This window comes from Pseudomonas indica NBRC 103045, from assembly GCF_002091635.1.
In the GTDB taxonomy this organism is placed as follows: Bacteria; Pseudomonadota; Gammaproteobacteria; order Pseudomonadales; family Pseudomonadaceae; genus Pseudomonas_M; species Pseudomonas_M indica.
On sequence record NZ_BDAC01000003.1, the window covers coordinates 170498 to 224986 of the forward strand.

General features: G+C 65.1%; 53 protein-coding genes and 1 pseudogene (2 of these 54 only partly in view). 25 read left to right on the forward strand and 29 right to left on the reverse strand.

Features of this window, described 5'->3' with window-relative positions:
* Together PIN01S_RS05445 and PIN01S_RS05450 are read left to right on the forward strand one after the other, a co-directional pair.
* Nucleotides 1–143, forward strand: the end of a protein-coding gene (locus tag PIN01S_RS05445; RefSeq protein ID WP_084334172.1) for a S8/S53 family peptidase. It extends 1627 nt beyond the left edge of the window; the window shows 143 of its 1770 coding nt (coding positions 1628–1770); its start codon lies beyond the left edge, outside the window; it ends in the stop codon at nucleotides 141–143.
* Nucleotides 144–217: 74 nt separating this feature from the next.
* The gene (locus tag PIN01S_RS05450) at nucleotides 218–499 is read left to right on the forward strand and encodes a hypothetical protein (protein ID WP_084334174.1); all 282 of its coding nucleotides are present in this window, start codon (nucleotides 218–220) and stop codon (nucleotides 497–499) included.
* 73 nt (nucleotides 500–572) lie between these two features.
* On the opposite strand, the gene PIN01S_RS05455 is transcribed toward PIN01S_RS05450, so the two are convergent.
* Both PIN01S_RS05455 and PIN01S_RS05460 read right to left on the reverse strand, forming a co-directional pair.
* Nucleotides 573–1298, reverse strand: a complete 726-nt coding sequence (locus PIN01S_RS05455) for a substrate-binding periplasmic protein (RefSeq protein WP_084334176.1) — start codon at nucleotides 1296–1298, stop codon at nucleotides 573–575.
* A 169-nt stretch (nucleotides 1299–1467) separates the two neighbouring features.
* Entirely contained in the window at nucleotides 1468–2523 is a 1056-nt protein-coding gene (locus PIN01S_RS05460; RefSeq protein ID WP_084334178.1) for an HAD family hydrolase, read from the reverse strand.
* Between the two features lie 288 nt (nucleotides 2524–2811).
* Between PIN01S_RS05460 and PIN01S_RS05465 the strand changes: the two genes are divergently transcribed.
* Nucleotides 2812–3792, forward strand: coding sequence for a zinc-dependent alcohol dehydrogenase family protein (locus PIN01S_RS05465; protein ID WP_084334180.1), 981 nt, complete (start codon nucleotides 2812–2814; stop codon nucleotides 3790–3792).
* Nucleotides 3793–4370: 578 nt separating this feature from the next.
* On the opposite strand, the gene PIN01S_RS05470 is transcribed toward PIN01S_RS05465, so the two are convergent.
* A complete protein-coding gene (locus PIN01S_RS05470) occupies nucleotides 4371–5705 on the reverse strand; it encodes a DEAD/DEAH box helicase (protein WP_084334182.1) in 1335 nt (444 codons plus the stop codon).
* Between the two features lie 207 nt (nucleotides 5706–5912).
* Between PIN01S_RS05470 and PIN01S_RS05475 the strand changes: the two genes are divergently transcribed.
* From PIN01S_RS05475 to PIN01S_RS05485, 3 genes are all read left to right on the forward strand, one after another.
* Nucleotides 5913–6329, forward strand: a complete 417-nt coding sequence (locus PIN01S_RS05475; protein ID WP_084334184.1) for an anti-virulence regulator CigR family protein — start codon at nucleotides 5913–5915, stop codon at nucleotides 6327–6329.
* 179 nt (nucleotides 6330–6508) lie between these two features.
* Nucleotides 6509–7069 (forward strand): dihydrofolate reductase family protein, encoded by a 561-nt coding sequence (locus PIN01S_RS05480; protein WP_084334186.1) that lies wholly within the window; start codon nucleotides 6509–6511, stop codon nucleotides 7067–7069.
* Nucleotides 7066–7479, forward strand: coding sequence for an NUDIX hydrolase (locus tag PIN01S_RS05485; protein WP_084334188.1), 414 nt, complete (start codon nucleotides 7066–7068; stop codon nucleotides 7477–7479). Before PIN01S_RS05480 ends, PIN01S_RS05485 begins: the two co-directional genes overlap by 4 nt.
* Nucleotides 7480–7481: 2 nt before the next feature.
* Here the strand turns inward: PIN01S_RS05485 and PIN01S_RS05490 are convergent, their stop codons facing one another.
* Together PIN01S_RS05490 and PIN01S_RS05495 are read right to left on the reverse strand one after the other, a co-directional pair.
* The gene (locus PIN01S_RS05490; protein WP_084334189.1) at nucleotides 7482–7823 is read right to left on the reverse strand and encodes a PilZ domain-containing protein; all 342 of its coding nucleotides are present in this window, start codon (nucleotides 7821–7823) and stop codon (nucleotides 7482–7484) included.
* 168 nt (nucleotides 7824–7991) lie between these two features.
* Nucleotides 7992–9320: a spinster family MFS transporter gene (locus tag PIN01S_RS05495; RefSeq protein ID WP_084334190.1), complete on the reverse strand. Its 1329-nt coding sequence runs from the start codon at nucleotides 9318–9320 to the stop codon at nucleotides 7992–7994.
* A gap of 358 nt (nucleotides 9321–9678) precedes the next feature.
* Here PIN01S_RS05495 and PIN01S_RS05500 point away from each other — a divergent pair, with 358 nt between their 5' ends.
* Together PIN01S_RS05500 and PIN01S_RS27295 are read left to right on the forward strand one after the other, a co-directional pair.
* Nucleotides 9679–11883, forward strand: coding sequence for a putative bifunctional diguanylate cyclase/phosphodiesterase (locus tag PIN01S_RS05500; RefSeq protein WP_084334191.1), 2205 nt, complete (start codon nucleotides 9679–9681; stop codon nucleotides 11881–11883).
* Nucleotides 11884–11972: 89 nt separating this feature from the next.
* Complete coding sequence (locus PIN01S_RS27295; RefSeq protein ID WP_255251320.1) at nucleotides 11973–12098, forward strand: hypothetical protein; 126 nt, start codon at nucleotides 11973–11975, stop codon at nucleotides 12096–12098.
* 4 nt (nucleotides 12099–12102) lie between these two features.
* On the opposite strand, the gene PIN01S_RS05505 is transcribed toward PIN01S_RS27295, so the two are convergent.
* Nucleotides 12103–12993: an NAD(P)-dependent oxidoreductase gene (locus PIN01S_RS05505; protein WP_084334192.1), complete on the reverse strand. Its 891-nt coding sequence runs from the start codon at nucleotides 12991–12993 to the stop codon at nucleotides 12103–12105.
* 138 nt (nucleotides 12994–13131) lie between these two features.
* Here PIN01S_RS05505 and PIN01S_RS05510 point away from each other — a divergent pair, with 138 nt between their 5' ends.
* From PIN01S_RS05510 to phnE, 4 genes are read left to right on the forward strand one after another with little or no spacing between them, the layout of a single operon-like run.
* Complete coding sequence (locus PIN01S_RS05510; protein WP_084334193.1) at nucleotides 13132–13983, forward strand: putative selenate ABC transporter substrate-binding protein; 852 nt, start codon at nucleotides 13132–13134, stop codon at nucleotides 13981–13983.
* A complete protein-coding gene (locus PIN01S_RS05515; RefSeq protein WP_084334194.1) occupies nucleotides 13980–14786 on the forward strand; it encodes a phosphonate ABC transporter ATP-binding protein in 807 nt (268 codons plus the stop codon). The genes PIN01S_RS05510 and PIN01S_RS05515 overlap by 4 nt, the downstream gene beginning before the upstream one ends.
* Nucleotides 14780–15607 (forward strand): PhnE/PtxC family ABC transporter permease, encoded by an 828-nt coding sequence (locus PIN01S_RS05520; RefSeq protein ID WP_084334195.1) that lies wholly within the window; start codon nucleotides 14780–14782, stop codon nucleotides 15605–15607. Before PIN01S_RS05515 ends, PIN01S_RS05520 begins: the two co-directional genes overlap by 7 nt.
* Nucleotides 15604–16371 (forward strand): phosphonate ABC transporter, permease protein PhnE, encoded by a 768-nt coding sequence (gene phnE / locus PIN01S_RS05525; RefSeq protein WP_084334196.1) that lies wholly within the window; start codon nucleotides 15604–15606, stop codon nucleotides 16369–16371. The genes PIN01S_RS05520 and phnE overlap by 4 nt, the downstream gene beginning before the upstream one ends.
* A gap of 41 nt (nucleotides 16372–16412) precedes the next feature.
* Here the strand turns inward: phnE and PIN01S_RS05530 are convergent, their stop codons facing one another.
* On the reverse strand, nucleotides 16413–16778 hold the full coding sequence (locus PIN01S_RS05530) for a DUF5064 family protein (RefSeq protein WP_084334197.1): 366 nt from the start codon (nucleotides 16776–16778) through the stop codon (nucleotides 16413–16415).
* A gap of 68 nt (nucleotides 16779–16846) precedes the next feature.
* Complete coding sequence (locus tag PIN01S_RS05535) at nucleotides 16847–17164, reverse strand: DUF2288 domain-containing protein (protein WP_084334199.1); 318 nt, start codon at nucleotides 17162–17164, stop codon at nucleotides 16847–16849.
* Nucleotides 17165–17541: 377 nt separating this feature from the next.
* On the opposite strand from PIN01S_RS05535, the gene PIN01S_RS05540 reads away from it, so the two are divergent.
* The 5 genes from PIN01S_RS05540 to PIN01S_RS05560 all read left to right on the forward strand — a co-directional run bounded on the left by PIN01S_RS05540 (nucleotide 17542) and on the right by PIN01S_RS05560 (nucleotide 22559).
* A complete protein-coding gene (locus tag PIN01S_RS05540) occupies nucleotides 17542–18663 on the forward strand; it encodes a branched-chain amino acid ABC transporter substrate-binding protein (protein ID WP_084334201.1) in 1122 nt (373 codons plus the stop codon).
* Nucleotides 18664–18913: 250 nt separating this feature from the next.
* Complete coding sequence (gene livH, locus PIN01S_RS05545; protein WP_084334203.1) at nucleotides 18914–19837, forward strand: high-affinity branched-chain amino acid ABC transporter permease LivH; 924 nt, start codon at nucleotides 18914–18916, stop codon at nucleotides 19835–19837.
* Nucleotides 19834–21090 (forward strand): high-affinity branched-chain amino acid ABC transporter permease LivM, encoded by a 1257-nt coding sequence (locus PIN01S_RS05550; RefSeq protein WP_084334205.1) that lies wholly within the window; start codon nucleotides 19834–19836, stop codon nucleotides 21088–21090. Before livH ends, PIN01S_RS05550 begins: the two co-directional genes overlap by 4 nt.
* Nucleotides 21087–21854, forward strand: coding sequence for a high-affinity branched-chain amino acid ABC transporter ATP-binding protein LivG (livG, locus tag PIN01S_RS05555; RefSeq protein WP_084334207.1), 768 nt, complete (start codon nucleotides 21087–21089; stop codon nucleotides 21852–21854). The genes PIN01S_RS05550 and livG overlap by 4 nt, the downstream gene beginning before the upstream one ends.
* A 3-nt stretch (nucleotides 21855–21857) precedes the next feature.
* The gene (locus PIN01S_RS05560) at nucleotides 21858–22559 is read left to right on the forward strand and encodes an ABC transporter ATP-binding protein (RefSeq protein WP_084334209.1); all 702 of its coding nucleotides are present in this window, start codon (nucleotides 21858–21860) and stop codon (nucleotides 22557–22559) included.
* 116 nt (nucleotides 22560–22675) lie between these two features.
* On the opposite strand, the gene rarD is transcribed toward PIN01S_RS05560, so the two are convergent.
* The 3 genes from rarD to PIN01S_RS05575 all read right to left on the reverse strand — a co-directional run bounded on the left by rarD (nucleotide 22676) and on the right by PIN01S_RS05575 (nucleotide 25070).
* Nucleotides 22676–23575 (reverse strand): EamA family transporter RarD, encoded by a 900-nt coding sequence (gene rarD, locus PIN01S_RS05565; protein ID WP_084334211.1) that lies wholly within the window; start codon nucleotides 23573–23575, stop codon nucleotides 22676–22678.
* A gap of 409 nt (nucleotides 23576–23984) precedes the next feature.
* Nucleotides 23985–24584: an FMN-dependent NADH-azoreductase gene (locus PIN01S_RS05570; RefSeq protein ID WP_084334213.1), complete on the reverse strand. Its 600-nt coding sequence runs from the start codon at nucleotides 24582–24584 to the stop codon at nucleotides 23985–23987.
* Nucleotides 24585–24752: 168 nt separating this feature from the next.
* Nucleotides 24753–25070 (reverse strand): 3-phosphoglycerate kinase, encoded by a 318-nt coding sequence (locus tag PIN01S_RS05575; protein ID WP_084334215.1) that lies wholly within the window; start codon nucleotides 25068–25070, stop codon nucleotides 24753–24755.
* 48 nt (nucleotides 25071–25118) lie between these two features.
* Between PIN01S_RS05575 and PIN01S_RS05580 the strand changes: the two genes are divergently transcribed.
* From PIN01S_RS05580 to PIN01S_RS05595, 4 genes and pseudogenes are all read left to right on the forward strand, one after another.
* Nucleotides 25119–26045: a PA3225 family LysR-type transcriptional regulator gene (locus PIN01S_RS05580; RefSeq protein ID WP_084334216.1), complete on the forward strand. Its 927-nt coding sequence runs from the start codon at nucleotides 25119–25121 to the stop codon at nucleotides 26043–26045.
* 7 nt (nucleotides 26046–26052) lie between these two features.
* Nucleotides 26053–26868, forward strand: coding sequence for an alpha/beta fold hydrolase (locus PIN01S_RS05585; protein ID WP_084334218.1), 816 nt, complete (start codon nucleotides 26053–26055; stop codon nucleotides 26866–26868).
* Entirely contained in the window at nucleotides 26862–27416 is a 555-nt protein-coding gene (locus PIN01S_RS05590; RefSeq protein ID WP_084334220.1) for a peptidylprolyl isomerase, read from the forward strand. Before PIN01S_RS05585 ends, PIN01S_RS05590 begins: the two co-directional genes overlap by 7 nt.
* Nucleotides 27417–27520: 104 nt before the next feature.
* Nucleotides 27521–29351: pseudogene (locus tag PIN01S_RS05595) on the forward strand (ABC transporter ATP-binding protein).
* A gap of 152 nt (nucleotides 29352–29503) precedes the next feature.
* Here the strand turns inward: PIN01S_RS05595 and PIN01S_RS05600 are convergent.
* The 10 genes from PIN01S_RS05600 to PIN01S_RS05645 form a co-directional block, all read right to left on the reverse strand.
* On the reverse strand, nucleotides 29504–30628 hold the full coding sequence (locus PIN01S_RS05600; RefSeq protein WP_084334222.1) for a GNAT family N-acetyltransferase: 1125 nt from the start codon (nucleotides 30626–30628) through the stop codon (nucleotides 29504–29506).
* A gap of 86 nt (nucleotides 30629–30714) precedes the next feature.
* Nucleotides 30715–32013 (reverse strand): OprO/OprP family phosphate-selective porin, encoded by a 1299-nt coding sequence (locus PIN01S_RS05605; protein WP_084334224.1) that lies wholly within the window; start codon nucleotides 32011–32013, stop codon nucleotides 30715–30717.
* A gap of 198 nt (nucleotides 32014–32211) precedes the next feature.
* Complete coding sequence (locus tag PIN01S_RS05610) at nucleotides 32212–32811, reverse strand: HvfX family Cu-binding RiPP maturation protein (RefSeq protein ID WP_084334226.1); 600 nt, start codon at nucleotides 32809–32811, stop codon at nucleotides 32212–32214.
* The gene (locus PIN01S_RS05615) at nucleotides 32805–33521 is read right to left on the reverse strand and encodes an HvfC family RiPP maturation protein (protein ID WP_084334228.1); all 717 of its coding nucleotides are present in this window, start codon (nucleotides 33519–33521) and stop codon (nucleotides 32805–32807) included. The genes PIN01S_RS05610 and PIN01S_RS05615 overlap by 7 nt, the downstream gene beginning before the upstream one ends.
* Nucleotides 33518–34360 carry an HvfB family MNIO-type RiPP peptide maturase gene (locus tag PIN01S_RS05620; RefSeq protein ID WP_084334230.1) on the reverse strand — a complete coding sequence of 281 codons (843 nt, stop codon included), beginning with the start codon at nucleotides 34358–34360 and terminating at the stop codon, nucleotides 33518–33520. Before PIN01S_RS05620 ends, PIN01S_RS05615 begins: the two co-directional genes overlap by 4 nt.
* 13 nt (nucleotides 34361–34373) lie before the next feature.
* The gene (locus tag PIN01S_RS05625) at nucleotides 34374–34655 is read right to left on the reverse strand and encodes an HvfA family oxazolone/thioamide-modified RiPP metallophore (protein WP_084334232.1); all 282 of its coding nucleotides are present in this window, start codon (nucleotides 34653–34655) and stop codon (nucleotides 34374–34376) included.
* Nucleotides 34656–35250: 595 nt separating this feature from the next.
* Nucleotides 35251–35490: an anti-sigma factor family protein gene (locus PIN01S_RS05630; protein ID WP_084334234.1), complete on the reverse strand. Its 240-nt coding sequence runs from the start codon at nucleotides 35488–35490 to the stop codon at nucleotides 35251–35253.
* The gene (locus PIN01S_RS05635; RefSeq protein ID WP_084334236.1) at nucleotides 35484–36092 is read right to left on the reverse strand and encodes an RNA polymerase sigma factor; all 609 of its coding nucleotides are present in this window, start codon (nucleotides 36090–36092) and stop codon (nucleotides 35484–35486) included. Before PIN01S_RS05635 ends, PIN01S_RS05630 begins: the two co-directional genes overlap by 7 nt.
* Before the next feature lie 8 nt (nucleotides 36093–36100).
* Entirely contained in the window at nucleotides 36101–37222 is a 1122-nt protein-coding gene (locus tag PIN01S_RS05640; protein WP_084334238.1) for a beta-ketoacyl-ACP synthase III, read from the reverse strand.
* 427 nt (nucleotides 37223–37649) lie between these two features.
* Nucleotides 37650–38090, reverse strand: a complete 441-nt coding sequence (locus PIN01S_RS05645; protein WP_084334240.1) for a carboxymuconolactone decarboxylase family protein — start codon at nucleotides 38088–38090, stop codon at nucleotides 37650–37652.
* 121 nt (nucleotides 38091–38211) lie between these two features.
* Here PIN01S_RS05645 and PIN01S_RS05650 point away from each other — a divergent pair, with 121 nt between their 5' ends.
* Entirely contained in the window at nucleotides 38212–39132 is a 921-nt protein-coding gene (locus tag PIN01S_RS05650) for a LysR family transcriptional regulator (RefSeq protein WP_084334241.1), read from the forward strand.
* Nucleotides 39133–39178: 46 nt separating this feature from the next.
* Here the strand turns inward: PIN01S_RS05650 and PIN01S_RS05655 are convergent, their stop codons facing one another.
* The gene (locus PIN01S_RS05655; RefSeq protein ID WP_084334243.1) at nucleotides 39179–40144 is read right to left on the reverse strand and encodes a lipin/Ned1/Smp2 family protein; all 966 of its coding nucleotides are present in this window, start codon (nucleotides 40142–40144) and stop codon (nucleotides 39179–39181) included.
* A gap of 311 nt (nucleotides 40145–40455) precedes the next feature.
* Here PIN01S_RS05655 and PIN01S_RS05660 point away from each other — a divergent pair, with 311 nt between their 5' ends.
* The gene (locus PIN01S_RS05660; RefSeq protein WP_084334245.1) at nucleotides 40456–41067 is read left to right on the forward strand and encodes a LysE family translocator; all 612 of its coding nucleotides are present in this window, start codon (nucleotides 40456–40458) and stop codon (nucleotides 41065–41067) included.
* 58 nt (nucleotides 41068–41125) lie between these two features.
* On the opposite strand, the gene PIN01S_RS05665 is transcribed toward PIN01S_RS05660, so the two are convergent.
* The 6 genes from PIN01S_RS05665 to fadD2 all read right to left on the reverse strand — a co-directional run bounded on the left by PIN01S_RS05665 (nucleotide 41126) and on the right by fadD2 (nucleotide 52123).
* Complete coding sequence (locus PIN01S_RS05665) at nucleotides 41126–41668, reverse strand: GNAT family N-acetyltransferase (RefSeq protein WP_084334247.1); 543 nt, start codon at nucleotides 41666–41668, stop codon at nucleotides 41126–41128.
* Nucleotides 41669–41672: 4 nt separating this feature from the next.
* Entirely contained in the window at nucleotides 41673–42098 is a 426-nt protein-coding gene (locus PIN01S_RS05670; RefSeq protein ID WP_084334249.1) for a 3-isopropylmalate dehydratase, read from the reverse strand.
* A gap of 313 nt (nucleotides 42099–42411) precedes the next feature.
* Nucleotides 42412–46452 carry an ATP-dependent RNA helicase HrpA gene (gene hrpA, locus PIN01S_RS05675; RefSeq protein ID WP_084334251.1) on the reverse strand — a complete coding sequence of 1347 codons (4041 nt, stop codon included), beginning with the start codon at nucleotides 46450–46452 and terminating at the stop codon, nucleotides 42412–42414.
* Between the two features lie 274 nt (nucleotides 46453–46726).
* Entirely contained in the window at nucleotides 46727–48454 is a 1728-nt protein-coding gene (gene ctpM, locus PIN01S_RS27700) for a methyl-accepting chemotaxis protein CtpM (RefSeq protein WP_501193790.1), read from the reverse strand.
* A 61-nt stretch (nucleotides 48455–48515) separates the two neighbouring features.
* Nucleotides 48516–50204 (reverse strand): long-chain-fatty-acid--CoA ligase FadD1, encoded by a 1689-nt coding sequence (fadD1, locus tag PIN01S_RS05685; RefSeq protein WP_084334253.1) that lies wholly within the window; start codon nucleotides 50202–50204, stop codon nucleotides 48516–48518.
* Between the two features lie 230 nt (nucleotides 50205–50434).
* Nucleotides 50435–52123 (reverse strand): long-chain-fatty-acid--CoA ligase FadD2, encoded by a 1689-nt coding sequence (gene fadD2, locus PIN01S_RS05690; protein ID WP_084334255.1) that lies wholly within the window; start codon nucleotides 52121–52123, stop codon nucleotides 50435–50437.
* A gap of 215 nt (nucleotides 52124–52338) precedes the next feature.
* Here fadD2 and PIN01S_RS05695 point away from each other — a divergent pair, with 215 nt between their 5' ends.
* Together PIN01S_RS05695 and PIN01S_RS05700 are read left to right on the forward strand one after the other, a co-directional pair.
* Nucleotides 52339–53298 (forward strand): alpha/beta hydrolase, encoded by a 960-nt coding sequence (locus PIN01S_RS05695; RefSeq protein ID WP_084334257.1) that lies wholly within the window; start codon nucleotides 52339–52341, stop codon nucleotides 53296–53298.
* The gene (locus PIN01S_RS05700) at nucleotides 53295–53765 is read left to right on the forward strand and encodes a MaoC family dehydratase (protein WP_084334259.1); all 471 of its coding nucleotides are present in this window, start codon (nucleotides 53295–53297) and stop codon (nucleotides 53763–53765) included. The genes PIN01S_RS05695 and PIN01S_RS05700 overlap by 4 nt, the downstream gene beginning before the upstream one ends.
* Nucleotides 53766–53904: 139 nt before the next feature.
* Here PIN01S_RS05700 and PIN01S_RS05705 read toward each other — a convergent pair whose 3' ends face one another.
* Nucleotides 53905–54489 carry the 3' portion of an efflux RND transporter periplasmic adaptor subunit gene (locus tag PIN01S_RS05705; RefSeq protein WP_084334261.1) on the reverse strand. Its footprint extends 291 nt past the window's final position, so the window shows 585 of its 876 coding nt (coding positions 292–876); its start codon lies beyond the right edge, outside the window — the gene reads right to left on this strand; its stop codon occupies nucleotides 53905–53907.

Consider the following 54489-nt stretch of genomic DNA (forward strand, 5'->3'; position numbering starts at 1 on the left):
TGGACGCCGACGACCTGACCGCGCCGATCCTGCCGTCCGAACGCAACTACGAGTTGAACAACGAGGACGTCGGCCGCTCCGCCCGGCTGGACATGCAAAAAGCGTTGGATCTGGCCGTACAGAGCCGCGACCGGGTGCGCTGAGGCATGCCGGATGAACTTTCCCGGTGCTTCGGCAATCCACCGGACAGGCCCTGCCGCAACGAAAGGAGCCCCCGATGAAAATCTTCATAACCCTGGCCAGCGCGCTTTCCCTGCTGGCCGCCGTGCCCGCCCAGGCGGCCTGCACGCCGGAAGAAGCCACCGCGAAAGCCGAACAACTGGCCGCCAAGGTCAACGAAGTCACCGAAAGCGATCCGGAGAAAGCCGCCGAAATCAACGAGGAATTGAAACGGATGAAGGTCGAGCGTACCGCCGAGGAGTTGGAGAGCGAATGCGCCGCCTACGACCAACGCCTGCAAGAGCTGGAAGAGGCCGAAAAGAAAGCGGCGGACGATTGAGGCCCATTGGCGGCCGGTCGAATGAATTCGCCCCGTAGGGTCGATCATTCGACCACCCGGACTTTTCCAGCCCTCAATACGCCTCGTAGCGCCGCTCGATGGCCCGATAGGTGCCATTGCTGCGAATGGTCGCCAGGCCCCGGTTGAACTTGTCCCGCATCGACGCGGTGCGGAAACCGACACGGTAGGGCGTCGGCGGAAAGAGTTCGTACAGGGTCAATGGCTGCGTCACATCCACCTGATCGGCGACTTCCCGATTGAAGTAGTTGAGGATGCGCAAATCCCCCACCACCACATCGATGCGCCCGCTGTAGAGCAGGCGGTTGCGGGCGATCTGGTGGGCTTCTTCCCGGTAGCGCGGATTGTGCTCCGCCATGGCCTGGAATTCCGGACCGAGCAGGTAGCGGGCACGCTGGAAGGCGCTCACCGAGTAACGGCCGAGATCGGCGATGTTGCGGATGTCGTAGTTACGCGAGGCCAGGGCGGCCGCGACATTGTGGTACTGGATGTAGACGTCGGAATAGGCCACGTCGAGCTGGCCGTGCCGGTTGGTGGTGGCGATGCCGTCCAGCTCGCCCCGCTTCAGCATCAGGTGCAGGCGCTCCATCGGCAGGTAGTGAGCTTCGATGGTATAGCCGGCGCTGCGGAGCGCCGCGTCGACGATGTCGTATTCCAGCCCGCGCTGCTCATTCTCGAAGATATACGGCGGTTTGTGCGTTCCGAAGCCCATCCGCACCGGATCGGCCGAGACGCCGACAGCCAACCAGAGCAGGACCCAGCCCAGAACGCCCCTACCCATGCATACCCCTGCCACTGCCCACGCTGCTTACGCCTCCGGCGTCGGCCGGCGGGTGCCGTGCTGTAACGAGGAAGCCACGAAACGACAGTTTAGTGTTCCGCTCCGCAAATGACGACGGCCTGGGTGGAAAGCCGGACGGCCAGCAGGTGTGCGCGTCCGGCCCGGTGGATCAGAGAATGTCGTCGGGCTGGACGACGATCCAGTTCTTGTCCGCGGTGACCGGCAGGCCGGCCTTGGCCTGGGCTTCGGCGTTCCGCTTGATCATCGCGTCGATCTGGTCCATGTACTTGGCCTTGCGGTTCACCCAGAGGTGGATGCCGCCCTTCGCCACGTCGGTGCCGTGGAACAGCATGTAGCCATCGCTGCTGGGCGTGTCGCCGGCCACCAGGATCGGCTTCTTCCACTCGTCGATGTAGGTGAGGATGGCCGCGTACTTGCCGGACATCCAGGTTGCCGGGGTCCACAGGTAGGGGGTCATTTCCAGGGCCAGGTTGGCTTTCTCGTCGTAGCTGCCGCTGGCGATCTGCTTGCGGGCGGTGGTCACGGCCCCGGTGGCACGGTCCTTCAGCAGGGTGGTGACGCCGATGACGTTCTCCGGCTTGACCTTGTAGCCGTACTTCGGATCGGACGCCACCATGCGCACTAGCTCCTCATGGGCGGCGGTCATGATGTAGACCTCGATGCCGTTCTCCTGCAGCAGGTTCATCAGCTCGACCTGGCCGGTGAAGATCTTCGGCGGATTGATTTCGATGGTCTTGACCGCGTCGCCTTCGTAATAGGTGCTGGGAATCGGCTTGCCGTAGGCCATTAGCTCATCGACGTAGCCTTTCAGCTCCTTCAGGGTGAAGCCAGAAAACACCTGCGCCACCCAGGGGTAGCAGACCATGTCGTCGATCTCGCAGAGCCGGTAGTAATAGCTGTTCAGGCTTTCCTTGTGGCCATTGACGTCCTTGAAGGGAATCAGCTTCAGCGACGGGTCGATGCTGTCGCGGGTCAGCACCCCCTTCATCTCCATGAACGGCAGCAGCGACTCTTCCAGGTCGAAGCGATAGCTGGTGTTGTCCATGTCGAACACGGCATACGCGCCGGTATTGGCGTTGGCCTTGGCCAGTTCGTTCAGTTGCTTGGCGGCCGGCTCCGGCCAGTGCTTCAACTCGACGGCCAGGGTCTGGCCGGCCAGCCCGATGCAGAACAATCCTGCCAACAGCGTGCGTGCAAACGTCATAGTTCGTTTCCCTGAGTGTGCGTTGGGCGAGAAAGCCGCCGCGAAATGGCGACGCCTCGACCGTAACAAAGCGCGCAGCGTGGCAAGGCTTCGTTACCGACTCATGACATTTCGATTACGTCGCAACCCTGTCCATTTGCGACAGAACGACATTGCGATCGGCATCTCGCAATCCCATCAGCCGGGTAAATATCCGTCGATTCATCGCAGCGGGGAGTCGGGCGGCTAGACTCACCAGCCAATGCCCGGAGGGAATCATTCCCTCGCGCCAGCCCAGGAGAACGAAGCATGCGCAAAGCCGAATACCAGCAGCGCGGCCCCGTGCCGCAGGACGTGATCGATGCCGTGGAGTTCGAGTTGCCGCCACCGGCCGCCGGCCAAGTGCTGGTCAAAGTATTGGCCGCGCCGATCAATCCGTCCGACGTGCTCACCCTGACCGGCGAATACGGCATGCTGCCGCCGCTGCCCGCGGTGGGTGGCAACGAGGGTGTCGGGCGCATCGAGGCGCTGGGTCCGGAGGTCGGCTCGCTGAAGGTCGGCCAGACCGTGCTGCTGCCGGCCGGCTGCGGCACTTGGACCACGCATCTGGTAGCCGCGGCGAACAAGCTGATCCCGCTGCCGGATGCCGATCCGCAGCAACTGGCGATGCTCACCGTCAACCCACCGACCGCCTACCTGATGCTGCGCGAGTTCGTCGACCTGCAACCGGGCGACTGGGTGATCCAGAACGTCGCCAACTCCGGCGTCGGCAGCTACCTGATCCAGTTGGCCAAGCTGCGCGGGCTGAAGACGGTCAACGTGGTGCGCCGCGAGTCGGCGGTGGCCGGCGTCCAGGCCGAAGGGGGCGACGTGGTGCTGGTGGACGGCCCCGACCTGCACAAGCGCGTGCGCGAGGCGACCGGCGGCGCGGCCATCCGCCTGGGCATCGATGCCGTGGGCGGACGCGCCACCGACCACCTGGCCTCCTGCCTGGCCGAAGGCGGCACCCTGGTGAACTACGGCATGATGAGCGGCGAGCCGTGCCAGTTGTCGCCGGCCTCTTCGGTATTCCGCGACATCACCCTGCGCGGCTTCTGGCTGGCCCGCTGGTTCCGCAACGCCAGCCCGGCGGATCAGATGAAGGTCTACGGCGAACTGACCCAACTGATCGCCAGCGGCAAACTGCACGCCCGCATCGCCGCGACCTACGACGTCAGCGAGATCAAGCAGGCAGTGGCCGCCGCAGCCAGCGGCGAACGCGACGGGAAAATCCTGATCGTGCCGAAGTGACGGTCACTACCGGCTGGAACTCGTTGTAGGGGGCGAATTCATTCGCCCAACTCACCTCGCCGGGCGAATAAATTCGCCCCTACGCGGACCGGCGTTTCGTAGGAGCCAGCTCTGCTGGCGATGGCATACCCCTTGGAACCGCCAACGCACTGAGCCTCGACCCCACGCGTACAACCCCCTCGCCCCTTTGGGGAGAGGGCTGGGGTGAGGGGCGGAGCGTCGGTCATACCGAGAGTCCCGGAACATCGATACCCCAATCGCGAGCAGGCTCGCGCCTACAACAGAACGAACCGGGGCGAATAAATTCGCCCCTACACGGACCGGCTTTTCGTAGGAGCCAGCTCTGCTGGCGACGGTATACCTCTTGGAACCGCCAACGCACTGAGCCTCGACCCCACGCGTACAACCCCCTCGCCCCTTTGGGAGAGGGCTGGGGTGAGGGGGCGGAGCGTCGGTCATACCGAGAGTCCCGGAACATCGATACCCCCACGAGCAGGCTCGCGCCTACAACAGAACGAACCGGGGCGAATAAATTCGCCCCTACACAGGCCAGTCTTGCTGGCGAAGCGTTCAGCCGGTTACTCCGCCGCCGGCTTCTTGCGCTTGAGCGGCGCCATGCCGTCCTGGCTGACGACGGCCGAAGGCGTGCCGGTCTTCGGCCGGGTAGTGGGCTTGCGCTTCGGGGCGCTCTTGGCGCCGGCCTTTTTGTCGCCTGTCTTGTCCTTCTTCTTCTTGGTCCCGGCCGCCTTGCCCGAAGCCTTGAGGTTCTTCGGCCCCTGGTAGGTACCCTTGAGGCCCTTGATCACCCGCCGCTCGAAACGCTGCTTGAGGTAGCGCTCGATGCTCGACATCAGGTTCCAGTCGTTGTGGCAGATCAGCGAGATCGCCAGCCCCTCGCCGCCGGCACGCCCGGTACGGCCGATGCGGTGCACGTACTCGTCGCCGGAGCGCGGCATGTCGAAGTTGATCACCAGGTCCAGGCCCTCGATATCCAGGCCGCGCGCCGCCACGTCGGTGGCCACCAGGACCTTCACCCCGCCCTGCTTGAGGCGTTCGATGGCCAGTTTGCGTTCCTTCTGGTCCTTCTCGCCATGGAGGACGAACACCTTGTAGTCGCCCGCCACCAGATGGCCGTAGAGCCGGTCGGCCTGGGCACGGGTATTGGTGAAGACGATCGCCTTCTGGTAGGTCTCGTTGGCCAGCAGCCATTCCACCAGCTTCTCCTTATGAGCGGGGTCGTCGGCCGTGATGATCTGCTGGCGGACGCCCTCGTTCAGCTCGCGCACGCTGTTCAGCAGCAGGTGCTGCGGCTCGCGCAGCACCTCACCAACCATCTCGCGCAACGCGGCACCGCCGGTGGTGGCGGAGAACAGCATGGTCTGCTGGCGGCCGGCACACTCACCGGCCAGGCGCCGCACGTCATCGGCGAAGCCCATGTCGAGCATGCGGTCGGCTTCGTCCAGCACCAGTACCTCGACCTCCTTCAGGTCCAGGTTGCCGGCGTTCAGGTGCTCCAGCAGGCGTCCCGGCGTGCCGATCAGCACGTCCGGCACCTTGCGCAGCAGGGCGGCCTGGACCTTGAAGTCCTCGCCGCCAGTGATCAGGCCGGACTTGATGAAGGTGAACTGGGAGAAACGCTCCACTTCCTTCAGCGTCTGCTGGGCCAGTTCGCGGGTCGGCAGCAGGATCAGCGCCCGGATGCGCACGCGCGGCTGGGCATCGCCGATCAGCCGGTTGAGCAGCGGCAGGACGAACGCGGCGGTCTTGCCGCTGCCGGTCTTCGCCGTCACCCGCAGGTCGCGCCCCTCCAGGGCCGGCGGAATGGCCGCCGCCTGGACCGGCGTCGGCTCGACGAACTTCAGCTCGGCCACGGCTTTCAGCAGGCGTTCATGCAGGGCGAATTGGGAGAACACGGGGTTACCTCGACGAAGACCGAAAAAACAGGGTGCATAGCCTAACGTGTGTCGCGCCGGAAAACCCGCAATCCGTGCATTGCATCGTGAACCGGCGGACGATCCGCGCGTTATCCTGCGTGCCGCCTACCGACGACAGCTTGCGCAACGGCGGCCGACACGGGATCGTATGCCCACTTCGCGCCGCCGGCGCCTCAAGGAGACCCTATGCTGAAACCCTCCCGCTTCGCCCTGCTCGGCACCGGCCTGGCGCTGATCCTGAGCGCCCAGCCCGGCCTGGCCGCGCCGAAACACGACAAAGGCAGCCACCAGGGCGGTCACGACAGCAGCGGCGCCAGTATCCAGGTCAGCGGCCCGACCATCGACATCGGCCGGGTACGCATCGTCCTCGGCGAGAACCGCAACCTGATCGGCCCGACCACCGCCCTGCCGCCGGGCGTCAGCAAGAACCTCGAGCGCGGCAAGCCGCTGCCGCCCGGCATCGCGAAGAACTTCGACGGCCGCGTCCAGAGCCAGTTGCCGCACTACGACGGCTACGAATGGAAGCAGGTCGGCCGCGACGTGGTGCTGGTGGCCATCGCCACGGGGATCGTCTACGAAGTGCTGCGCAACGTACTCGACTGAGCGCACCCGACCGATCCAAAGCCCGGAGAACTTCGCGCGATCCGGCGACTCCAACCAGCGAATCCGCGGCCGCAACACGCCGCGGTATCCGGTCGGACATCGCCGGATCGTGCGCCATCCCCGGATGCGCCCCGTCGTGGTCCTTGTCGTCAGCAGCCTGGCTGGAACGGAACGCATCGATGAAACCTTCCCTGATCTATTACGTGGCCGCCAGCCTTGACGGCTATATCGCCCGTCCCGACGGACGCATCGACTGGCTGCAACCTTTCGAGGACAGCGGCGAAGACCACGGCTACAAGCGCTTCTACGCCAACATCGACGGCCTGCTGATGGGCCGCGCGACCTACCAAGCCCTGCTGGCCATGGGCATCGACTGGCCGTACCCCGGCAAGCCGTGCATCGTCCTGACCCGCGCCGAGCACCTGCCCATCGCCTCCTCCGACGTCCGCCTGCGACACGACCTGCCGGCGGAGGCCATCGCCGAACTGGAAACGGCCGGCTGCCGGCGCATCTGGCTGGTGGGAGGCGGATCGCTGGCCGGCACTTGCTACGCCGCCGGGCTGCTCGACGAGCTGGTGGTCAACATGGTGCCGTACCTGCTGGGTGCGGGCATCCCGATGTTCGCCACCGGCCTCGAACACGGCCTCACCTTGCTGGACCAGCGGCATTTCGCCAACGGCGTGGTGCAGATGCACTACCGGCTGCAGGCGGATACGGATAGCCAGGAGGTCGCCGCGTGACCGTCTTTCGCATCGCCGCCGCCTGCCTGTTGGACGCCCAGGGCCGCCTGCTGCTGGTACGCAAACGCGGCACCCGGGCCTTCATGCTGCCGGGCGGCAAGCACGAGCCGGGGGAATCGGCGCTGGAAGCCGTCCTGCGCGAGCTGAGCGAAGAGATCGAACTGTCGCTGCCGGCAGAGGCCCTGGACTATCTCGGGCGTTTCCAGGCACCCGCCGCCAACGAGCCGGATTGCCGGGTGGATGCCGATGTCTTCTGTGCCCGCCTCCTCCATCCGGTGCGCCCAGCCGCCGAGCTGGAGGAACTCGCCTGGCTCGATCCGGACAGCCCGTTGCCGGACAACCTCGCCCCGCTGCTGCGCGAGCAGGTGTTGCCCGTGCTGCAACGGCATCTGGAGGCCGAGACGGCCTGACCTCAGACGCGGGCTTCGCGGGCGGCGCCGAGGGTGCGGACGTACTCGGCGAACGCGACGCAGGGCCCGTCCAGCGCCATTCCGGCTTCGAAGTTGTCGCGCTTGGGATTGGCCCGCGACCACTGGCAGACCACGTCCACATCGATATAGCGGGTGCGGTCTTCCGCCTCGCGAATCTTCAGGCGCAATGCCAGTTCGCTGCCGGCCTCGACCGGTGCATCGGAAATCAGCCGGAAACCGCCGAACGAGATGTCGCCGGCATAGCCCAGCAGTTCATCGTTCTCCCGCAGGAGGACGCGGACACGGAATTGGTTGCGAAAGGTGACGCGGCGGTGTTGGCGCATGCTCTCTTCACACTTCTCAGGGTGCTGGGCTGTCGTCAGCCTGGTGGCCGCCGCGAGCGGTCGGCCATCGGGCTGCGGAGTCTTGTCAGAGCGCGGATATTACCTGCCGCCTTTATCAATCGTTCTCAAAACCCATCAAAACAGCGCTTTTCCATCACATTTCCGGCTTCAGGCCGCAGCAGCCGCCACCAGTCCCGCGCGCATGTTTGCCGCATCGCGACCGAAGCTGCGTGCCGCCTGCACCAGGCAGAGCATGGCGAGGAACAACGCGGCCGGGATCAGGTACATGGCATCGTGCAGGCCGACCGCCTTGAAGGCTTCGGTCATCTCGACGGCCCCCGCCGCGCTCATCGCCGTCTGGGCGAAGTGATCGGAGAGCAGCCCCACCACCACCGGTCCCAGGCCGCCGCCGAGCAGGTACAGCCCGGCGAAGAACAGAGCCATGGCGGTGGCGCGCAGGCGCGGCTCGACCACATCCTGGATCGATGTGTAGACGCAGGTATAGAAGTTGTAGGAGAACAGCCAGCCGATGCTGAACACCGTCACGAACAGGCCGATCTCGATCCGCCCCGAGAACAGCGCGAAGCCGGTGGCGACAGAAGCGACGAACATGCTGAAGGCGCCGAACAGCAAGCGTCCGCGCTCGTTCTTCAGGTGCAGGCGATCGGCGACCCAGCCACCCAGGGTCAGCCCGACCAGGCCGGTGACGCCAACGATGACGCCGGTCGCCAGTGCCGCCTGTTGCAGCGAAAGCAGGAAGTAGCGCTGCAGCATCGGCACCATGAAGGAGTTGCAGGCGTAGGTGGCGAAATTGAAGGTCAGCCCGGCGATCACCAGCCACCAGAAGGTGCGGATAGCCAGGACCTTGCGCACGGGTTTGTCCACCGGCGTGGTGGCGCTTTTCACCGCCTCGGCCGCGCCGCGCTGCGGCTCCTTGATGAAGAACATGAACAGCGCCAGGACCAGACCGGGCACCGCCGCGATGAAGAAGGGCGCGCGCCAGCTATCGAACGCCTTGACCATGGCGCCGATGGTGAAATACGCCAGCAGCAGCCCCAGCGGCAGGCCGAGCATGAAGATGCCCATGGCGCGGGCACGGCGGTGCGCCGGGAACAGGTCGCCGATCAGCGAGTTGGCCGCCGGCGCGTAGCTGGCCTCGCCCACGCCGACGCCCATGCGCACCAGCAGGAAGCTCCAGAAGTTCCAGGCCAGGCCGTTGATGGCGGTCAGCCCGCTCCAGGCCGCCAGGCCCCAGCCCATGATCTTGCGTCGCGCCCCGGTATCGGCAAGGCGCCCGAGCGGCACCCCGGCGATGGCGTAGATAATGGTGAACGCCGTGCCGATCAGGCCGATCTGGAAGTCGCTGAGGCTCCACTCCATCCGAATCGGCTCGATGATGATCGCCGGGATGGTGCGGTCGAAGAAGTTGAACAGATTGGCGAGGAACAGCAGGCACAGGATGCGCCATGCATTCGCCGCTTGCGGGGGATGCTGCATTGTGTCGTTCTCGATCCGATTGTTGTTATAAGCAAGACACGCCAAGGCTTCCGGGCAATCTAGAAGCTGCTCCCGTTGCTGTCTGCGAACATTCGTAGGTTTTATGTAACGCGATGCGATGACGCGGATACGGAAGGGATAGGCGAGGCATTCGAAGGGTCATGTCGTCGTCCTTTACGACCAGGGCAAATCCATGTGCCTGGGCAGTCTAGAACAATTCGTTATAACTGTGATTACCAATTGGTAGAAAAGCACGGCCGCCTTACCGGAACGGTGCTTGCCCCGCCTCTATACTGATGCCAGATTGCCATTGCGATCCGTCGGGTTATTGGCCCAAAACCAATGGAGAAGCTGCACTATGGAATGGATGGGGCTGCGTTTTCTCTCCAGTCTGCCCGAGGATGGGCAGGTCATCCTGGAATGCACCCACGACCCGTTGTTGGTTCTACTGGCCTACCTGGTCGCCTCCATCGCCAGCCTGACGACGCTGGGCATGGCCGAGCGTATCGGCTATGCGGCCCACGAGCGGGCCCGCCTGTTCTGGCGCTGGGGTGGTGCTTTCTGCCTGGCGGGCGGCATCTGGGCGATGCACTTCATCGCCATGCTGGCTTTCAATGCGCCGGTGCCGCTGCGCTATGACCTGCTGGGCACAGCCATTTCCCTGCTGATCGCCTTCATTGCCGCCCTGCTGGCGATGAATACGCTCAGCCATGCCCGCTTGCAGCCGTCCCAGTATCTGATCGCCGCGGTGTGCATCGGCCTGGGCATCGCGACCATGCACTACAGCGGCATGGCCGCCCTGCGCTCCGAGGCCACCCTATACTACGACGCCGGGTTGTTCGTGCTGTCGGTGTTCCTTGCCATCGCCGTCAGCCTGGCCGCCTTGCTGCTGGCGCTGTACTTCCGCCAGGGCAACGGCATTCTCAACCTTTTGTTGAAGTACCTGGCCAGCCTGGTGATGGGTGGCGCCATCGTTTCCATGCACTTCACCGGCATGTGGGCACTGCACCTGGTGGTGCCCGTGGATACTCCTCTGGCCTTGCAGGGCGCGTCGGAAGTGCTGCCGCTGGCCCTGAGTCTGGGCCTGGTGATGTTGCTGATTCTGGGCGGCGGGCTCAGCGCGATCTGGGCCGACCGCAAGCTGGAAAGCAAGGAACGCGACCTGCTGCGGGTCAATACCCTGCTCAGCCAGTTAGACCAGGCGCGCACCTCGTTGCAGATGGCAGCGCACTACGATGCCCTGACCAACCTGCTCAACCGCCGCGGCTTCAACGAAGTGTTCGCCGAGCGCCTGGAGGAACACGTGCAACGCCACCAGTCCCTGGCGGTGATGTTCCTCGATATCGATCACTTCAAGCGGATCAACGACAGCCTCGGCCACGATGCCGGCGACGAGCTGCTCAAGGTGGTGGCGGAGCGCCTGCGCGGCACCTTTCGCGAACAGGACGTGGTCGCCCGTTTCGGCGGCGACGAATTTTGCGTGCTGGTCAGCCTGCACAACGCCGACGAGGCCCGCTACCTGGCCCAGCGGGCGATCCAGGCGATGAAGGAGCCCATCGCCCTGGCCGGGCGCTGCATGGTGATGACTACCAGCATCGGCATCAGCCTGTTCCCCCAGGACGGCGAAACCTGCGAGGAACTGCTCAAGCACGCCGACCTCGCGCTTTACCAATCGAAGGGCAGCGGACGCAACAACATGCACTTCTTCAGCGCCCACCTGAAAGCCAAGGCCACCGTCGAGCTGCAACTGGAAGAGGCGCTGCACATCGCCCTGCGGGAAGAACGCGGCCTGCAGCTCTTCTACCAGCCGATCCTCGACCTGCGCAGCGGCGAGCTGAACAAGCTGGAGGCCCTGGTGCGCTGGCACCATCCGCAGCACGGCCTGCTTTCGCCGGATCGGTTCATCGGCATCGCCGAAGCCAACGGCTTCATCGACGAACTGGACGACTGGGTGCTGCGCCGCGCCTGCCAGGAACTCGCCCTGCTCTGCGGCAGCGGCTACCGCCTGAAGGTGGCGGTGAACTGCTCCGCACTCAACCTCGGCCGCGAGGACCTGCCGCAGGTGGTGGACCAGGCGCTGCGGTCCTCGGGCGTGGCGCCGGCCCTGTTGGAAATCGAAGTCACCGAAAACGCCCTCATGGGCAACATCAACCAGGCCGTACCGCTGCTGCAACGTATCCGTGAACTCGGCGTGTCGCTGTCGATCGACGACTTCGGCACCGGCTACTCCTCGCTGGCCTACCTCAAGCGCCTGCCGCTGGACACACTGAAGATCGACCGCTCGTTCATCCAGGACATCAACAACTCGCAGCAGGATATGGAAATTGTCCAGGCCATCATCGTCATGGCCCATGCCCTGCGGCTCAAGGTGGTCGCCGAAGGGGTCGAGGACGCACAGCAACTGGCGTTCCTCCGCGACCACCGTTGCGATTTCGTCCAGGGCTACCTGATCGGGCGCCCCTTGCCATTGTCACAGTTGCGCGACTACCTTGAAACGGTCCCCTTGCCGCCGAGGATGGCGGCCAACGCCCCGGCGCAGGCGGCCATTCGAGCCGATTGCTGACGACGACCAAGGATATGGTGACCTCCCCCGCTTTCTCCGCTCCCCGGCGAACCGCTCCGTCCGAGGGTATCCCGGCCTGGCGGCTTTTCATGGTCCTGCTGCTGTGGAGCCTGCTGGGGAATGCCGCGGCGGCGGACAAAGTGCTCTACCTGGCCAAGCAGCGCGGGCGCAACCGGGTCGAAACCCTGGACGCTTGCCACACCGGGCTGGTCTGAACGATCAGTCCTGGCGCTGCCGGAACATTTCCACCAGCGTGGCCGGATCGCGTTCGAGATTGCCCTGGCTGCCATGCAGACGCATCAGTTGCGCCGCCAGCCCGCTCAGGGGCGTGGCCGAACCCTGCTCGCGGGACAGCCTGACCGCCGTATCGAGGTCCTTGAGCAGCGTGCGCACGTGCCATTTGACCGGCTCGAACTCGCTGGCCGCCATCTGCGGCGCGAGGATCTGCAACGGCCTGGAATCGGCAAAACCACCGGCCAGCGCCGGGGCGATCAACCCGGCATCCACTCCGGCCTTTTCCGCCAGCGCCACCACTTCGGCGATCACCAGGGCATTGCAGGCGACGATCATCTGGTTGCAGACCTTGGTCACCTGGCCGGCGCCGACCTCGCCCATGCGGGTCAGGCGCTGGCCGAGATGGGCGAGCACCGGGCGCACCCGCTCGATATCGTCTTCGCGCCCGCCGGCCATGATCGCCAGCGTTCCGGCCGCCGCGCCGGGCGTGCCGCCGGATACCGGCGCATCGACCCAGCGCATGCCGCTGCGACGCTCCAGTTCCGCCGCCATCTCGCGGGTGGCGGCCGGCTCCAGGCTGGAGAAATCCACCAGCAGTTGACCCGGCCGCGCGCCTTCGACGATGCCACCGGGGCCGAACACCACTTCGCGCACCACGGCGGTGTCGGCCAGGCAGAGCATCACGATGTCCGCCGCCTCACACAGCTCGGCCGGATTCGCCAGGCTCCGGGCGCCCTGCTCCATCAGCGGCGCGCACTTCTCCGGCGAGCGGTTCCAGACGCTCAGCGGATAGCCCGCGGCGAGCAGCCGACGACACATCGGCAGCCCCATCAGGCCGATGCCGGCGAAGGCGAGAGAAGGCAGGGCGGTGGTCATCACGGGTCTCCTGAAGGGTTCGAATGGCGCATCTTACCGCGTCGTCAGAAACCATCCGCATACGCTGCCTGATGTTTATTCGCCAGCCAGCCTCTATAATCCGCCCGCTTTTTCCGCTATTGAACCGGAGAACCCGTCATGCTCAAGCGTACCCTGGCGCTCGCCGCCGGCTTTGCCCTGTCTTTGTCCGCCGTTTTTTCCCATGCCGCCGAGGTACTGAAAGTCTCGGCCATTCCCGATGAAGCCCCCACCGAACTGCTGCGCAAGTTCAAGCCGCTGGGCGCCTATCTGGAAAAGGAACTGGGGATGGAAGTCCAGTTCGTACCGGTATCCGATTACGCCGCCGTGGTCGAAGCCATCGCTGCCGACCGCATCGACATGGCCTGGCTGGGGGGCTTCACCTTCGTCCAGACCCGCCTGAAGACCGGCAACGCCATCCCACTGGTGCAGCGCGAGCAGGACGAGAAGTTCACCAGCACCTTCATCAGCGCCGACCCCACCGTCAAATCCCTGCAGGATCTCAAGGGCAAGACATTCGCCTTCGGCTCGGTGTCCTCCACCTCGGGCAGCCTGATGCCGCGCTATTTCATGCTGCAGGACGGCATCAAGCCGGAAGAATTCTTCAGCCGTGTCGCCTACTCCGGCGCCCATGACGCCACCGCTGCCTGGGTCGAGGCCGGCAAGGCCGACGGCGGCGTGCTCAACACCTCGGTCTGGGAAAAACTGGTCGCCGCCGGCAAGGTCGACACCAGCAAAGTCAAGGTCTTCGCCACCACCCCGACCTACTACGACTACAACTGGACCGTGCGCGGCAGTCTCCACCCGGCCCTGGCCCAGAAGATCAAGGCGGCATTCCTTGCCCTCGATCCGGCCAACCCCGAGCACAAGGCGATCCTCGACCTGCAGGCCGCCAGCCGCTTCGTCGAGACCAAGCCGGAGAACTACGCCGGGATCGAGGAAGCCGCCCGCGCGGCCGGCCTGTTGAAGTGAACCTGCGTCTGTCCGGCGTGGGCCTGACCCACGCCGACGGCCAGCCAGCGCTGCATGACATCGACCTGGACATCGCCCGGGGCGAGCGCGTCGCCCTCATCGGGCCGTCCGGCGCCGGCAAGACCAGCTTGCTTCGATTGCTGGCCACCAGCCTGAAACCCAGCGCCGGGCGGCTCGAACTGCTCGACGCGGAACCCTGGTCGCTGTCCGCGGCGGCCCGGCAGAAGTTGCGCGCCCATATCGGTCTGATCCACCAGTCCCCGCCCCTGCCGCCGCGCCAGCGGGTGGTCACCGCCGTTCTCGCCGGACGTCTCGGCCAGTGGTCGCTAGGCAAGAGCCTGCTCAGCCTGCTGCACCCGGTGGATAGCGCCGGCGCCGAAGCGGCCCTGGCGCGCCTGGACCTGGGCGACAAACTGTTCCAGCGCTGCGACCAGCTCTCCGGCGGCCAGTTGCAGCGGGTGGGCATCGCCCGCGTGCTCTACCAGGCGCCGGACCTGATCCTCGCCGACGAACCGGTCTCCGCCATGGACCCGGTCCTTGCCGGCCATACCCTCGGTGTGCTCAACCGTGAGGCCGAGGCCCGCGGCATCACCCTGCTCGCCAGCCTGCACGCGGTGGACCTGGCCCTGGCGCACTTCCCGCGCATCGTCGGCATCCGCGATGGCCGCGTCGTCTTCGACCATCCGGCCCACGAGGTCGGCCAGGCCGAACTGGATGCGCTCTACGCAAACGAGCAATTGCAGGCCAGCGTGCCCGCCTCCGCCCCGCCGGCGCCGGTCACCCTGCACATCCCGCGATGCTGAACGCTGCGCCCCGCGATCCCGCCGCCTTGCCGCGCCTGGTCCTGACCGTCCTGGCGCTGGCCCTGTTGTGGCCGGGCCTGCGGCTCAGCGAACTGGACCTGGGCGTGCTGGTGCAGGGTGACAACGCGCGCAGCATGGCCCGCTTCGTCTCCGCCTTCTGGCCGCCGGAGCACGGCAGCGAATTCCTCGCCCTGCTCGGCCGCGCCACCCTGGAAACCCTGGCCATCGCCACCGCCGGCATGTCCCTGGCTCTGCTCATCGCTTTTCCGGCCGCCCTGCTCGCCTCCCGCGCCCTGTCGCTGAGCGCCCTGCCACGTGGCGGGCGTCCAGCCTGGTGGGCGCGCCTGCTGCGCTGGCCGGTGCGCGGCCTGCTGATCGTCCTGCGCAGCGTGCCGGAGATCGTCTGGGCGCTGCTGTTCGTCCGTGCCGTCGGCCTTGGCCCCACGGCCGGCGTGCTGGCCATCGCCATCACCTACAGCGGCATGCTCGGCAAGGTCTATGCGGAAATCTTCGAGTCGGTGGACGCCCGGCCGTCCCGCGCACTGCTGGTCGCCGGCAGTTCGCGGCTGGCCGCATTCGCCTATGGCATTCTGCCGAACGCGGCGGCGGAGATGCTCTCCTACACCGTCTACCGCTGGGAATGCGCAATCCGCGCCTCGGTGGTGATGGGCTTCGTCGGCGCCGGCGGGCTGGGCCAGCAGATCGACCTGTCGCTGCGCATGTTCGCCGGCGGCGAAGTGGCCAGCATGCTGCTCACCTTCCTTGCCCTGGTGCTGCTCGCCGACCAGCTCAGCCGTTTCCTGCGGGCACGCCTGACATGAAGCGCCTTGGCAATTACATCCTGTTGCTGACGCTGTTGGTGGCAGTGGCGGCTTCGTTCGTCTACCTCGGCATCGACCTCGGCGAACTGGGCAGCGCCCGCAGCCTGCGGCAGATGGGGCAGTACGCGGCGAATTTCCTCTCGCCGGACTTCTCCGCCGGGCACCTGCGCGCCATCGGCCAGGGCGCGCTGGAAACCCTGGCCATGTCGGCCATCGGTACGCTGCTGGCGGCGATTCTCGGCCTGGTCCTGGCACTACCGGCAGCCGGGCGTTGCGGCCGACTCGCCCTGAGCGCGTCGCGCCTGCTGCTCAACGCCCTGCGCGCCGTGCCGGAGCTGGTCTGGGCCGCGCTCATGGTGCTCGCCGCCGGCCTCGGCCCGAACGCCGGCACCCTGGCGCTCGCCCTGCACACCGCCGGGGTCCTCGGACGCCTGTTCGCCGAAGCGCTGGAAAACACCCCGCCGGAACCGGCCGAATCCGTACGTCTAGCGGGTGGCGGGCGCATCGCCGCCTTCTGCTACGGCACGCTGCCGACGCTCTGGCCGCAACTCTTGGCCTACATGCTCTATCGCTGGGAAAACAACATCCGCATGGCCAGTGTGCTCGGCTTCGTCGGCGCCGGCGGCCTGGGGCAAATGCTTTACGTGAGCCTCAGCCTGTTCCAGGAAGCCCAGGCTGCCACGGTGATCCTGGCCATGCTTCTGCTGGTGCTGGCGGTGGACGCGCTGAGCGGCTGGCTGAGGCAGCGCTGGGTGGCGGGCTGACACGTAAGGAGCGAGGGGGCATAAACGCTACCCCTCCGGATTCATAGACCGTCTTTTTCCAGGTGGTCGAGGTTGACCGACTCGCCAGAATGCGCACCGAGCTTTTCGCGGATGTCCTCGAACATCCGGTCGTACTCGTCATGGGCGCGCATGATCAGGCTGTGGTTGGTCGGCAAGCCGTGCCTGGCCGCAATGCGGGTAGCGACGGCGGCGAAGTTGAACGCGGTGTCGCGGTGCATCTCGAATTCTTCCTCGAAGCGCTTGCCGCCCACCTCGCCCTCCATGCGGAAGTGCAGCATCGGCCCTTCCTTCGGGTCCTGGCGCACCTCGTAATAGAGGTCGACGGCATACCCCGGCTGGTCGCCCATGGGCGTGCTCGCGCGATGCAGATGCCCCGGTTCGAACATAATGGCGTCCCCCTGCTGATGAGTCGCCTTCAGTCTAGCGTGCCACCGCTACGGTGAATTGCCCTGGGTCAGTGCAGGGAGGGGCTTTCGGCGCGCTCCTGGACCAACACCCAGGGTGCCACCACTACCGCCCACAGGCTCGGATCGCGCGCCAACAGGTCCTGGGCCCGCGTCTCCTCCACCTTGGCCAACTGTCCGGCGCCCAGCCAGCCGGCAACCTTGGCCTGATCATCCTCGGCCACGGCCAGCGCAACTTCCACCAGATCGAGATGCCCCTCCACCCAGAGCAGCGCGCCGCGGGCGAAAAAAGGCTGCAATTCCTGCCAGGTGATGGGCGCGGTCTCGCCGAGCAGCTTGGCATAGAGGGTGCTTGCGTGTTCCGTCATGGCTTGGTTCCCCAGCGAAAAAAGGGCGTCATGATAACGTCGACGCCCCGCCCGGCAAGCACCGGGCGGCAATTGGCGCAGGGCCAGCTATGCTCGTTGGCACTGCCGCCCCAAAAAGGAGCAGCCATGACCTCCGGGTCACCGACAAACCTGGTTCGACGCAAGGAGCACGCCTCAAATAGCGACGCCGTTTTTCTATACATTTGTTGTATTTAAGCGACACATGTCTCGTCATCCCTCAAGTGTCGGCTTTTCAAGCGATAAAGCCGCACTCTACACTGTTCCGGTACAGTTGCCGGGGGTATGACCGGGGCGCTTCCTTCCCGGTTCTGCAGCTTTGGCCGCGAGAACTAAAACAAAACAAAGAGTGGAGCACTATGAATAAGGCTACTAAGCAGCTTTCCAGACTGTTCGCAGCGATGGCACTGGCGGGTGCCACCAGCTACTCCATGGCCGCCGACACCATCAAGATCGCCATGGCCGGCCCGGTTACCGGTGCCGTCGCCCAGTACGGCGAGATGCAGTTCATCGGCGCGAAAATGGCCATCGAACAGATCAACAAGGCTGGGGGGGTGAATGGGGCCCAGCTCGAAGGCGTGGTCTACGACGATGCCTGCGATCCGAAACAGGCCGTGGCCGTAGCCAACAAGATCGTCAATGACGAAGTGAAGTTCGTGATTGGCCACCTCTGCTCCAGCTCCACCCAGCCGGCGTCCGACATCTACGAGGACGAAGGCATCCTGATGATCACCCCGGCGTCCACCAGCCCGGACATCACCTCCCGCGGCTACAAGCTGATCTTCCGCACCATCGGCCTGGACAGCCTGCAGGGCCCGACCGCCGGCAAGTTCATCGCCGAGCACATCAAGCCGAAGACCGTCGCGGTCATCCATGACAAACAGCAGTACGGCGAAGGCATCGCCACCGCGGTCAAGCAGACCGTCGAGGCCGCCGGCATCAAGGTCGCCCTGTTCGAAGGCATCAACGCCGGCGATAAAGACTTCTCCGCCCTGATCGCCAAGCTGAAGAAAGCCGGTGTCGACTTCGTCTACTACGGCGGCTACCACCCGGAACTGGGCCTGCTCCTGCGCCAGTCCAAGGAAAAAGGCCTGGACGTCCGCTTCATGGGTCCGGAAGGCGTCGGCAACAAGGAAATTTCCGCCATCGCCGGCCCGGCCTCCGAAGGCCTGCTGGTGACCCTGCCGAAGTCCTTCGACCAGGATCCGAAGAACCAGGCACTGGTCGAGGCCTTCAAGGCCAAGAACGAAGACCCGAGCGGTCCGTTCGTGTTCCCGGCCTACGCCGCCGTCCAGGTCATCGCCGACAGCATCCAGAAGGCCGGCAGCACCGACACCGACAAGGTGGCCGAGGCGCTGCGCTCCAACTCCTTCGAGACCCCGACCGGCACCCTGGCCTTCGACGAGAAGGGCGACCTGAAGGACTTCAGCTTCGTCGTCTACGAATGGCACCAGGACGGCACCAAGACCGAAGCCAAGTAAGCGTCCCGCGTGAAAACCCAAAGCCCACTGCTCCGTGCAGTGGGTTTTGTTTATCCGATGAGGTTCTCGCAAGACCGCGGAACAGACGCTTCGGCAACGGAACGGGTACGCTGCGCGTCATTTACCCATGGCGCCTTTCGCCCTGCTCCACCTTCGTCCCGGCCACGGTTCTTTGTAAGCGCCTCCAAGCATTCCGGGTATCCGCCGCGCCACAAGCGCCGCTTTACGTGATATCCGAGGAGTGAGGTAAATGCCTGAGCTCTATCACTACCTGCAGCAGCTGGTGAACGGTCTGACCGTCGGCAGCACCTATGCCCTGATCGCCATCGGCTACACCATGGTCTACGGCATCATCGGCATGATCAACTTCGCCCACGGCGAGGTTTACATGATCGGCTCGTACGTAGCCTTCATCGCCATCGCCGGGCTCACCCTGCTCGGTCTCGACAACCTGCCCCTGCTGATGATCGCCGCCTTCGCGGCCAGCATCATCGTCGCCAGTGCGTACGGCTACAGCATCGAGCGCGTCGCCTACCGTCCTCTGCGCGGCAGCAACCGCTTGATCCCGCTGATCTCCGCGATCGGCATGTCGATCTTCCTGCAGAACGAAATCCTGCTGACCCAGGACTCCAAGGACAAGGCGATCCCCAACCTGATCCCGGGCAACCTGGTGATCGGTGAAAGCACCATGAACGGCGTGGTGATCTCCTACATGCAGATCCTCATCTTCGTCGTGACCTTCCTGGTGATGTACGCCCTGACCCTGTTCATCTCGCGCTCGCGTCTCGGCCGGGCCTGCCGGGCCTGCGCCGAAGACCTGAAGATGGCCAACCTGCTCGGCATCAACACCAACAACATCATCGCCCTGACCTTCGTCATCGGTGCCGCCCTGGCCGCCGTGGCGGCGGTGTTGTTGGGCATGCAGTATGGCGTGATCAACCCGCACATCGGCTTCCTCGCCGGGATCAAGGCCTTCACCGCCGCGGTGCTCGGCGGCATCGGCAGCATCCCCGGCGCCATGCTCGGCGGCCTGGTGCTCGGCGTGGCCGAGGCCTTCGGCGCCGACGTCTTCGGCGATCAGTACAAGGACGTGGTGGCCTTCAGTCTGCTGGTCCTCGTGCTGCTATTCCGCCCCACCGGCATCCTCGGCCGCCCGGAGGTGGAAAAGGTATGACTCGCAACCTCAAGACCGCCTTCTTCAGCGCCCTGCTGGTGCTGGCCGTTTCCTACCCGGTGCTCGGCCTCAAGCTGACCACCGTCGGCATCGGCCTGCAGGTGCAGGGTGCCAGCCCGGCCACGCTGTGGACCATCGCCAGCGCCGCCGTGCTGATGTTCTTCTGGCAACTGTTCCGCGAACGCATCGGCGCAGCCTGGGCGAGCGCGCCGAAAGCCCCGGCGATGCCCGGCAACGTGAAGAACTTCCTGACCCTGCAATCGACGCAACGCTGGGCCGTCCTCGCCCTGGTGCTGCTCGCTCTGGCCTGGCCGTTCTTCGGCTCGCGCGGCGCGGTGGATATCGCCACGCTGATCCTGATCTACGTGATGCTCGGCCTCGGCCTGAACATCGTCGTCGGTCTCGCCGGCCTGCTCGACCTGGGTTACGTCGGCTTCTATGCCGTCGGCGCCTACAGCTATGCCCTGCTCTCCCATTACTATGGGTTCGGCTTCTGGACCTGCCTGCCGATCGCCGGCCTGATGGCAGCCTTCTTCGGCTTCATCCTCGGCTTCCCGGTGCTGCGCCTGCGCGGCGACTACCTGGCGATCGTCACCCTCGGCTTCGGCGAGATCATCCGTATCCTGCTGCGCAACATGACCGAGCTGACCGGCGGCCCCAACGGCATCAGCAACATCGACAAGCCGACCCTGTTCGGCCTCGATTTCAACCGCCGCGCGGAAGAAGGCTTCCAGACTTTCCATGAGTTCTTCGGCATCGCCTACAACTCGACGCACAAGGTCATCTTCCTCTACCTGGTGGCACTGCTGCTGGTGCTGATCACCCTGTTCGTGATCAACCGCCTGCTGCGCATGCCCATCGGCCGCGCCTGGGAAGCCCTGCGCGAAGACGAGATCGCCTGCCGCGCCCTCGGCCTGAACCCGACGGCGATCAAGCTCTCCGCCTTCACCCTCGGTGCCTGCTTCGCCGGTTTCGCCGGCAGCTTCTTCGCTGCGCGCCAGGGGCTGGTCACGCCCGAGTCCTTCACCTTCATCGAGTCGGCGATCATCCTCGCCATCGTGGTGCTGGGCGGGATGGGCTCGCAGCTCGGCGTCATACTCGCAGCCATCGTGATGATCCTGCTGCCGGAACTCGCCCGTGAATTCAACGAGTACCGCATGCTGATGTTCGGCGCCCTGATGGTGCTGATGATGATCTGGCGTCCGCAGGGCCTCCTGCCCATGCAGCGCCCCCACCTGGAGCTGCGCCAATGAGCCGACCGATTCTCGAAGTGAGCGGCCTCACCATGCGCTTCGGCGGCCTGCTGGCCGTGAACAATGTGGGGCTGACCGTCAACGAAAAGCAGGTGGTCTCCATGATCGGCCCGAACGGCGCCGGCAAGACCACCGTGTTCAACTGCCTGACCGGGTTCTACCAGCCGACCGCCGGCCGGATCGTCCTCGATGGTGAGGAAATCCAGGGCCTGCCCGGCCACAAGATCGCCCACAAGGGTGTGGTGCGGACCTTCCAGAACGTCCGCCTGTTCAAGGAAATGACCGCGGTGGAGAACCTGCTGGTCGCCCAGCACCGCCACCTGAACACCAACTTCTTCGCCGGCCTGCTGAAGACCCCGGGCTTCCGTCGCAGCGAGCGCGAAGCCATGGAGTTCGCCCACCACTGGCTGGAGCGGGTCAACCTGATGGAGTGCGCCAACCGCCCCGCCGGCACCCTCGCCTATGGCCAGCAGCGCCGTCTGGAGATCGCCCGCTGCATGATGACGCGCCCGCGCATCCTCATGCTCGACGAGCCGGCCGCCGGTCTCAACCCGCGCGAAACCGAGGACCTCAAGGCACTGATCGCCATGCTGCGTGACGACCACAACGTCACCGTGCTGCTGATCGAGCACGACATGAAGCTGGTCATGAGCATTTCCGACCACATCGTGGTGATCAACCAGGGCTGCCCCCTGGCCGACGGCACGCCGGACGAAATCCGCGGCAACCCGGACGTGATCAAAGCCTATCTGGGGGAGGCGTAATCCATGCTGTATTTCGACAAGGTTTCTACCTTCTATGGCAAGATCCAGGCGCTGCACGACGTCAGCGTGGAAATCCAGAAAGGCGAGATCGTCACCCTCATCGGCGCCAACGGTGCCGGCAAGTCGACCCTGCTGATGACCCTCTGCGGCTCGCCGCGGGCGGCCAGCGGCAGCATCCGCTTCGAGGGCGAGGAACTGGTCGGCCTGGAGTCGTCCGAGATCATGCGCAAGGACATCGCCGTGGTCCCGGAAGGCCGGCGTATCTTCGCCCGTCTGACGGTGGAAGAGAACCTGGCCATGGGCGGCTTCTTCACCAGCAAGGAGGATTACCAGGTCCAACTGGACAAGGTCCTGCACCTGTTCCCGCGCCTGAAGGAGCGCTACAACCAGCGCGGCGGCACCATGTCCGGCGGCGAACAGCAGATGCTCGCCATCGGCCGTGCGCTGATGAGCAAGCCGCGCCTGCTGCTGCTCGACGAACCGTCCCTGGGTCTGGCGCCGATCATCATCCAACAGATCTTCGACATCATCGAACAACTGCGGGAGGATGGCGTGACCGTTTTCCTGGTCGAGCAGAACGCCAACCAGGCGCTGAAGCTGGCCGACCGTGGCTACGTGCTGGAGAACGGCCGGATCGTCATGCAGGGCAGCGGCGAAGCCCTGCTCAACGATCCCAAGGTGCGCGACGCCTACCTGGGCGGCTGAACGCTGCGCAATGTGAAAACGGCCCTTCGGGGCCGTTTTTCATGGTGCGGCGTGAGCGACGCAGAGCGTCACAGACGGCATACCCATGCGGAGCGTGGGAACGATCTTCGCCCTCTTCACCCGGACACACGCCGCTGCTGCTTGCGCAGCAGATGCAGCCCATCCCAGACGATTAGCCCGAGCGCCAGCCAGATCGGCACGTAGGTCCAGAGCTGCGTAGACTCGAAGGGCTCACCCAGCAGGCCGACCGAAACCGCGAACAACAGCGCCGGCTCGACATAGCTGAGAATCCCGAACAACCCCAGCGGCAGGCGTCGACTGGCCGCCATCAGCGTGCCGAACGCCAGCGCGCTGAACAGGCCCAACCCCGGCAGCATCCAGTAGAAACGCGGTGCCTCGGCGAACAGCGTGAGAACGCCGGAATCCCGGACCAGCCAGACGGCCAGCGGCACCATCAGCAACACTTCCAGCAGGAAACCGTTGAGCGCTTCCAGGCGCATCCAGCGACGCAGCATGTAGTAAGGCGGATAGCCGACGGCGACCGCCAGGGTCACCCAGGAGAAGGCGCCGGTCAGCCAGAACTCGTGGAGCACCCCGAGCAGCGCGCAGACCACCGCAAGCCACTGCAACGGGCGCAGACGCTCGCCATAGAACAGACGGCCGACCAGCACCATGGTCAGTGGCAGCAGGAAATAACCGAGCGTGACGTCCAGCAGATGCCCGGACAACGGCGCCCAGACGAACAGCCCCCACTGCACGCCGATCAGCAGCGACGCCAACGGCAATGCCGCGAGCAGCAGGGGCTCCCGACGCAAACGCAAGAAGGCGCTGGCCAGCGTGTGCCACTGGCGCATCAGCAGCACCAGCAACAGCACCGCCGGAACCGACCAGAACACGCGCTGGGCGAATACCTGCACGCCATCCAGCGGCGCCAGCGCACGGAAATAGCTCGGCATCAGGGCGAACAGCAACGATGCGACCAGCGACAACAGCACGCCCTGCATGGACACGTTCATCCCCACTCCCCACAGCCAATCCGTTCGCCACGGCAGCGACCTTAGAACCTGTTTACGATCTCGCGAGCTAGAGCCATGCAAGGCCTCGGCGGCCCCACAAAAACAGACCGGGCCGCGTAGGCGAGGACGCGACTGGGGTCGCATTCGACTTTACGAGCTGTAAATGAGCAGTCCGACCGGGCTGGCGATCCAACCTGCGCGGCCCGGTCTGTTTTTAACGCAGCAGGGCCGACGCGCAGTAGATCGTAAACAGGTTCTTAGCCGTTCGCGAGCTTTCAGAAGTGCCGGGACGGCATTGCGTGCACCGAAGTCGTGCATGGAACAGCCACAAAAAAGGCCAGCCGGAGCGCCGGCTGGCCATGGTCGCGCCCAGGAGCATGGGCGCAGGGGGAGCGGGTGAAACGGTCGGTCAGGCCACCTGGGCCAGTTGCGCCTGGGCCTGGGCCAGGCCCTTCTCCATGAACTCGGCGCCCATGTTCAGGCCTTCGGCATGGATGAAGGTGACGTCATGGATGCCGACGAAACCCAGCGCCTGGCGCAGGTAAGGCTCTTGCTGGTCCAGGTTGCCGCCGGCATAGATGCCGCCGCGGGCGGTCAGGACGAAAGCGCGCTTGCCGCTGAGCAGGCCCTGCGGGCCGGTCTCGGTGTACTTGAAGGTCACGCCGGCGCGCAGCACATGGTCGAGCCAGGACTTCAGGGTGCTTGGAATGCCGAAGTTGTACATGGGCGCTGCCAGCACCAGCACATCCGCCGCCAGCAATTCCTCGGTCAGCAGGTTGGAACGGGCCAGGGCAGCCTGCTCGGCTTCGCTCTGCTGGTCGGCTGGCTTCATCCAGCCACCCAGCAGGTCGGCATCCAAATGCGGAACGGGCTGCGCGGCAAGGTCGCGGACCATGACGTCATCGCTCGGATGAGCCTGCTTCCAGCGAGCGATGAACTGCTCGGTGAGCTGGCGGGAGACGGAACCTTGTTGGCGGGCGCTGCTTTCGATTACCAGGACACGGGACATTTGGGATCACCTCATCGGGGTTGTCGTTCGTCGATGGAGGCGAGATTAGGGTGATGCAGATCGATAAAAAAGCGAAAAAAACCGCTAGAACCTATCGATCAAGTTGATTTATCGAAAACGACTCACTAGCCTTGGTCGAGTGCAAACACAGGTCGCCGGGGCGAACACTCACTCGAGGCCGCAGGTCAGCTGGATACGCAGCTTGATGATGCTGCGGGTGAACTTGGCGGTGAGGTTGAGCGTCTGTCCCGGCTTGAGCACCGCCTTGCGGGTGCGCGGCGTTTCCGGACCGTTGCGGAAAACGGCGGTACAGCGTGCCGTACTCTGCCCCAGGTTGGAAAGCGTGATGGCCCCCAAGTCGTGGTCGATGTCCTGGGTGGTATAGGACACCTCCGCGCCGTTGAGCTGCTTTTCCACTTCGATCGGGTAGGCCGCGAAAACCGCCAACGGCAGCAGGGCGATCAGCGCACAGCAGATTCTTTTCATGGTCGGTCTCCAACGAGGGACCGCCAGCTTAGACAAGAGGAGTCCGGGATGAAAGCGCCCCGCGTGACCCTGGATCAGTGGCGGACGCTGCAGGCCGTCGTCGACCACGGCGGCTTCGCCCAGGCCGCCGAGGCCCTGCACCGCTCGCAGTCGTCGGTCAGCTACACGGTAGCGCGCATGCAGGAACAACTCGGTGTACCGCTGCTACGCATCGACGGGCGCAAGGCGGTGCTCACCGAAGCCGGCGAGGTGCTGCTGCGGCGCTCGCGGCAACTGGTGAAACAGGCCAGCCAACTGGAAGACCTGGCGCACCAGATGGAACAGGGCTGGGAAGCCGAGGTCCGCCTGGTGGTGGATGCCGCCTACCCCACCGCGCGCCTCGTCCGGGCCCTGAGTGCGTTCATGCCGCAAAGCCGCGGTTGCCGGGTGCGCCTGCGCGAGGAAGTGCTATCCGGTGTCGAAGAGGTACTGCGCGAAGGCACCGCCGACCTCGCCATCACCGCCCTGAACATCACCGGCCACCTGGGCAGCGAGCTGAGTCCCGTAGAATTCATCGCCGTCGCCCATCCCGACCATCCGTTGCACCGCCTCGGCCGCACCATCAATTTCCAGGACCTGGAAACCCAGATGCAGGTGGTCACTCGCGACTCCGGCCGCCTGCAACCACGCGACGCCGGCTGGCTCGGCGCCGAACAGCGCTGGACGGTGGGCAGCCTGGCCACCTCGGCCACCTTCGTCAGCAGCGGCCTGGGCTTCGCCTGGCTGCCGCGCCACCTGATCGAGCGTGAGTTGAGGGACGGCCTGCTCAAGCCCCTGCCGCTGGAACAGGGCGGCACGCGCAACCCCTTGTTCATGCTCTATTCGAACCAGGACAAACCCCTGGGGCCGGCCACCCAGATCCTCGTCGAGCTGATCAGGACCTTCGATGCCGCTCCCCTGGACGCCCCCTTCGGCGCGCCGCAATCCCCGGTCTGAGGAACCCATGTCCTACTTCGAGCATCAAGGCTGCCAGCTCTACTACGAAGACCACGGCCAGGGCGCCCCGCTGGTGCTGGTACACGGCCTCGGCTCCAGCACGCGCGACTGGGAATACCAGCTCCCCGCCCTGGTCGGCCATTACCGGGTCCTGGCCATGGACATGCGCGGCCACGGCCGCTCCGGCAAGCCGCGCGAACGCTACAGCGTGGCCGGATTCGCCGCCGACGTGGCGGCACTGATCGAACACCTGGGACTCGGCCCGGTGCACCTGGTCGGCATCTCCATGGGCGGGATGATCGGCTTCCAGCTGGGCGTCGACCGCCCCGAACTGCTGAAAAGCCTGACCATCGTCAACAGCGGCCCGGAACTGAAGCCGCGTAGCCCGAGCGATTTCGTGAACCTGGCCAAGCGCTGGCTGTTCTCCCGGCTGTTCAGCATGGAGACCATCGGCAAAGGGCTTGGCCGCCTGCTCTTCCCCAAGCCGGAACAGGCCGAACTGCGCGAGAAGGTCGAGCAGCGCTGGATGCTCAACGACAAGCGCGCCTACCTCGCCAGCCTCGACGCCCTCATCGGCTGGGGCGTGCGGGAACGACTCGCCGCCATTGCCTGTCCTACGCTGGTTGTCACTGCCGACCGCGACTACACCCCGGTATCGGTCAAGGAAAGCTACGTCCGGGAATTGCCCGACGCACGCCTGGTCGTGATCGAGGATTCCCGCCACGGTACCCCGCTGGACCAGCCGGAACGTTTCAACGCCACCCTGCTCGACTTCCTCGACGAGGTCGAACGACAACACTCCAAGGACCCTGAGAAATGCTGAAGAAACTTGTCCTCGCCGCCTGCACCCTGCTGTTCGCCGCCAACCTGCTGGCCGCGGAAAACCCGCATGTGCTGCTGACCACCAGCGCCGGCGAGATCGAAATCGAACTCGAGGCCGAGAAGGCGCCGGTCAGCGTGAAGAACTTCCTCGCCTACGTGGACAGCGGCTTCTACAACGGCACCATTTTCCACCGCGTGATTCCCGGCTTCATGATCCAGGGCGGCGGCTTCGATGCCGAGATGCAGCAGAAGGACACCCAGGCGCCGATCAAGAACGAGGCCGACAACGGCCTGCACAACGTGCGCGGCACCCTGGCCATGGCGCGTACCCAGGCGGTGAATTCCGCCACCAGCCAGTTCTTCATCAACCACCAGGACAACGCCTTCCTCGACCACGGCTCGCGCGACTTCGGCTACGCCGTGTTCGGCAAGGTGGTGCGCGGCATGGACGTGGTCGACCAGATCGCCCAGGTACCTACCGGTAACCGCGGCATGTTCCAGAACGTCCCGCGCCAGCCGGTCGTGATTCTCTCCGCCAAACGCCTCTGAGAACGGCCCGCACAAGCGGGCAATAGGCCGGGCGCGCTCGATCGCGCCCGTGCCGGAAGGGGCGGAACACCCAGACAGGAGCGCCTTTCCGGGCGACAGCATTCATGTTCTTCCGCCGTTTCGAACACCTCATCGATATCTTCCAGCCCGGCCCCGAGGGCTCCGCCCAGCCGGGTGACCGCGTTCTACCTGCACTACCTCCGCCAGGTCTGGCCGACCTTCGCCGTACTGCTGGTGGTCGGGCTGATCGTCGCCCTGATCGAGGTGGCGCTGTTCAGCTTCCTCGGCCAGATCGTCGACTGGGCACAAAGCACGCCAAGCGAACAGTTCTTCGAGCGCCATGGCCATGCCCTGCTCGGCATGGCGCTGGTGGCCTTGGTACTGCGCCCACTGTTCAATGCGCTGCACGACCTGCTGGTACACCAGAGCATCAACCCGAGCCTGGCCAACCTGATCCGCTGGCAGAACCACCGCTACGTGCTCAAGCAGAGCCTCGGCTTCTTCCAGAACGACTTCGCCGGCCGCATCGCCCAGCGCATCATGCAGACCGGCAACGCCCTGCGCGACTCCGCCGTGCAAGCGGTGGACGCTCTCTGGCACGTGCTGATCTATGCGATCAGCGCCCTGGTGCTGTTCGCCGAAGCGGATTGGCGGCTCGTGGTGCCGCTGGCCTTGTGGATTGTCGGCTACGTCGCCGCCCTCGCCTGGTTCGTCCCGCGGGTGAAGCAGCGCTCGACGGTGGCCTCGGATGCCCGCTCCAAGCTGATGGGGCGGATCGTCGACGGCTACACCAATATCACCACGCTCAAGCTGTTCGCCCACACTCGCTTCGAGGAAGGCTACGCACGTGATGCCATCGAAGAGCACGCGGACAAGATGCGCCTGAGCACCCGCATGGTCACCGGCATGGACGTCACCATCACGCTGATGAACGGGGTACTGATCGCCGGTACCACCGGCCTCGCCCTCTGGCTCTGGACCCAAGGCACCCTCAGCGTCGGCGCCATCGCCCTGGCCACCGGCCTGGTGATCCGCATCAACAACATGTCCGGCTGGATCATGTGGGTGATCAGCGGCATCTTCGAGAACATCGGCCAGGTCCAGGATGGCATGCAGACCATCGCCCAGCCGCGTCTGGTGACCGACCGCGAACAGGCGCCGGCGCTGCGCGTCGAACGCGGCGAGGTGCGCTTCGAAAACATCCATTTCCATTACGGCAAGGGCAGCGGCGTGATCGCCGGCCTCGACCTGCATGTCGCGCCGGGCGAGAAGATCGGCCTGGTCGGGCCATCCGGCGCCGGCAAATCGACCCTGGTCAACCTGCTGCTGCGCCTTTACGACCTGGAGGGCGGACGCATCCTCATCGACGGCCAGGACATCGCCGGCGTGGCCCAGGAAAGCCTGCGCGAACAGATCGGCATGGTCACCCAGGACACCTCCCTGCTGCACCGCTCGATCCGCGACAACCTGCTCTACGGCAAGCCGGGCGCGAGCGATGCGGAACTCCGGGAGTCGGTGCGCAAGGCCCGCGCCGACAGCTTCATTCCGCAACTGGCCGATGCCCAGGGCCGCCATGGTTTCGATGCGCATGTCGGCGAGCGTGGCGTGAAGCTGTCCGGCGGCCAGCGCCAGCGCATCGCCATTGCCCGCGTGTTGCTCAAGGATGCGCCGATCCTGATCCTCGACGAAGCCACCTCGGCGCTCGATTCGGAGGTGGAAGCGGCCATCCAGGAAAGCCTGGAGGCGCTGATGCAAGGCAAGACGGTGATCGCCATCGCCCACCGCCTCTCCACCATCGCCCGTATGGACCGCCTAGTGGTGCTGGACCAGGGCCGGATCGTCGAAACCGGCAGCCATGCCGAACTGGTGGCACGCGGCGGTCTGTATGCACGGCTGTGGCAGCACCAGACCGGTGGGTTCGTCGGGGTGGATTGAGCCTTGTAGGAGCGAGCTCTGCTCACCATGGGGGCCGCACAACAAACTCGCCAGCAGAGCTGGCTCCTAGTCTCGACTCCGCTGGGCGAATAAATTCGCCCCTACGGGTGGGCTGCTGTAGGGGCGAATTTATTCGCCCGCCGTTTATCCGCCTACCCCTGCCGATAAGGCAGCAGCTCACAGGCCTGTTCCGCGTACTGGCGGATGCCCAGCCGTTCCTCCTCGAGGAAGTCCGCCACGGCCGCACGCAGCCCGGGATGGACCAGGTAATGCCAGGAGCGGGTGATCATCGGCTCGAACCCGCGGATCAGCTTGTGCTCGCCCTGTGCGCCAGCGTCGAAGCGCTGTAGCCCCTGGCCGATGGCATATTCCAGCCCTTGGTAGAAACAAGTCTCGAAATGCAGCCGGTCGAACTCGGCCAGGCAACCCCAGTAGCGGCCGTACAGACTGTCGCCGCCGAGCAGGCTGAAGGCCATGGCCACCGGTCGCGCATGTTGCAGCGCCAGCACCACACGGATCGCTTCCGGCATGCGCTCAGCCAACAGGCTGAAGAAACTCCGAGTCAGGTACGGCGCCTGGCCGCGCACGTGGTAGGTGTTGGCGTAGCAGGCGTAGACGAAGTCCCATTCGGCTTCGCTCAGCGTATGCCCTTCGCGCCAATCGAAGGCGATGCCCTGCCCCGCCACCTGCTCACGCTCCTTGCGCAGTTGCTTACGCTTGCGCGAGGCCAGGGCGTCGAGGAAGTCCTGGAAGTCGCGGTAGCCACGGTTCTTCCAGTGGAACTGGCAGCCCAGCCGCTCCAGCCAGCCGTCGCGACCGCGTAGCAGGTCATCCGCCGTCGCGTCGGTGAAGTTCACATGCAGGCCGGACAGCCCCTGCTCTTCCAGCCCCGCACACAGCTCGTCGAGCAGCTCGGCGGCAGCCTCGCCACGGCCGAGCAGGCGCGCACCGGCCACCGGGCTGAACGGCACCGCACAGAGCAACTTGGGGTAATACGGAATGCCGGCGCGCTGGCAGGCATCGGCCCAGCCCCAGTCGAACACGTATTCGCCGTAGGAATGGCTTTTCACATACAGCGGCAAGGCCGCCAGCGGACATCCGGCGGCGTCGGTAAGCAGCCGGTGCGCAGAGCGCCAGCCGCTACGGCCACCGACGCTACCGCTGTCTTCGAGGGCGGACAGGAAAGCGTGGCGCAGGAAAGGCTGGTCATCAGGCAGTAGCGCGTCCCAGGCGGCAGGCTCCAGGTCGGCAAGTCGGTGCAGGGTCATGATCGGCATGGGCGCAGTCTGGCCTGTGCCGCAGACGAAAAAAAGCCCCGCAGAGGCGCGGGGCTGGAAAGGAGGAGCAACGTTCTTCTGAGTGCTTAGAAAACGTACTGGGCGCGAACTACAAAGCCATCGCCGCTGTCGTCGCCGTTGGCATTTTCCTGGTTGTCCACCTTGGCCTTGACGTAGGCGCCGCTGAGCTTGACCGCTTCGTTGACGTACCAGTTCACACCGAGGTTGTGCACCTTGCCTTCGACGTCCTTGGAGCCATCGATGCCCACGGTGTCGTCTTCAACGCTGATGTTGTCGTAGCGGTAGAACACTTCCCAGGCGCCGGTCTGCTTGTTCTCCGGCTTGATGGCGTCGAACTTGCCGAGCTTGTAGCCGCGAGCCTCGCCAGTCAGGGTGTAGGCGACCTGGGCGTAGTAACCCTTGGCCTTGATGTCTTCGAAGGCGTCGTCGTCGGCCTCCAGGTCACGCTTGATGTATTCGCCCTGGATCGAGAACGGGCCCATGGCCCAGGCGGCTTCCAGGCCCCAGGCGCTGTCGTCGTCGTAGGAGCCGGCCGGCAGGTTGTTGGCGCCGCCGAGCAGCAGGCGGTTGCCGTTGGTGCCGGCGTCGTTGCCGCCGGAGGTGCTCACGCCACGCATGCCCAGGCGGCTACGGATACGGCCGTCAAAGGCGGTATCGGAGAGATCGCGCTGGGCGTAGTTGACGCCGAGGTGCAGGACGTTGCCGGCTTCGTGCATCGGGGCGAACACGCCGCGCACGTTGAACTGCTTGACGCTTTCGCCGTCGACGTCGTTCTGGTCCTTGGCGCTCAGGCTGACCGAACCGTACAGCGAATCGCCCGCGGTACCCAGGGCCTGGATGCCCATGCCGTTCTGGTGGGAGTTGGTCCAATCGACCAGATCGTAGGCGGCGTTACGCTCCTGGGCGGTCACCCACTTGGAGCTGGTGGCCTTCTCCAGACCGAACTCCGGGTCGAAACGGCCGACCTTGATGGACAGCGGCTTGAAGCCGTTGTAGGCGATGGACGCCTCGTCGAAGTAGCCGTCTTCCGAGCTGCCGGCGTTGTGGGAGAAATCGTAGTTGATGACGTAGGCCCAGTCAGTGAAGGCAACGCCGGAGATTTCCAGGAAGGCGCGACGGAAGTAGGCGGCATCGGCGCGCTCACCGTTGACGGTGTAGAACTCGTCGAAGGTGCTGTAGTCCGCCTGCAGACGGCCGCCGATCTTGAAACCGAACTGCTTGTCGGTGGTTGCGACTTCCAGGCCGCCTTTGGTCTTGATAACGATGTCGGCGCCGTCGGTGGTGACAGTGCCGGCGAAAGCCTGGGCGGAAACGGCCAGGGCCAGGGCGCTGGCGGCGAAACCGGCGAAGTGCTTACGGATCATCGAAGAATTCCCCTTATGGTCTTTTGCGTTGGAAACACACAGGCGACGAGGTCGTGGGTGTTGGTGGGGAATCTTGGCGAGGGGTTATTTCAGCTCAGTTGCTCCTAGATAAAGATTTGATGACAACGGAACTTTTTTAGTCCAGTCGTCTATAAGGCGAAAGGCCAGCCTCCGCTTGGGGGGAGGCTGGCATTGGGTTCAATCCGCTTGGCGAAATCGCGCGGCCAGCCAGTGATCCAGGCTGGCCCAGCGCCCTGCGCCCGTGAAGAACAGGCTCAGCAGCATGATGAAATAGGTGGCGGCGAATTCGATGCCGTTATTGAGCACCACGAAGCGGCCGCTCGCGGTCAGCCAGTCGTAGTTGCCATGCTCCTTGAGGATCGCCCGGGCCCTGTCCAATTTCTCCGCCGCCGCCATCACCCGCTCGTTGGCGAAGGGTGCCGAGGGATCGGCGATGGCCTGCCAGCCGAATTCCCAGTGCACGCTGAACATCGCCACCAGCATGGTCACCATCAGCGGCACGCTGATCCAGCGCACCGCCAGGCCGAACAGCAGCAGCACGGCGCCACCCGTTTCGGTCAAGGCGGCCAGCCAGGCCAGCAGCGTAGGGAACGGCAGGCCGAGACCCCAGTCCGGGTTGCCGAACCAGGCGATGGTGGCATCCATGTCCGCCAGCTTGTGGGTGCCGGCCATCCAGAAAATCGGCACCAGATACAGGCGCAGCAGCAGCGGCCCGAGGAAATCCAGGCGGCGGGTCGCGTCCAGGGCATCCTGGGCACGGTTGAGAAAGGTCAGCATGGCAAACTCCCTGAGCCGATGAAGATGTCCTGGCGGCGCCAGGCTTCCAACAGTTCGTCGGCGTGTAGGTAAAAGGCGGCGTCGGGAGCGATCCCGCTCTCCTCCGCCAAGTGTTTCAGCGCGGCCTCGGGCGTCTCGCCCCCGCGCAGCCGCAGGGCCAGTCGATAGGCGAACGGGCCGAGTTGCATGAAGCGCACGCGGTCCTGGCCATCACGCCAGGCCAGCAGGCAGGTCGGCTGTTCCGGTGGCACCTCCGGCCGGTAGTCCGGGCCGATGCGCTGCACCGGCCAGACGTAGGCCAGCGGCCAGGCCAACGGTGACCAGCCGACGCTCGGCAACTCGGCCGGCGACAGCTCCAACGCCAGTTCCACCCATTCGTAATGGGCCAGTTCGAGCAGGAACGGTGGATCATTGGCGTGCGGGCAATGGCCGTCGGAAAGCCAACCGAGGAACTCCTCGCCGACTGCGGGAAAATACGGCGTGGTGCAGCGATGCCCAGCGAGGAAATCCCCCACCAGACGGCGCCAGCGCGCCTCGTCGAACAGCCGTCGCGACACGGGAAAGCCGCTGGAGAGGAAGCCCTCGATCGTGTTGAAGAACAATTGCTCGTAGATCGCCATCCGCTCGACGGGAACCCCCTCCGGCAGAGGATTAACACCGGGCTGGCGAATCCGCGCGGCGAAGTTGCGTTGCGCTTGGATGCCGGTCATGTGCCATACCCCCGCTGCGCCTCCGCCCTCTCCTGTAAGCGGCGGATACCCTCCACTTCAGCGTACAGCTCGCCCAGCGGTGGGAAGTTGAAGTCCCGCTCCAGCAAGGTCGGCCGCACCCCATGTAGCGCGTAGGTCTGCGCCAGCAGGGACCAGACCGGATCGGCCACCGCCGCGCCGTGGGTATCGATCTTCAGCCCCGGCGCTTCGTCGTAGTGCCCGGCCACGTGGAGATAGGCAATGCGCTCGCTCGGCATGGCGGCCAGGTAGGCGGCCGGATCGAAGTCGAAGTTGACGCTGTTGACGTAGACGTTGTTGACGTCCAGCAACAGTTGGCAATCGGCGGCCTCCAGCACGGCGCGGACGAAGCCGGGTTCGTCCAGCTCGCCGGGCAGCCGCGCGTAGGCCGAGACGTTCTCGATGATCAGCGGACGCTGCAGAACGTCCTGAACGATCCGCACCCGTTCGGCGACGCGACGCACCGTCGCCTCGTCGAACGGCAGCGGCATCAGGTCATACAGCATGCCCTCGTCGGCACAGGCCGACAGGTGCTCGCTGTAGGCGCGGATGCCGTGCGTATCGAGGAAGGCCTTGATCGCCTTCAACAGCTCCCGGTCCAAGGGGGCAAAGCCCCCCAGGTTCAGCGACAGGCCATGGCAGAGGAATGGCAGCCGTTCGGTCAGCACGCGCAACTGGCGGCCGAGGCGACCGCCGACGCCGATCCAGTTCTCCGGCGCGATCTCGAGGAAATCGACCTGCCCGACCGCATTCTCCCCGAGCCCGGCGAGCAGGCCGCGACGCAGGCCGAGCCCGGCGCCGCTGACGAACGACCTGTCCATGACCCGCCCTTCCTCAGCCTTGCTTCTCGGCGCCGCACTTGCCTTCGCCGCACTTACCCTCCGCGGCGGTCTTCTCCCCCTTCGTGGTTTCGGTATCGCCCTGGGTCGACTTCATCTCGCCGCCGCATTTGCCTTCCCCACAGGCGCCCTCATGGCCTTTCTCATGGGCTGCCAGGCTGTAGCCGCTGGACAGCTCCTGGGCAGAGAACGGGTTCTGCGCGGCCTGGGCGGACCAGGTGACCGAAGTCAGCAGAGCGGCACCCAGGGTGGCGGCAACAGTGTTCAGGTGTTTCATGCGGTGTTCCCTCTCATCGGCAGAGCCGGAATGGCTCTCTCGGCACAATGGACGGAGCAGGTGAAGCGGCGTTACAGCGGGGAGGGAATTTTTCTGTGATTGGAGAGAGAGGAGCGAATGGATGGGTGGGCTTTTGGCTGCGTTAGGTGTTGTAAGAACGTCTTGAGCCCAACCGATTACTGAGTTCAGCAGACACTTCTTGTTTCGCCCCCCGGCGAGTTACTTCTGGCAGTCGCCCCAGAAGGTAACCAAGAGGGCTTGCCTCGACATCCAGGTCTCGCTGCGCTCGACTTCCCTCCCTCCATCGCCGTTCCGGGGGCCGGCGCGAGGGGCCATCCCTGGCCAATCGCGCCTCTCGCGGCATCCATGCCGCTCGTCCCCCTACACGACGATTCCACTCGGCCTCCTGACGGGGCGTCGAGTTAGCCAAACCTCTTCTGCAAGTCTTGGCAATGACAAAGCGTCAGGATCACTTCGCTGCGCCGGACAGCATGACTCCCCTCTACCCTTCAGGAAAGAGGGGCTGGGGGAGAGGGGTTTGTCACGTACATAGGGAAGAAAGTCGCACGAACCAATCCCCAATGCCTGCCATGAACTACGAAACGAGATCATCCCGCCGCTGCTTGGCTAGGCGGGCGGACAAGGCATCCAGCTCGGGAATCGGCGTATCCGGCAGGCGCCGCAGCACGGCCTGGCTCAGGCGCATCTGGCGGATGAAGCGGCGGCAATGGCGGCACATGGCGAGGTGGGTTCTCACGGCCAGCCGCTCGCGGAAACTCAACTGGCCATCGAGGAAATCGCTCGAGTGGGCGACCAGTTCCTTACAACTCAACATTGGCCGGTCTCCTCGAAATGTTCCAGGGTGGCGAAAACTTTCAAGCGGGCACGGTGCAGCAACACACGGACATTGGAGAGCGAAATGTCCAAAAGATTACAGATCTCCTCCAGCTCCAGTCCCTGCCGCTCACGCAGCACCAGCACGCTCCCTTGCAGCTCGGAAAGGCTGGCGATGGTCTTTTCCAGGCACTCTCGCAATTCGCTCTCGTTCAGCAGCGCTTCGGGGGAGTCTTCGTGCCAGGCGGAAGGCGGCGTCAGCCAGTGGCCATCGCTGGCGAAACGTTCGCCACCAACGGTGCCGTGGGGCGCAGGCAGGTCGTCCAGCAGCACTTCGCGGCGAACGTGGCGGAGCCGGCTCTTGGCGGTATTGGCGGTGATGGTCAGCAGCCAGGTCTTCAGGCTGGCGCGGCCCTGGAAGCCATTCAGGCTGCGCACCACCGCGAGCCAGGCGTCCTGCACCACTTCGTCGGCGTGCCGGCTGCCGACGATGGCATAGGCCACGGCGCGCATGGCGCCTTGGTAGGCGCCGATCAGTTCGCGAAAGGCCCGGTCCTCGCCCGCCAGCAAACGTGGCAGCAGATCGTCGTCGGCGGGCGACATGGATGGACTCAACGCCTGCGCAGAATCACGCTGCCGATGGAGTAGCCGGCACCGAACGAACTCAGCACACCCAGCGAGCCCTTGGGCAGGTCGTCCTGGTTCTTGTGGAAGGCGATCACCGAACCGGCCGAGCTGGTGTTGGCGTAGGTATCCAGGATCACCGGCGCCTCGTGCGGCTCGGCGTCGCGGCCCAACAGCTTCTTGGTGATCAGCAGGTTCATGTTGAGATTGGCCTGGTGCAGCCAGAAACGCTTCACGTCCGACACCTGCAGGTCGTTCTCCTCCAGGTGCTTGCCGATCAGTTCGGCCACCATCGGGCAGACGTCGCGGAACACCTTGCGGCCTTCCTGGATGAACAACTTGTCCGGCTTGCCGATGCCCTCTTCGCCGGCACGGTTGAGGAAGCCGAAGTTGTTGCGGATGTTGTTGGAGAACTGGGTCAGCAGTTTGGTGCTGAGAATGTCCCACTGGTAGTCGGAGGTCGCCAGGTCGGCGCGCTCGACGATCACCGCGGTGGCGGCATCGCCGAAGATGAAGTGGCTGTCGCGGTCGCGGAAGTTCAGGTGGCCGGTGCAGATTTCCGGGTTGACCATCAGGATGGCGCGAGCCTGGCCGAGCTGGACGGCGTTGGTCGCCGCTTGCAGGCCGAAGGTGGCGGAGGAGCAGGCAACGTTCATGTCATAGCCGAAGCCCTGGATGCCGAGCGCGGCCTGCACTTCGATGGCCACCGCCGGGTAGGCGCGCTGCAGGTTGGAACAGGCGACGATCACCCCGTCGATGTCGGCGGCGGTGCGGCCGGCGCGCTCCAGGGCTTGTTTCGCGGCGGCGACGGACATTTCGCAGAGAATGCCCCACTCCTCGTTCGGACGTTCGGGAATGCGTGGCACCATGCGCTGCGGATCGAGGATGCCGTCCTTGTTCACCACGAAGCGGCTCTTGATCCCCGACGCCTTCTCGATGAAGGCCACGCTGGACTCGGCCAGCGGCTCGATCTCGCCCCGCGAGATAGCGGCGGCGTTGTCGGCATTGAACTGATGCACATAGGCATTGAAGGATGCCACCAGTTCTTCGTTGGAAATGCTGTGGGGTGGGGTGTACAGACCGGTGCCGCTGATCACTGCGTTGTGCACGGTGCTTCCTCTCGTTCGTGGCCACTCTGGGGCAGCCTGGGTTAGGCATTGGCACTGCCAAGTCAGCGCCGGAAATCGGTGTCGTCTGTGGGTCGCGACCGGCGAACCGGAACGCTGTCGCCTCGGACAACATATTTTTCGTTACAGATGCACAAGGGTAACGCCAGGGCACGCAACGTGCACTGGAAACCTGCCGGGAAAATGCGGGATCAGGCCACCTCTTGCGCCAATTCGTCCAGGCCAGGCAACCATGCCGACCGGCGCGAACGGACCGGCGGCTGGGCGAGCAGCGACAGCGGATACTCGTTCAGCGGCCTGCGACCGGTCAAGAGCGAGGCGCCCGGAGGCAGGAGAACGGGGGAGGAAAGGCCGAGCGGCACGGCTCGGCCCGATGGGACGGGAGGGATCGGTCAGCGGCGCGGCGCCGTCATTCCGGCTGCATGGCGAGACCCACGCCGATGCGGTTCCAGGCATTGATCGTGGCGATGGCGAAGGTCAGCTCTGCCAGCTCGCGCTCGTTGAACTGCTCGGCCACTTCGGCATAGACGGCATCTGGCGCGTGACGCTCGGCCAGCAGGGTCAGCGTCTCGGTCCAGAGCAGAGCTGCCCGCTCCCGCGCGGAGAAGAACGGCGTCTCCTGCCAGGTTGGCAAGGACAGCAGGCGGCGTACCGTTTCGCCGGCCTTCAATGCATCGGCGCTGTGCATATCCACGCAGTAGGCGCAGCCGTTGAGCTGGGAAGCACGGACTTTCACCAGCTCGCGCAGGGACGGTTCCAGCAGCGATTCGGCAAGCACCTTCTCCAGGCCGAGCAGCGCGGTAAAGGTATGGGGGGCGACGTCTCTGTAGCGGACACGGGGTGTGTTCATGAGTAGGCTCCAAAAAGGGCTGCGACCCAGCGTCGCAACCTGATGGAGGCCACTGTATTGACCATAAAACCAGCGATAAACTATCTACCTCAGCAAAGTCTGTACGAAAAAACGGACAATCATGGCCTTCGACCGTATCGATGCGATGCGCGCCTTCTGCCGCATCGTCGAACTGGGCAGCTTCACCCGTGCCGCCGATGCCCTTGGCATTCCCAAGACCACGATTTCCGGCCAAGTGCAGGCGCTGGAAACGCAACTGGGGGTGAAGCTGCTGCACCGGACCACCCGCCGGGTTTCCCCGACCACCGACGGCGCCGCCTATTACGAACGCGCCCGCGCCCTGCTCGACGACATCGACGAACTGGAAGCCACGGTCTCGCGCAGCCGCAGCGTCGCTCGCGGCCGGGTACGGGTGGAAATGCCTTCGCCGGTGGGACGCTTCCTGATCATCCCCGCCCTCCCCGACTTCGTCGCCCGCTATCCCGATATCCAGCTCGACATCGGCTGCAGTGAACGCGTCGTCGATCTGGTACAGGAAGGCGTCGATTGTGCGATCCGCGGCGGCCCGATCGACGACCCCGACCTGGTCTGCCGCCCTCTCGGCCAGATGCGCTTTACCCTCTGCGCCGCGCCCGCGTATCTCGACCGAGCCCCGCCACTGGCATCGCCCGACGACCTGCAACGGCATCGCTTTCTGGCGTTCGTCTTCCCCGCGACCGGGCGCCAGTACCGGGTGGTGCTGCACAGGGACGGGCAGACGCACGAGATCGACCAGACGCCTGCCATGCGCTTCAACAGCGGCGGTGCCTACATCGCTGCCGCCGAAGCCGGACTCGGGCTGGTCGCGGTACCGACCGCCGAAGCCCGCCCCCAGCTCGATGCGGGCCGGCTCGTTCGCGTGCTGCCGGACTGGACGCCAGCCGGCATGTCGATGAGCCTGGTCTACCCCTACTCCCGCCACCTTTCGGCCCGCGTGCGTGCATTCGCCGATTGGGCGAGCACGGTGTTGCAGAACGATCCGCTGTGGGCGCCGGATAGATGACCGAGGGAACGAATCCGTCCCGCCCCCCGGCCGTCGTTTCACCGGCTCAATTGCACGCCGCGTTCGGCGTGTTGGCGACCACGGTACTGAAGTGGTAGCTGTAGTCGCCGTTCAGTGCCTGGGTGCCCGACTCACCGGCGTGCTCGCCGATGATCCAGGTTTCCGACTTGGGCAACCCGGCATCGGCATAGGCGGCTATGTCGGTGGTGGCATTGCCGTAGGCACGGACGATGTTCAGCCCTACTTCCTGGCGCAGGTACTTGATGTAGTTGGTCTTGTGCGCCTGGGTATCCGGCGGGATAGGCCCATCGCCATAGGGGTTCGAGCGGTAGTGCCAGCGCGGCAGGTTCTGATGGTCGAACCATTCGCGGGCATCGCGGGTAACCCAGTACGGCCGGGCGGTCAGGAACACCAGTTGGTAGCCCTTGTCCCTGTACGCCCGTACCGTTTCCGGGGCGTAGTAATAGGCTTGCGCGGTCTTCAGGCCGACATAGTCGGCATAGGCCTCGAAATCATTGATCGTCAGGGTGCCGTCGATATCGAACAGTACGGCCGGGCGATTCGGATCGACCACGCTGAGATAACCGTCGACCTGGCTGAGGTCGCCTTCCACCACGAAACGCAGCCGGTACTCGCCCACCGGACGGGTACCGGTGGCGACGTTGATCTTGCCGTCGCTGTCGGTGGTGTAGCGGCCGAGGTATTCCCAGGCATTCATGCCGGTGCCGTAGAGATAGGCATGCACGTATTCGCCCTCCAGATCCTTATGTAGCACGGCGTCGTAGTCGAACTTGGCGGTGACCGTCGCCGCCTGGCCGCTGCGGACCATCTGGTCGTGCACCATGTGCCAGGGCGAGTAGAGGCCGGCCAGTACAGTGTTGCCGAAGTTGCGGAAGCTCTTCTTCGCCGGTTTGGTGAACGCGGGCGGATTGGCGGGGCTGGTGAAATCGGGGCATTGGGCGACGGCCGAAGCACTGCCCGTCAACAGGGCAAGGAGCGCGAGGATACGCATCGGGGGTTCCTTCTGATTGTCGTTGTTTGTCCAGACGCCGGGGTGGCGCGCGCTCGACTGTAAGCAACCCGGATTAATCCTGCATGACCGAGATAAGAAGACCGGTCACGGCGCAAACACTTTCATGGTGTGGCGAGCCGCTTTAGCCCGCCGTTTAAGACGTTCCGGCCGATTTCAGGCCTCCCGGGAGCCGAATCGCATGACTTTTCGGATTTGTGAACGACCTCGGGTTTTCGAGGGCAGGGTAAACACTTGCTGCGGACCGGAGGCTCCAGTAGCTTCGATCCCTCTCCCGCCCCGGACGACGCACCATGGCACTTCACCTCTGGCTCCTATACCTCACCGCCGTGATCGGCCTGTCGCTGACGCCCGGCCCCAATGGCCTGCTCGCGCTGTCCCACGGCGCGCTCTATGGGCACCGCCGGGCGCTGTTCACCGTGGCGGGCGGCCTGCTCGGTTTCGTCGTGCTGATGGCCTTGTCGATGTTCGGCATCGGCGCCTTGCTACAGGCATCCGCCGACGCGCTGACTCTCCTCAAATGGATCGGCGGCGCCTACCTGGTCTGGCTTGGCATCCAGCTCTGGCGCTCTCCGCCGCTGCGCCTGACCAACCTCGACGACGCGACGGCCAGGCCGGGCGCGCAACTGTTCCGCCAGGGTCTGTTCTCCGCCTTGTCCAATCCCAAGGTGATCCTGTTCTTCGGCGCCTTCCTGCCGCAGTTCCTCGACCCGCAGCGGCCTCTATGGCTGCAGTTCGCGGCGATGGCGCTGACCTTCGCCCTGGTGGAAGGCATCGTCGAATACGTTCTCGCCCGCCTCGCTCACCGCATCCGCCCCTGGCTGGAGCGCAGCGGCAAGGGATTCAACCGTGTCTGCGGCGGCTTGTTCGCCGCCATGGGCGCGGCGCTACCGACGGTGAGATGACGGTCCGCAGCGCCAAACGACTTCTTGTAGGGGCGAATTCATTCGCCCCCGCGACCGCCTAACGGGGAACATCCTCGAACGGCAAGTACCAGAACAGCGCGATCTCGCGAGTCTGCGGCGACAGGCCGCGATACAGGAAGCGGTCGATGCCCTCCAGGCGGAAGCCATAGCGCTGGTAGAACAGGCAGGCCGCGACGTTGTTGGACTGGGTTTCCAGGGTGACGCCAGCCAACCCCTGGCGTCTGGCCCAGGCCACGGCGGCATCCATCAGCACACGCGCCACGCCATGACGGCGCATGGTGCGCTCCACGGCAAGGTCTTCGACCAGGGCGAAGCCGTTCCAGTGGCAACTGATCGCCAGGTATCCGGCCCACTGCCCCTCGACAACCGCCGCGAGCAATGCCTTGTCCGGCGCATCCAGGTAATCGCGATAGTCTTCCAGGTCGCTCTCGTAGTCCTTGCTATAGGGTTCCAGCGGAGCCAGGCAGTGACTGACATCCGTGTCGAACGCCGGCAGGAGCTCATGTTCGACCAGAAAGCCGAAATCGCCCTGCTGCGCCCAGGCGAACAACGATTCGTCGACGGGTCGGAGTTCAACCATGGACTCAGCGCTCGACCGGGCGAATATCGAAGCCGCCGTTGGCCTCGCTGACGATGCGGAAATGTACGTTCTCGCCGTCCTGTAGCTGGAAGGCGCGGTGGATATTCAGGCGAGCCATGGCACAAATGCCTTCGTCCTGCTTGTCCGGGCCGATCCCGACTAGATGGCCACCGGGGGGCAGGTGGAAACTGGCCGATTCGCCGACATGGATGCGCGCGGCGACCTGCTTGTCCACCAGCACGGCGACATAGCAGCCGCCGCCGAGGAACCCGAGGTCACGTTCCACCACCAGTTGGCCGCTGCCCGCGTCGGCCTCCTGAAAGGCCAGCAGGCGGTCATCCGGGACCGGGGCCACCTTGTCCGGCGCTGCGGGAAAGGACGAGCAGCCGGCCAGCGCCAGCACAGGTAATACCGCGTGGATCAATCGCATGAAATCCCTCCGTGGTCCGATGGCGTCGCCTTGGGCAGGCGCGACGAGGGGGCATTATTGGCAGTCCCGCCGGGATGACTCAAGGGTTCTGTCGGAGCCTCGGCATTTCTTGTAGGGGCGAATTCATTCGTCCACGCAGCCCCGCCGGGCGAATAAATTCGCCCCTACAGCCGTCATTCCCAAGGGCCTCCGCGTGCTCCATCGCGAGCAGGGCTCGCTCCTACAGGATTCCCACAGGCTGAGCACCACGTCGGCTCCTGCTTTTGTAGGAGCCAGCTCTGCTGGCGAAGCGTTGCCGAGCCCACGCGCCTCATCAGGCCTCCACCACGCTCCACTGCTTGCCCAGGCGCTTGTCGGAAACGGGCATCTTCGTACCGAGCTGCTGGGCGAACAGCGAAACGCGGTACTCCTCCAGCATCCAGCGATACAGCGTCAGATTCGGATCGCGCTTGCCTTCCTGGACGTGCTTGGCGGCCCGGGCCTGGTACTGCTCCCAGTAGCCGGCCAGCTCGCCGGCCCAGACACGGTCGCGCTGCACCTGGGCGCCAACCTTGTCCAGGCGCTGTTCGACGGCCTTCAGATAGCGCGGGTACTCCTTGAGCCATTCGCCCGGCGTCTCGCGGACGAAGCCCGGATAGACCAGATTGGCCAGCTGCGCCTTGATGTCATTCAGCGCCACTGCCTGGGCCAGGTCGATACGGCCCTTGAAGCGTTTCTGCAGGCCGTGCCATAGCTTGAGAATGTCCAGCACCAGCCGGGCCAGGCGCTCGGCGTGCTCGGTCCAGGCGCCGCGCTTTTTCTCCGCGAGTGCGGCAAGCGCCGCACCGTCGCGCGGCAGCGTGGGCTCGCCATCGAGGATGCAGCTGTCCAGGCTGGCCAGGAGGATGTCCTCCACCAGTGCATCGACACGGCCCAGGTCGCGATAGAGCAGGCCCAGCTCGGTCAACCCCGGCAGCTTGCCGCGCAGGTACTTCGCCTGCTCGGCCAACTGTTGCAAGAGCAGGCGTTGCAAGGCGCGGCGGTGCTGGAACTCGGCTTCGGCCTGGGTCGGGAAACGCCCCTCCTTGACCACCCCACCCTCTTCCACCAGCGCCGGGTAGACCGTCAGCGACAGGCCGGCGACCTTCTGCTGGGCCTTTTCCGCCACCTGGGCGAACGCCTTGGCCTCCACCGGCTTGGCCTCGGCCTTGCGCTCCGGCAGCGCCAGCGCCGCCTGGCTGGCTTCGGCGAAGCGCGCGGTCAATTCGGCCAGGTCGCGGCCTTCGCCGAGGAACTTGCCGCGCGCATCCACCACCTCGATGTTCATCTTCAGGTGACCGTCCAACTGCGCGGCGGCCTCCGCCCAGGCCTCCTCGGGCACCCGGGCGCCGGTCATGCGCTGCAATTCGCGGCCAAGGGATTCCGGCAGGCTGCCCTGTCCGAATGCCAGCTTGGCCAGGGCGGCGCCGACGAAATCAGGCACCGGCACGAAGTTCTTACGGATCGCCTTGGGTAGGTTGCGCACCAGCGCCACGGCCTTGGTTTCCAGCAAGCCGGGGACCAGCCAGTCCAGGCGCTCGCCCGGCAACTGCGGCAGCAGCGGCGCCGGCACCCGCACGGTGACGCCGTCACGCGGATGCCCGGGCTCGAAGTGGTAGGTCAGCGGCAGCTCCAGCTCACCCAGGCGCAGGCGGTCCGGGTACTGCGCAGCGGTGACCTCGCTGGCCTCGCGGGCCAGCACGTCCTCTTCGCGCATGATCAGCAGTTGCGGATTCTTCTCGCTCTCGCGCTTGTACCAGCTCTCGAAACTGGCGGCCTGGTAGATGTCCTGCGGCAGGCGGGCGTCGTAGTAGCCGAACAGGGTTTCCTCGTCGGCCAGGATGTCGCGCCGGCGGGCCTTGGCTTCCAGCTCGTCGAGACGCTCCAGCAACTGGCGGTTGGCGCTCAGGCAACGGGCGCGGCTGTTGATTTCGCCACGCACCAGCCCCTCGCGGATGAACAGCTCGCGCGCCACCGGCGGATCGATGGGGCCGTAGTGCACCGGGCGGCGGCCGACCACGATCAGTCCGTAGAGGCTGACCTGCTCGTAAGCGACGACCTGGCCGCGCTTCTTCTCCCAGTGCGGCTCCAGGTGGTTCTTCTTGATCAGGTGGCCGGCCAGCGGCTCGATCCAGTCCGGCTCGATGCGCGCCACCATGCGGGCGAACAGCTTGGTGGTCTCCACCAGCTCGGCGGCCATGATCCACTGCGGACGCTTGCGCGCCAGCACCGTGGAGGGGTGAATCCAGAAGCGCCGCTGGCGCGCACCGTTGTAGTCGCCTTCTTCGGTCTTCTGGCCGATCTGGCTGAGCAGGCCCGCCAGGATCGCCTTGTGTACCGCGGCGTAGTCGATGTCGCGGCGGGCGGCATCGCCGGACGCCCCGGCATTTCCGGGTGATGTTCCGGCGTTCTGTTTGTGCAAGTCGGTTTGCTGGCGAACAGGCTTTCCTTGGCCGCCTGGCTCGCCTTTGCGCGCTCCGGACTGGCTCTCGGAGAGTTTCAACTCACGGGCGATCAGCACCAATTGGCGGTGGGCATCGCGCCATTCGCGCAAGCGCATGTAATTGAGGAAGTTCTTTCGGCACCAGTTGCGCAGGGCGTTGGAGCCCAGCGCCTGACGCTGTTCCTCGAAGCCGCGCCAAAGGTTGATCAGCGCGGCGAAGTCGGAATCCGGGTCCTTCCACTGGGCATGGGCCTGGTCGGCGGCCTGCTGGCGCTCCACCGGACGCTCGCGCGGGTCCTGCACGGACAGTGCGCTGGCAACGATCAGCACTTCTTCCAGGCTGCCCTGGCGTGAGGCCTCGAGGATCATCCGGCCGAGGCGCGGGTCCACCGGCAGGCGCGCCAACTGGCGGCCGACGGGGGTGAGCTGGCCTTCGCGGCTGACCGCCGAGAGCTCCTGCAGGAGGGTGAAGCCGTCCTTGATCGCTTTGCCGTCCGGCGGCTCGATGAAGGGAAAATCCTCGATATTGCCAAGACGCAGATGGAGCATCTGCAGGATTACCGCGGCGAGGTTGGTCCGCAGGATTTCCGGGTCGGTGAATTCAGGACGGGCGAGGAAATCCTCCTCGCTGTACAGGCGCACGCAGATGCCGGGTTCGACCCGTCCGCAGCGGCCCTTACGCTGGTTGGCGCTGGCCTGGGATACCGCCTCGATGGGCAGGCGCTGGACCTTGGCACGGTAGCTGTAGCGGCTGATCCGCGCGGTGCCGCTGTCGATCACGTAGCGGATGCCCGGCACGGTGAGCGAGGTCTCGGCGACGTTGGTGGCGAGGACGATCTTGCGCCCCGGCATGGGCTGGAAGATTTTCTGCTGCTCGGCCGGGGTCAGGCGTGCGTACAGCGGCAGCACTTCGGTGTGGCGCAGGTTGGCCTTGCGCAACACCTCGGCGGCATCGCGAATCTCCCGTTCGCCGGGCAGGAACACCAGCACATCGCCGGGACGCTGGCCGACGCTGCGTTCGTGGGCCTCGATCTCCTCCAGCGCGCGCAGGATGCCCTGGTCGACGCTGAGGTCGTCGAACAGCGGCTCTCCCTCTTCGTCCAGTTCGGCGGCCAGCGGCCGGTACCAGGTTTCCACCGGGTAGGTCCGCCCGGACACCTCGACGATGGGCGCATCGCCGAAGTGGCGGGAGAAGCGCTCCAGGTCGATGGTCGCCGAGGTGATGATCAGCTTGAGGTCGGGGCGGCGCGGCAGCAGGGTCTTCAGGTAGCCGAGCAGGAAGTCGATGTTCAAGCTGCGCTCGTGGGCTTCGTCGACGATGAGGGTGTCGTAGCGTTCGAGGAAGCGGTCGTGCTGGGTCTCGGCGAGGAGGATGCCGTCGGTCATCAGCTTGATCAGGCTGCGCTCGTTGGACTGGTCCTCGAAACGCACCTGATAGCCCACCAGCTCACCCAACGGGCTGCCGATCTCCTCCGCCACCCGCGTCGCCACGCTGCGCGCCGCCAGGCGCCGAGGCTGGGTGTGGCCGATCAGGCCGTGCACGCCGCGGCCGATTTCCAGGCAGATCTTCGGCAACTGGGTGGTCTTGCCGGAGCCCGTCTCACCGGCGATCACCACCACCTGGTGCTTGTCCAGCGCGGCCTTGATCTCGTCGCGCTTGGCGGCGATCGGCAAGGCGTCGTCGTAGCGCATCGCCGGCACGCTCTGCCGGCGCGCCTCGACCCTGGCCTTGGAGGCCTGAAAGCGCTCGATCCACTGCGCCAGCTTCGCCTCGTCCGGCGCGCCGCCCTTACGCAGCTCGTGCAACTGCCGGCGCAGACGGTGGCGGTCGGCGATCAGGGTCTGGTCGAGGTTCTTCAGCAGTTGATCGAAGGAAGGCGTCGGAGCGGTCATCGGCAACGTCGGGACAATTCACATAAAGAGCGGGATTGTCGCAGATTTGCCCTGCCGAGGGGCATTCGAATGGTGCTCGGCTGGATGCCTCGACGGGCGAATAAATTCGCCCCTAGAACGAACCGGACTGGTGTTTTTTCGTAGGAGCCAGCTCTGCTGGCGAAGCTTCTGCGCAGTCCATTCGCGAGCAAAGCTCGCTCTACAAGGGCCACGCCGGAGGTCCGCGCAGGGGCGAAGTTATTCGCCCACAACCGCCCGGCGCAACCGGCTTAAATCAGATACGGAACTGCCCCACCAGCCGCTGCAACTGCTCGCCGAGGGCCTTCAATTCCTGGGCGGTCTGCGCGCCCTGGCTGGCGTCATCGGCCACGCCATCCACGGCAACGGCGATCTGGTGCACGCTGCGATTGATCTCCTCGGCGACGGCGGTCTGCTCTTCCGCCGCGCTGGCGATCTGCGCGTTCATCGAATTGATGGTGCCGATCAGGGTGGCGATGGCATCCAGCGATTCGCCGGCCTGGTTGGCCTGCAGGCTGGTCTGCTCGCCCATGTCGCTGGCTCGGCGCATGGCGTCCACCGCCTGGAGGGTGGCGTTCTGCAAGCGGTCGATCATGCCCTGGATTTCGCCGGTGCTCTGCTGGGTGCGGCTGGCCAGGGCGCGGACCTCGTCGGCGACCACCGCGAACCCACGCCCGGCCTCGCCGGCGCGGGCCGCCTCGATGGCGGCGTTGAGGGCCAGCAGGTTGGTCTGGTCGGCGATGGAGCGGATCACTTCGAGCACACCGACGATACCCTGCACATCCTGGCGCAGGCCTTCGAGGGAATCGCTGGTGCTGCCCAGGCCGACGACCAGTTCGCGAATCTGGCCGATGCTCTGGTCCACCACGCGCTTGGCGTCGTGCCCCTGGCGATCGGTTTCGCTGGCGGCTTCGGCGGCGCGCTGGGCGCTCATCGCCACTTCATGGGCAGCGGCGGACATCTCGTTGATCGCGGTAGCGGTCTGGTCGGTCTCGTGGCGCTGCCCGGTCATCGCCTGTTCCGAGCGCTCGGCCTGTGCGGCCACGGCGCTGACCAGGCTGGACAACCGGGTGGTGGTGTCGGCCACCTGGCGAACCAGGGCATGGATCTTTTCGACGAAGCGGTTGAAGGAAACCGCCAGTTGGCCCAGCTCATCCCTGCCCATCGCCGGCAGCCGGTGGGTGAGATCGCCCTCGCCCGCCGCCATGTCGTCCAGGTTGGCCTTGAGCAGTTGCAAGGGACGCAGGATGCCGTTGGTGATCGGCAGCGCCGTCACGGCGATCAACGCCAGCAACGCGAGGGCCGAGCCCATCATGATCAGCAGCAGGTGGTCGATGCGTTCCTGGAACACTTCACGGGCGCTCTGCACATCACGTTCGACGCCATCCAGGTTGAGCGAGGTACCGATCACCAGGTTCCATTTCGGCAGGTACTCGGCATAACCGATCTTCGGCACCAGGGTATCGCTGCCCGGCACGACGAAGCTGTAGGCAACGACATGGCTGCCATCCTTGCCCGCTTTGACCAGCTCGCGAATGGCATAGACGCCGTTGGGATCGCGGTAATCGCTGAAGTCGTCGCCGATGCGCTCGTTGGTATCCGCCTGGAAGACCCGCCGGTGATTGCCGTCGTAGCCCCAGAAATAACCGCCGTTGCCGTAGGACAGGCGCTTGAGCAACGCCACGGCTTCGTCCCGCGCCGCCATGTCGTCCTGGGCGGAGGCCTCATGGATCGGGCGGATCGCATCGAGGGCCAAATCCACGTAATGCTGCAATTCGTTGCGTCGGTCCTGGGTCAGGCTCTGGCGGGTCTGCTCCTCCTGTTGGTCGGCGAGCTGCTGGAGCACCAGCGTGGCAACCAGGCTGAGGATGATCGCCAGGGCGAAGATCGGCCCGAGCGTCAGCAGGAGAATTTTGGTGCGGAGTCCAAGCGACGAAAGCATGTTCATACACCTACAACCTGAAAGGTTTTTGAATGATGCCATTTTGCCGCTTTTCGCGCACAAAAAAACCCGCCGAAGCGGGTTTTTCCGTCATCCCTAAGTCTTATTTCTTGCCGAGTTTCTTCAGCTCTTCGTCACGCAACTCGCGGCGCAGGATCTTGCCGACGTTGGTGGTCGGCAGGCTGTCGCGGAACTCGACGGACCTCGGCACCTTGTAGCCGGTGACGTTGGCGCGCATGTGATCCATCACCTGCTCCTTGGTCAGGCTTTCACCCGGCTTGACCACCACGAAGACCTTGATCGCCTCGCCGGACTTCTCGTCCGGCACGCCGATGGCCGCGCACTGCAGCACGCCCGGCAGGGTCGCCAGCACGTCTTCCAGCTCGTTCGGGTACACGTTGAAGCCGGAGACCAGGATCATGTCCTTCTTGCGGTCGACGATGCGCATGTAGCCATCGTCCTGGATCACCGCGATGTCGCCGGTCTTCAGCCAGCCGTCAGCGGTGAGAATGTCGTCGGTGGCCTCCTGGCGCTGCCAGTAGCCCTTCATCACCTGCGGGCCTTTGACGCACAGCTCGCCGATGGCGCCCATGGGCAGGTCGTTGCCTTCGTCGTCGATCACCTTGCATTGGGTCGACGGCAGCGGAATGCCGATGGTGCCGACCTGGATGTTCTGGAACGGGTTCACCGACACCACCGGGCTGGTCTCGGTCATGCCGTAGCCTTCGCAGATCGGGCAGCCGGTGACTTCCTTCCAGCGCTCGGCCGTGGCCAGTTGCAATGCCATGCCGCCGGACAGGGTGAGCTTGAGCTGGGAGAAATCGAGGCGGCGGAAATCCTCGTTGCTGCACAGGGCGACGAACAGGGTGTTGAGGCCGACGAAACCGGTGAAGCGGTACTTTTCCAAGTCCCGGATCATGCCCGGCAGGTCGCGCGGGTTGGTGATCAGGACGTTGTGGCAGCCGTTCAGCATCATCGCCATGCAATGGAAGGTGAAAGCGTAGATATGGTACAGCGGCAGCGGTGCGACGACCGTCTCGCGGCCCTCGTCCAGGTTGGCGCCCATCAGCTCCTTGCACTGCAGCATGTTGGCGATCAGGTTGCGGTGGGTCAGCATCGCGCCCTTGGCCACGCCAGTGGTGCCGCCGGTGTACTGCAGCACGGCGACGTCGCCGCTGGCCGGGTTGGCATCCTGCGGCGCCTTGCCGCGGCCCTTGGCCAGGGCCTCGGTGAACTTCACCGCCTGCGGCAGGTTGTAGGCCGGCACCATCTTCTTCACGTACTTGACCACGCTGTTGACCAGCAGGCGCTTGAGCGGCGGCAGCATGTCGCCGACTTCGGTGACGACGACGTGGCGCACGCCGGTCTTCGGCAGGACTTCCTCGGCCAGGTGGGCCATGTTGGCCAGGCAGATCAGCGCCTTGGCGCCGGAATCGTTGAACTGGTGCTCCATCTCCCGCGCGGTATACAGCGGGTTGGTGTTGACCACGATGAAGCCAGCGCGCATCGCACCGAACACCACGACGGGGTACTGGAGAACGTTCGGCAACTGCACGGCGATGCGGTCGCCCGGTTGCAGGTCGGTGTGCTGTTGCAGGTAGGCGGCGAAGGCGCCGGAGAGTTCGTAGAGTTCGCCGTAGGTCAGGGTCTTGCCCAGGTTGCTGAAGGCAGGCTTGTCGGCAAAGCGTTGGCAGGACTGTTTCAGCACCGCCTGGATGTTCGGATACTGGTCGGGATCGATCTCGGCAGCGACCCCGACAGGGTACTTGTCCTTCCAGAAATTTTCGGTCATGGAAGCCCACTCCTGAGCACAGCTGGTATCACCGCGCGCGGCGGTTGTTGTTGTGTTTGCGGTCTTTTCTGTCGCAGACCGGCAAAAAAGCGCGCCGAGAGTAGCAGCTTTGCCAGGGTGGAACCAGAGCCAAGCACAGCCTTGCCAGTTAAAAAATGACCGAATCAATTGATTCGGTCATTCATCATCGCCGCCGTCAATTCTTGACGGAATGGCTCAAGACCGCGGGCTCAGGCGATATCCCGCAGTTCGCGACGGAGAATCTTGCCCACCGGCGTCATCGGCAAGGCGTCCTTGAGGACGATGTGCTTGGGCACCTTGTAGCCGGTGAAATTCTCCTTGCAGTAGGCCTTCAGCTCATCCACGGTCAGGCCGGCCTCGCGCGGGACGACGAACAGCTTAACCGCCTCGCCGGACTTCTCGTCCGGTACCCCGATGGCAGCGCAACTGGCCACCTTCGGATGGGCCATGACCACATCCTCGATCTCGTTGGGATAGACGTTGAAGCCGGACACCAGGATCAGGTCCTTCTTGCGGTCGACGATGCGCACGAAGCCATCCGGATCGATCACCGCCACGTCGCCGGTCTTCAGCCAGCCTTCGCTGTCGAGCACCTCAGCGGTGGCCTCGGGGCGCTGCCAGTAGCCCTTCATCACCTGCGGCCCCTTGACGCACAGCTCGCCACGCTCGCCGATGCCCAACTCGCGGCCTTCGTCATCGATGACCTTCAAGGCGGTGCCGGGTACCGGAATACCGACGGTGCCGAGGCGGGCCTTGTCGCCGTACGGGTTGGCGCTCACCACCGGCGAAGTCTCGGTCAGGCCGTAGCCTTCCACCACCGCACAGCCGGTCATCGCCTGCCAACGCTCGGCGGTGGCCTTGACCAGGGCGGTGCCGCCGGAGTTGGTCACCTTGAGGCTGGAGAAATCCAGGCTCTTGAATTCAGGATGATCCATCAGCGCGACGAACAGGGTATTCAGGCCGAGCAACGCGGAGAAACGCCACTTCTTCAATTCCTTGACGAAGCCGGCGATGTCGCGCGGGTTGGTGATCAGCACATTGTGGTTGCCGTTGACCATCATGCACATGCAGTTCGCGGTGAAAGCATAGATGTGGTACAGCGGCAGCGGCGCGATCATCACCTCCTGCCCTTCCTTCATCAGCGGATGGCCGTCGGGCCCTTCCTGGGACAGGCAGGCATGTACCTGCTGCATGTTCGCCACCAGATTGCCGTGGGTCAGCATGGCGCCCTTGGCCACCCCGGTGGTGCCGCCGGTGTATTGCAGCACGGCGATGTCCTCGAGGCCGACCTTCACCGGCCGCAGCGCATGGCCGTGGCCCTGGCGCAGCGCATCCTTGAAGGACACCGCCTGCGGCAGGTGATAGTCCGGGACCATCTTCTTCAGCTTCTTCACCGCCGTATTGATCAGCCACCCCTTGAGGGCCGGCTGCATGTCGCCCATCCGCGCTTCGACGAGGAATTCGATATCGGTATCGGCCAGCACGTCCTGCACCAGCTTGCCGAACATGTTCAGGTAGACCAGCGCACGCACGCCGGAATCCTTGAATTGGTGGCGCATCTCGCGGGCGGTGTACAGCGGGTTGGTGTTGACCACGATCAGCCCGGCGCGCAGGGCGCCGAACACAGCGACCGGATACTGCAGGATGTTCGGCATCTGTACGGCAATGCGGTCGCCCGGCTGCAGGTCGGTGTGCTGCTGCAGGTAGCCGGCGAAGGCGGCGGAAAGTCGGTCCAGCTCGGCATAGGTCAGGGTCACGCCGAGATTGCTGAAGGCCGGGCGGTCGGCGAATTTCTTGCAGGAGCGCTCGAACACCTCGATCACCGACTTGTAGGCACCCAGGTCGATGTCGTTGGGCACGCCGGCGGGGCGCTTGTCGTTCCAGAAATCAGGTTGCATTGTTTTTGTCCTCTTACCTGAGCCTGTCTGGCCCGCGCATGCGGGGGTCTCGGGAACTTAGCAGCTCCGTGGCCGGGCGCAAATACTCCGGGCAGCGTCATTGACCGCGTGAATCACGGACTACTTCGAAGGCGACGGGCCGGGTGCCGAATGGCTGGGAAAACGCACGGTGCTGGCTCTACAATGCCGGCATCTCCCGGGCACAAGGACCCGCCATGCGCCACGACGCCTTCTGGCTCACCGCCAGCGATGCCGCTCCGCTGTACGTCAATCACTGGTCGCCCGAGCAACCGCCCAGGGCGGTGGTGATGCTGGCGCACGGCATGGCCGAACACAGCGGCCGCTATGCTCGCTTCGGCGAGGCCCTGGCATCGGCCGGGTTCGCCCTTTACGGCCACGACCAGCGCGGCCATGGACGCACCGCGCAACGCGGCGTGCTCGGGCACTACGCCGATCATGACGGCTGGCAGCGGGTGATCGCCGACCTGGCTAACCTCAACCACCACATCCGCCAGCAGCACCCGGACGCGCCGATCTTCCTGCTCGGCCACAGCATGGGCAGTTACATCGGCCAGGCCTACCTGATGCGCCATAGCTGCAGCCTGCAAGGCGCGATCCTCTCCGGCTCCAATTTCCAGCCGCCGGCGCTTTACCGCGCGGCCCGGCAGGTGGCGCGCTTCGAGCGCTGGCGTCAGGGGCCGGTGGGACGCAGCGCACTGATCGAGTTCCTGTCCTTCGGCTCCTTCAACAAGGCGTTCAAACCCAACCGCACGGCGTTCGACTGGCTGAGCCGCGACCCGGACGAAGTCGACAAGTACGTCACCGACCCGCTGTGCGGCTTCCGCTGCACCAACCAGCTGTGGATCGACCTGCTGGGCGGGCTGGAAGAAATCTCCCAGGAGAAGAACCTCGCGCAGATCGACCACGACCTGCCGCTGCTGGTCGTCGGCGGCGCGCACGATCCGGTCAGCCAGGGCATCCGCCTGGAAAAACTGGCCGATGCCCTGTGCCGCGCCGGCCTGCGCAACGTCCAACTGAAGCTGTATCCCGACGCCCGTCATGAGTTGCTCAACGAAAGCAACCGCGACGAGGTGACCACCTACCTCATCGACTGGCTGGAACGAACCCTCGTCGCCGGCCGGCACTGTCCACTTCCGACCCAGGAGATTGCATGAGCCAGGTCAAGAATTTCCCCTACGACAGCCTCGAAGTCGGCCAGCGCGCCAGCTTCGCCAAGACCGTGGAAGAGCGCGACATCCAGCTGTTCGCCGCGGTATCCGGCGACCGCAACCCGGTGCACCTGGACGCCGAATACGCTGCCGGCACCCTGTTCAAGGAGCGCATCGCCCACGGCATGTTCAGCGGCGCGCTGATCAGCGCCGCCATTGCCTGCGAACTGCCCGGCCCGGGCACTATCTACCTCGGACAGCAACTGCGCTTCACCCGCCCGGTCAAGCTGGGCGACAGCCTCAAGGTGGAGCTGGAAATCCTGGAAAAACTGCCGAAGAACCGCGTGCGCATCGCCACCCGCGTGTTCAACCAGAACGACGAGCAAGTGGTCGACGGCGAAGCCGAAGTGCTGGCGCCGAAGCAGGCACTGTCGGTGGAGCTGCCGGAGCTGCCGCCGATTACCATTGGCTAAGACCTTCGCTTTTGCGTGGGACGGATTCATTCGTGAAGAGGGCCTGCCGGCTATCGCGAATGCAGCCACGCAAAAGCATCGCCAGCAGAGTTGGTTCCTACGAAAGCGCGTCGGTGCCGCATACCGTGTAGGGGCGAATTCATTCGCCTGCGGACGCGTCGTCCGACACCACCTGCACACTGGCCGTCATCCCGGCGCTGAGCAATACATCGTCGGGCACCCGGTCCAATCTGATCCGCACCGGAATCCGCTGGGCCAGGCGCACCCAATTGAAGGTCGGCTCGACATCCGCCAGCAGTTGCGCGTCGGGGCTGGCGTTGCGGTCGGTAATGCCGCGGCTGATACTTTCAACCGTACCGTCCAGCGCCTGCCCGGCGCCCATCAGCCACACCTTCACCGGCGCGCCGAGGCGGATGTGCGGCAACTTGGTCTCTTCGAAATAGGCCTGGATATAGAAGGAAACGTCATCCACCAGCGCCATCACCGCCTGGCCGGCCTGTACATAGTTGCCCTGGGCCAGGCGCAGGTTGGTGACCTGCCCGGCGCGCGGGGCACGTACCTCGCTGCGGGCCAGGTTCAGCTCGGCCACCGCCACGTCGGCCATGGCCTCGCGGTATTCGCCCCGGGCGATATCGGCATTGATCTGGGCGTTTTCCTTCAACTCGGCGCTGATCGCCTGCGGGCCGAGATGGGAGCGCCGCGACGCCTCGTGCTCACGCAAACG

What these genes read in the sequence shown, in the direction of transcription:
- PIN01S_RS05475 (WP_084334184.1), top strand. Translation starts at nt 5,913, where the DNA reads ATGCTGAAACCCTCCCGCTTCGCCCTGCTCGGCACCGGCCTGGCGCTG.
- PIN01S_RS05510 (WP_084334193.1), top strand. Translation starts at nt 13,132, where the DNA reads ATGCTCAAGCGTACCCTGGCGCTCGCCGCCGGCTTTGCCCTGTCTTTG.
- PIN01S_RS05625 (WP_084334232.1), bottom strand. Translation starts at nt 34,655, where the DNA reads ATGAAACACCTGAACACTGTTGCCGCCACCCTGGGTGCCGCTCTGCTG.
- PIN01S_RS05620 (WP_084334230.1), bottom strand. Translation starts at nt 34,360, where the DNA reads ATGGACAGGTCGTTCGTCAGCGGCGCCGGGCTCGGCCTGCGTCGCGGC.
- rarD (WP_084334211.1), bottom strand. Translation starts at nt 23,575, where the DNA reads ATGAACGTGTCCATGCAGGGCGTGCTGTTGTCGCTGGTCGCATCGTTG.
- PIN01S_RS05585 (WP_084334218.1), top strand. Translation starts at nt 26,053, where the DNA reads ATGTCCTACTTCGAGCATCAAGGCTGCCAGCTCTACTACGAAGACCAC.
- PIN01S_RS05700 (WP_084334259.1), top strand. Translation starts at nt 53,295, where the DNA reads ATGAGCCAGGTCAAGAATTTCCCCTACGACAGCCTCGAAGTCGGCCAG.
- PIN01S_RS05500 (WP_084334191.1), top strand. Translation starts at nt 9,679, where the DNA reads ATGGAATGGATGGGGCTGCGTTTTCTCTCCAGTCTGCCCGAGGATGGG.
- PIN01S_RS05670 (WP_084334249.1), bottom strand. Translation starts at nt 42,098, where the DNA reads ATGCGATTGATCCACGCGGTATTACCTGTGCTGGCGCTGGCCGGCTGC.
- hrpA (WP_084334251.1), bottom strand. Translation starts at nt 46,452, where the DNA reads ATGACCGCTCCGACGCCTTCCTTCGATCAACTGCTGAAGAACCTCGAC.
- PIN01S_RS05520 (WP_084334195.1), top strand. Translation starts at nt 14,780, where the DNA reads ATGCTGAACGCTGCGCCCCGCGATCCCGCCGCCTTGCCGCGCCTGGTC.
- PIN01S_RS05450 (WP_084334174.1), top strand. Translation starts at nt 218, where the DNA reads ATGAAAATCTTCATAACCCTGGCCAGCGCGCTTTCCCTGCTGGCCGCC.
- PIN01S_RS27295 (WP_255251320.1), top strand. Translation starts at nt 11,973, where the DNA reads ATGGTCCTGCTGCTGTGGAGCCTGCTGGGGAATGCCGCGGCGGCGGAC.
- PIN01S_RS05665 (WP_084334247.1), bottom strand. Translation starts at nt 41,668, where the DNA reads ATGGTTGAACTCCGACCCGTCGACGAATCGTTGTTCGCCTGGGCGCAG.
- PIN01S_RS05490 (WP_084334189.1), bottom strand. Translation starts at nt 7,823, where the DNA reads ATGCGCCAACACCGCCGCGTCACCTTTCGCAACCAATTCCGTGTCCGC.
- PIN01S_RS05575 (WP_084334215.1), bottom strand. Translation starts at nt 25,070, where the DNA reads ATGAAAAGAATCTGCTGTGCGCTGATCGCCCTGCTGCCGTTGGCGGTT.
- PIN01S_RS05610 (WP_084334226.1), bottom strand. Translation starts at nt 32,811, where the DNA reads ATGCTGACCTTTCTCAACCGTGCCCAGGATGCCCTGGACGCGACCCGC.
- PIN01S_RS05455 (WP_084334176.1), bottom strand. Translation starts at nt 1,298, where the DNA reads ATGGGTAGGGGCGTTCTGGGCTGGGTCCTGCTCTGGTTGGCTGTCGGC.
- PIN01S_RS05650 (WP_084334241.1), top strand. Translation starts at nt 38,212, where the DNA reads ATGGCCTTCGACCGTATCGATGCGATGCGCGCCTTCTGCCGCATCGTC.
- PIN01S_RS05590 (WP_084334220.1), top strand. Translation starts at nt 26,862, where the DNA reads ATGCTGAAGAAACTTGTCCTCGCCGCCTGCACCCTGCTGTTCGCCGCC.
- PIN01S_RS05495 (WP_084334190.1), bottom strand. Translation starts at nt 9,320, where the DNA reads ATGCAGCATCCCCCGCAAGCGGCGAATGCATGGCGCATCCTGTGCCTG.
- livH (WP_084334203.1), top strand. Translation starts at nt 18,914, where the DNA reads ATGCCTGAGCTCTATCACTACCTGCAGCAGCTGGTGAACGGTCTGACC.
- PIN01S_RS05465 (WP_084334180.1), top strand. Translation starts at nt 2,812, where the DNA reads ATGCGCAAAGCCGAATACCAGCAGCGCGGCCCCGTGCCGCAGGACGTG.
- PIN01S_RS05550 (WP_084334205.1), top strand. Translation starts at nt 19,834, where the DNA reads ATGACTCGCAACCTCAAGACCGCCTTCTTCAGCGCCCTGCTGGTGCTG.
- PIN01S_RS05615 (WP_084334228.1), bottom strand. Translation starts at nt 33,521, where the DNA reads ATGACCGGCATCCAAGCGCAACGCAACTTCGCCGCGCGGATTCGCCAG.
- PIN01S_RS05540 (WP_084334201.1), top strand. Translation starts at nt 17,542, where the DNA reads ATGAATAAGGCTACTAAGCAGCTTTCCAGACTGTTCGCAGCGATGGCA.
- PIN01S_RS05580 (WP_084334216.1), top strand. Translation starts at nt 25,119, where the DNA reads ATGAAAGCGCCCCGCGTGACCCTGGATCAGTGGCGGACGCTGCAGGCC.
- PIN01S_RS05560 (WP_084334209.1), top strand. Translation starts at nt 21,858, where the DNA reads ATGCTGTATTTCGACAAGGTTTCTACCTTCTATGGCAAGATCCAGGCG.
- livG (WP_084334207.1), top strand. Translation starts at nt 21,087, where the DNA reads ATGAGCCGACCGATTCTCGAAGTGAGCGGCCTCACCATGCGCTTCGGC.
- PIN01S_RS05460 (WP_084334178.1), bottom strand. Translation starts at nt 2,523, where the DNA reads ATGACGTTTGCACGCACGCTGTTGGCAGGATTGTTCTGCATCGGGCTG.
- PIN01S_RS05570 (WP_084334213.1), bottom strand. Translation starts at nt 24,584, where the DNA reads ATGTCCCGTGTCCTGGTAATCGAAAGCAGCGCCCGCCAACAAGGTTCC.
- PIN01S_RS05605 (WP_084334224.1), bottom strand. Translation starts at nt 32,013, where the DNA reads ATGATCCGTAAGCACTTCGCCGGTTTCGCCGCCAGCGCCCTGGCCCTG.
- PIN01S_RS05655 (WP_084334243.1), bottom strand. Translation starts at nt 40,144, where the DNA reads ATGCGTATCCTCGCGCTCCTTGCCCTGTTGACGGGCAGTGCTTCGGCC.
- PIN01S_RS05695 (WP_084334257.1), top strand. Translation starts at nt 52,339, where the DNA reads ATGCGCCACGACGCCTTCTGGCTCACCGCCAGCGATGCCGCTCCGCTG.
- PIN01S_RS05630 (WP_084334234.1), bottom strand. Translation starts at nt 35,490, where the DNA reads ATGTTGAGTTGTAAGGAACTGGTCGCCCACTCGAGCGATTTCCTCGAT.
- PIN01S_RS05600 (WP_084334222.1), bottom strand. Translation starts at nt 30,628, where the DNA reads ATGCCGATCATGACCCTGCACCGACTTGCCGACCTGGAGCCTGCCGCC.
- PIN01S_RS05480 (WP_084334186.1), top strand. Translation starts at nt 6,509, where the DNA reads ATGAAACCTTCCCTGATCTATTACGTGGCCGCCAGCCTTGACGGCTAT.
- PIN01S_RS05535 (WP_084334199.1), bottom strand. Translation starts at nt 17,164, where the DNA reads ATGACGGAACACGCAAGCACCCTCTATGCCAAGCTGCTCGGCGAGACC.
- PIN01S_RS05660 (WP_084334245.1), top strand. Translation starts at nt 40,456, where the DNA reads ATGGCACTTCACCTCTGGCTCCTATACCTCACCGCCGTGATCGGCCTG.
- PIN01S_RS05530 (WP_084334197.1), bottom strand. Translation starts at nt 16,778, where the DNA reads ATGTTCGAACCGGGGCATCTGCATCGCGCGAGCACGCCCATGGGCGAC.
- PIN01S_RS05635 (WP_084334236.1), bottom strand. Translation starts at nt 36,092, where the DNA reads ATGTCGCCCGCCGACGACGATCTGCTGCCACGTTTGCTGGCGGGCGAG.
- ctpM (WP_501193790.1), bottom strand. Translation starts at nt 48,454, where the DNA reads ATGGCATCATTCAAAAACCTTTCAGGTTGTAGGTGTATGAACATGCTT.
- phnE (WP_084334196.1), top strand. Translation starts at nt 15,604, where the DNA reads ATGAAGCGCCTTGGCAATTACATCCTGTTGCTGACGCTGTTGGTGGCA.
- PIN01S_RS05505 (WP_084334192.1), bottom strand. Translation starts at nt 12,993, where the DNA reads ATGACCACCGCCCTGCCTTCTCTCGCCTTCGCCGGCATCGGCCTGATG.
- fadD1 (WP_084334253.1), bottom strand. Translation starts at nt 50,204, where the DNA reads ATGACCGAAAATTTCTGGAAGGACAAGTACCCTGTCGGGGTCGCTGCC.
- fadD2 (WP_084334255.1), bottom strand. Translation starts at nt 52,123, where the DNA reads ATGCAACCTGATTTCTGGAACGACAAGCGCCCCGCCGGCGTGCCCAAC.
- PIN01S_RS05645 (WP_084334240.1), bottom strand. Translation starts at nt 38,090, where the DNA reads ATGAACACACCCCGTGTCCGCTACAGAGACGTCGCCCCCCATACCTTT.